The following is a 57,671-nucleotide window of genomic DNA, read 5'->3' as shown; positions in this document are numbered from 1 at the left end:
AGAGCCGGCTGCACCACATCGACGGGCTCAGCGAGAACTTCGTCTACTTCAACGACGACGTGTTCGTCGGCCGCCCGGTCAACACGCTCAAGTTCTTCCAGCCCAACGGCCTGTCCAAGCTGTTCCCGTCGCGCGGCAAGGTCGACCCGGGCCCCGCGGACGCCGCCGACCTCGCGCCGACAGTGGCGGGCAAGAACAACCGCACGCTCATCGCGCGCGACTTCGGCCGGCACCTGACCTACAAGATGAAGCACGTGCCGCACGCGCTGCGCCGCGACGTGCTCGCCGAGATGTCCGACCGGTACGCCCAGGAGCTGGAGCGCACCGCGGGCAACCGGTTCCGGGACCCGTCCGACGTGTCGCTGGTGTCCTCGGCGTACCACTACTACGCGCTGGCCACCGGCCGGGCCGCCATCGACCGGATCACCAGCACCTACGTGAGCCTGGCCGCGTCCGACGCGAAGCAGCAGCTGGCGAAGATCCTGGCCCGGCGCGAGCAGGACGTCTTCTGCGTCAACGACGAGGACGGCACGCCCGAGCAGCGGCAGTCCCGGCACCGCCTGCTGCGCGGCTTCCTGACGGCCTACTTCCCGGTGGCGGCGCCGTGGGAGCTGCCGGGGCCGGACGCCGCGCGACAGGACGGTTGACCTTGCACCGGCGCACGGCGCTCAGCGCCCTGCTGCTGGCCGGCGGCGGGGTGGTCGGGCTGGGCCTGACCCGGCCGTGGGAGCGGGTCTGGTCGGCGGCCGCGCCGCCGCGCCCGGCCGCGTTCGTCAACATCTGCGCCCACCCCGACGACGACCTGTACTTCCTGAACCCGGACGTGATGCAGGCGCTGGACGGTGGAAACGCGGTCACCAGCGTCTACCTCACCGCGGGCGAGGCCAACGGGATCAACGCCCCGCTGGACGAGCGCGGCCCGAAACCCGACTTCGAGGGGTACGCCGCCGCGCGGCAGTACGGGATCCGGTCGGCGTACGCGGCGATGGCGACCGGGAATCCCGACAGCCCGTGGCGGCGCGAGGTCCGCCACGTCGGCGACGCGGTGTACGAGACCGCCACGCTGGCCGCCGCCCCGCACGTCACGCTGGCGTTCCTCAACCTGCGCGCGCCGGTCAGCGGCGGCGGCGCGAACCGGCTGGAGTGGCTGTGGGACGGCCGTCGCGACGCCCAGCCCTACCTGCGGCCAACCGACAGCCCGCTGCCCGCGGCCGGGCAGCTCACCCGGGCCGAGGTGTTCGCGATCCTGGCGTCGTTGCTGGACACGGCCGAGCCGACGGTGGTGCGCACCCTCGACCCGGCGCCGGAGCACCTGAAGTACGCCGAGGGCCACGTCGACTACTCCGACCACACCGACCACCTCTACGCGGCCTGGTTCGCGTTCGAGGCGGTGCGCCGCCACCGGCGGGCCGGCGAAGCGGTGCAGGTGCAGAGCTACCGGGGCTACTTCAACAAGTACTGGCCGCGCAACCTCAGCCCGGCCGTGTACGAGCGCAAGTTCTCCTATCTGGACGTCTACGGCTGGGCCGACGGGCACGCCTGCGCGGCGCCCTACGGCTGCGGCGACCTGCAGGTCGGCACGCGCTCGCGGGCCAAGCGCTACGGCCGCAGCCAGACCTACCGGCACCCGGGCAGCACCACGTGGCTGGTCCCGTCCGGCGACGGGCTGGCCGCGTACGCGGTGTTCGGCGGCACGGCGCTGCGGTGGCGGCGCGGCGCGGACCCCGGTGACTGGTCCGCGCCGGAGCCGGTGGGCGGGGAGAACCTGCTGCCGCACCTGTCGGCGGTGTCCACGCCGGACGGCCGGGTGCACCTGTTCGGCGTACGCCAGGATCTGGCCGTCGCGGGTCCGCGGCTGGCCGTGATGCACGGCGAGCCGTCCGGCGGCACGGTGACGTGGGCCGAGCTGGGCAACCCGGACGCGGGCGACGACCCGGTGCGGGCCAGGGAGGTCGGCATGCCGGTCGCGGTCGCCGACGCCGATGGTGGTCTGAGCGTGTTCGTGCGCGACTTCGACCGCGGCGTCGCGATGCGCGCCCGGACCGCCGACGGGCGCTGGGGTCCGTGGCTCCGGCTGGGCGGCAAGGGCGTCCGCGACGCGCTGGTGGCGGTGTCGGCCGGGCCGCGCACCGAGGTGTACGCGGTGACCGACGACGAGCTGCTGTGCTGGCGGCGGGACTCCCCCGCGGGCCGCTTCGGCGAGCCGCAGGTGGTGCTGCGCGGCGTGATGGACGGGGCGCTGTCGGCGGCCCGCACCGCGACCGGCGGGGACGGCCCGGTGCTGGTCGGGCACGCCGACGGGGCGACGCTCACCGTGCTGCAGGCCGGGGTCGGGACCACGGTCCCGGCCGGCGGGGGCACGGGTGCGGTGGCCGGGTTGCTCCGCGACGGCCGCCTGCGCCTGCTGCGCCGCGACGACGCGGGCCGGGTCGGCATCACCGGCGCGCACCGGCCCGGGGAGGCGGCGGCCTGGTCGGCGTCGGGGGAGCTGTTCACCGGAGCCCCGGCGGTCGCCGTGGACTCGCGTGGGCGGGCGTGCGCGGCGACCGTCGGCGCGGACGGCAGGCTGTGGACCTGCGCGCTGGACACCGCCAAGGAGATCCGCTGGCAGGGCGCGCCGGCCCCGGGCACGCTGCGCCAGGCGCAGGCGTGAACGCCGCACGGTCGGGGCAGGATCCGGCCATGGACGGTTATCTGACCCTGGACGACCCGCTGGCCGCGTACGACACGATCACCGCCGAGGTCGGCGCGCTGGCGGGCACGGTCCCGCCGCAGCGCATGGACGACCCGACCCCGTGCGCGGACTGGACGGTCCGGCGGCTGCTGCGCCATCTGGCGTTCCTCCACGACCGGTACGCGACCCTGGCCGAGGGAGCGCCGCCGCCCGAGGACGAGCCGGACTACGCCGACCCGGTGGCCGCGTTCGGCGAGCACGCGGCGCGGGCCCGTGCCGCGTTCCACCGGCCGGGTTACCTGACCGAGGTCGCGCCGACGCCGATCGGCCCGCAGCCGGGCGCGGTGACCGTGCAGCACGTCGTCAACGAGCTGACCACGCACGGCTGGGACCTGGCCCGCGCGCTCGGCGCGAGCACGGACCTGTCCCCCGAGCTGGCCCGCCGCGTGCTGGCGAGCTGGCGGTCCTTTCTGGACGGGATGCCCCGCGACGGCGGCCCGTTCGGCGCGGAACGTCCGGCCCCGGCGGGCGCGACCGAGGCCGACCGGCTGGCCGCGTACCTGGGCCGAGACGCAGGCTGACCTTCGTTACCGGCCGGTATGCCTAGTATGTCCATTCTGCCGCAAAGGCAGCCGCCGCTCTTCTAGCGTGGGCCGTGGGTGTCAGCAGGGCGCTGAGGCCCAGGCTCGAGGAGGCACGGCAGCATGGCGAAGAACAACCGACCCGAACGCGACCCGCGCGCAGCCCGTAACGAGGACGCCCCCCACGCGGGCAACTCGCAGCACCAGGCGGCCGGTGGCGCGAACGCGCATTCCATCAACCACACCGAGGCCGAACATGAACACGCGGCGGCCACGGCGACCCTGCCGCAGAAGAAGGAGCAGGCGGGCAACTCGCCGACCTCCATGAAGTCCAAGAAGGGCAACCAGCCCAAGAACAACCAGCCCAAGCGCTAGCACCACGACCGCGGGGCGGGCCGGCATCCGGCCCGCCCCGCGCGCCACCCGCTAGTTGATCATGAACTTATGGCACGGCTCGACGGCGTGTCGCCGGCCCAACGTCATGATCACCCGTCGTCCGGCCCTTGATCGTCCGACCTGCCCGGCAGGTGGGCGTATCCTGGCCGGCCTTTCCCGCAGGCGCCTGGCAAGTCGAGCGATCAAGGCGAGATCGCCCCGTGGATCATGGCTGCGGGCGCACGATCGTGGCGTACGCCACGCGGCACGGGTGGCTACGGCCCCGGCAGGCGCTGCGAGGACGGGCGACGTGAGACTATTTACGGACCATGACGCTCACTGATCACCTCCCCCGCGACACCGATGCCGACTCCCTCTTCGACGCCTTCTCCGGCTGGGTGGCCGAACAGGGCATCACGCTGTACCCGGCACAGCAGGAAGCGCTGATCGAGATCGTCTCCGGGGCGAACCTGATCCTGAGCACGCCGACCGGCTCCGGCAAGAGCATGGTCGCGCTCGGCGCGCACTTCGCCGCCCTCGCCGACAACCGCCGCACCTTCTACACCGCCCCGATCAAGGCGCTGGTGTCGGAGAAGTTCTTCGCCCTGTGCGCGGCGTTCGGCCCGGACAACGTCGGCATGATGACCGGCGACGCGGCCGTCAACCCGGATGCGCCGATCATCTGCTGCACCGCGGAGATCCTGGCCAACCTCGCCCTGCGCGACGGCGCGGACGCCGACGTCGGCCAGGTCGTCATGGACGAGTTCCACTTCTACAGCGAGCCCGACCGGGGCTGGGCCTGGCAGGTGCCGATCATCGAGCTGCCGAACGTGCAGTTCGTGCTCATGTCGGCCACCCTGGGCGATGTCACCCGGTTCGTCGACGACCTGTCCCGGCGCACCGGGCGGCCCACCGCCGTGGTCAGCTCCGGCGAGCGGCCCGTCCCGCTGTTCCACTCGTACGTCACCACGCCGCTGCACGAGACCATCGAGGAGCTGCTGTCCACCAAGCAGGCCCCGGTGTACATCGTGCACTTCACCCAGGCCGCGGCCCTGGAGCAGGCCAGCGCGCTGATGAGCATCAACATGTGCACCCGCGCGGAGAAGGACGCCATCGCCGAGCTGATCGGCACCTTCCGGTTCACGGCGGGCTTCGGCAAGACGCTGTCGCGGCTGGTGCGCCACGGCATCGGCGTGCACCACGCGGGCATGCTGCCCAAGTACCGCCGCCTAGTCGAGCAGCTGGCCCAGGCCGGCCTGCTGAAGGTCATCTGCGGCACGGACACCCTCGGCGTCGGCATCAACCTGCCCATCCGCACGGTGCTGTTCACCGGCCTGAACAAGTTCGACGGCCAGCGCATGCGGCTGCTCAAGGCGCGCGAGTTCCACCAGATCGCGGGACGCGCGGGCCGGGCCGGGTACGACACCCTCGGCACCGTCATCGTGCAGGCCCCGGAGCACGTGGTCGAGAACGAGAAGGCCGCCGCCAAGGCCGCGGGCGACCCGAAGAAGCTGAAGAAGCTGGTGCGCAAGAAGCCGCCGGAGGGTTTCATCGGCTGGGCGCAGCCCACCTTCGAGCGCCTCGTGTCCGCCGAGCCCGAGCCGCTGACGTCCAGCTTCAACGTCAGCCACGCCATGGTGCTCAACGTGATCGAGCGCGGCGGCAACGCCTTCGCCAACATGCGCCACCTGCTCACCGACAACCACGAGACGCCGACCGCCCGCCGCAAGCACATCCGCCGGGCCGTCATGATCTACCGGGCGCTGCGCACCGCGGGCATCGTGGAGCAGACCGAGGACGGCCGCATCCGGGTCACCGACGTGCTCCAGCTCGGCTTCGCGCTCAACCAGCCGCTGTCGCCGTTCGCGGTGGCCGCCATCGAGCTGCTCGGCATGGACGACCCCGGGTACGCCATGGACGTGGTGTCGATCATCGAGGCAGTGCTGGAGGACCCGCGGCAGATCCTCTACGCGCAGCAGGACCGGGCCAAGGGCGAGGCCGTCGCGCAGATGAAGGCCGACGGCATCGAGTACGAGGAGCGCATGGCGCTGCTCGAGAACGTGACCTGGCCCAAGCCTATGGAGGAGCTGCTCGAGGTCGCCTTCGAGTCCTACCGCAAGGGCCACCCGTGGGTCGACGACCAGCGGCTGTCCCCGAAGGCCGTGGTCCGGGACATGTTCGAAAAGGGCATGACCTTCACCGAGTACGTCAGCTACTACGGCCTGACCCGCTCCGAGGGCCTGGTGCTGCGCTACCTCGCGGACGCGTACCGCACGCTGCGCCAGACCGTGCCCGAGGACAGCAAGACCGAGGAGCTGCACGACGTCATCGAGTGGCTCGGCGAGCTGGTCCGCCAGGTCGACTCCAGCCTGCTCGACGAGTGGGAGCAGCTCAGCAACCCCGGCGACGCCCCGGTCGAGGCCGCGCCGCCCGCGGTCACCCGCAACGTGCGCGCGTTCCGGGTGCAGGTGCGCAACGCCCTGTTCCGCCGGGTCGAGCTGGCCGCCCGCCGGCGCTGGGATCTGCTGGGCGAGCTGGACGAGGCCGACGGCTGGGACAGCGAGGCCTGGCGCGAGGCGCTGGCGCCGTACTACGAGCTGTACGACGAGATCGGCATCGGGCCGGACGCCCGCGGTCCCGCCCGGATCATCATCGAGCAGGGCAAGGACGTCTGGAAGGTCCGCCAGATCCTGGACGACCCCGACGGCCACCACGACTGGGGCATCAGCGCCGAAGTCGACCTAGCCGCCTCCGACGAACACGGCCAGGCCATCCTCACCATCACCGACGTCGGCCAGCTCGGCGCCTGACCCCTCCCTCCCCTTGCGCAACTCTTAAAGAGTCGCGGCCACCGGCACCCGCCGAGGCCGCGACTCTTTAAGAGTTGCGCCACGCGGGGGCGGGGCGGTCAGGCGGAGCGGGAGGTGAGGAGGCGGGAGGTGGCGGTGACGTTGGACAGGAGGCTGGAGCCGACGAGGACGCCGAGGGAGACGGCGACGACGGTCAGGAATGCGGTGACCAGGTTGGAGCGGCCGGTGTCGGACAGTTCGACCAGGCCGGTCACGCCGGTGACGCCGACCAGGCTGAGTGCGCCGGGCACCAGCAGCCAGAACGAGGGCAGGAACACGACCTGCGCGGGCGGGCCGTGCATCCGCTGCACCGCGTTGGCCAGCGGCACGATCAGCAGCCCGCCGACGAACGCCGCGAACAGGCCGCCGGCCCAGAGCCCGGCCAGGAACTGCCCGGTGTACGCGATCACGAGCGTGACCAGCAGCCACGGCAGCGACCGGGGCGGCGCGGAGCTGTTGAGGTAGATGCCGACGCCGAAGACCAGCACCCCGACCCACGGCGCCCACACGCCCAGCGGCTCGGTCTCCGCGATGCCCTGGGCGGGTCCTGCGATCTGCATCCCGGCGTAGATGCCGAAGGTGAGCAGCAGCAGCACGTACACGCTGGAGACGAGGCGGCTCGCGCCGCTGATGATGGACCGGGTGACCATCTCCTGCGCGCCGAGTGTCAGCGCCGCCCCGGGCAGGAACGTGGCCAGCGGCGGGATCAGCAGGCTGGCCGGGTCCGCGCCGAGTTCCGGGCTGTACCGGTAGGCCAGCACCGTCACCAGCATCGCCGCCGCCACGGGCAGCGCCAGGGACAGCACCTGCACCCGCTCGGCCAGCAGCCGCAGGACGCCCACCAGCAGCCCGAGCAGGGCGAGGCTGACCAGCGCCCGGCCGTCGCGGACGAACAGCAGGCCGATGCCGACGGTGAGCACGCCGTGGCCGAAGACGGTGACGACCGCGCCGAAGCGCGGCTCCGCGTCGAGGATCTCCTGGACCCGGGCGATGCCCTCCGCGGGCGGGATGGGATCGGCCTTCACCTGCTCGAACAGCGTGTACAGCCGGGCCACCTGGTCCAGGCGCAGCGGCGGCCCGTCGGCGTTGGCGAAGTCGACGGTGACGCCGCCCTCCGCACCGGCCCGGACGAACACGCCGGTCGGCACGACGAGGAACTCGACGTCGCCCACCCCGTACGCGTCGGCGATCGCGACCAGCTCGTCCGGGATGCGGTTGGCCGTCTCCCCGGCCAGGCACAGGGCGACCCCGCACTTGCGCAGGAACTCGAGCAGGTTGTCGGGCGGCATCGTCACTGCGGCAGTATGGATCACGGCGGCACCGGGGCAAAGGGCTTCCCGAAGCGCGAACGACGGGGGTATGCGACGTGCGGCTGGAACGCGACGGTGTGCGCTGGGACTGCCACGACTCCGGCGGCGACGGGCCGGCGATCGTGCTGCTGCACGGCCTGGCGGGGCATGCGGGTGAGTTCGACGAGCTGGCGCGCCTGCTGCCGGCCGGTCACCGGATCGTGGGCGTCGACCAGCGCGCGCATGTCGCCGGGGAGCCGGTGCCCGCGGACCTGTCCCGGCAGGCGTACGCCGACGACGTGGTGTTCCTGATCGAGCGGCTCGGACTCGCCCCGGCGGTGCTGGTCGGGCAGTCGCTCGGCGGGCACACCGCGATGCTGGCCGCGGCGGCGCGACCGGACCTGGTCGGCGGGCTCGTGATGATCGAGGCCGGGCCGGAGGCGGACTCGCCGGAGCTGCCCGCGGAGATCGGCGGCTGGCTGGACTCGTGGCCGGTGCCGTTCGCCTCCCGCGCGCAGGCGGCCGAGTTCCTCGGCGGCGGACCGGTCGGCGCGGGCTGGGCGGCGGGCCTGGTCGAACGCGACGGCGGCCTGTGGCCGAGGTTCGCCCGCGACGCGATGGTGGACTCGATCGCCGCGCTGGTCGGCGCCCCGTCGTGGGCCCAGTGGGACAGCCTCACCGGTCCGGTGCTGGTGCTGCGCGGCGAACGCGGCATCATGCGCGACGCCGAGGTGGCCCGGATGGTCACCCGCCCGGACACGCACCTGGTCACCGTGCTCGACGCCGGCCACGACGTACACCTCGACCAGCCCGCAGCAGCCGCCGAAACCATCACCACCTACCTCGCCACCCTCCCCGCCACGCCCTGACCCTCCGCCGTCCCGGCGTCTCCTGCTCTGCAGTTTCGGGGAAAGTGCAGGCATCGGCTCGCCGTTGGATGCACTTTCCCCGAAACTGCGGGCGCGGCGCGGCGCGGCGCGGGGATGGGTGTGGCTTTGGCGTGTCCGGGCGGTGGAAGGGGCTCCGGACATGGGGCGGGAGCCGAGAATGGGCGTATGAGTGACGAGAATGCGATGCGGCGTGAGCTGGAGCAGGTCGACGCGATGATCGCGGAGTTGCGCGGCCAGGCCGAGAAGATCCGGCAGGAGGTCGGCAGCAGGGACGACGGGCCGGGCGACCCGGGCGACACCGCGCTGCTGATCAGCAGTGCCGAGGAGCAGGAGGCGCTGGTCGCGGTGCTGGAGGACCGGCGCGGCAAGCTGCGCGAGCGCCTCGGCCTGGGCGAGCAGGGCTGACCGGCCGGGCGGCCCAGGCCACGTCGACCAGGCGGCCCAGGCCACGTTGACCGGGCGGCTCAGGCCACGTTGACCGGGCGGCCCAGGCCACGTTGACCAGGCGGCTCAGGCCACGTTGACCGGGCGGAACTGCACGCTCACCCGCGGCCCGACGTGGCGTGCCGTCTTCGGGATGGCGTGCTCCCAGGTGCGCTGGCAGGAGCCGCCCATGACGACCAGGTCGCCGTGGCCGAGCGGGAAGCGGATGCTCTGCTCGCCGCCGCCGCGCGGGCGCAGCAGCAGCGGCCGGGGCTCGCCGAACGACACGATGGCGACCATGGTGTCGGCATGTTTACCGCGGCCGATGGTGTCGCCGTGCCAGGCGACGCTGTCGCGGCCGTCGCGGTAGAGGCACATGCCCGCGGACACGAACGGCTCGCCCAGCTCGGGGGCGTAGTAGGAGGACAGCGCGGCGCGGGCCTCGGTCAGCACCGGGTGCGGCAGCGTCTCGTCGGGGCCGTACCAGCGCAGCAGGCGCGGCACGTCGACCTCGCGCTCGTACATCTCGCGGCGTTCGGCGCGCCACTCGACCTGCTCCAGCAGCGCTTCGAGCACCTGCTCGGATCCGTGCACCCAGCCGGGCAGGTGGTCGACCCAGGCCCCGCGGGTGAGCGGGTGCCGGGTCACCGCCCCGGCCAGTGGCCCCAGGGTCGCCCGCTCATCAAGATCGAACATCGACGGTTGGTGTACGTGCGCCATGAGCAGGGATTCTACACGTGCTTCGAACAGGGGTACCAATCCATGGGACTCGCTACCCTGGCTGGGCGGCCAACCGGACGGCAGGGCATGATGACTGCCGAAGCGCTCCCAGTCGGGCGATCCAATCACGACTGTTGTATGTGGTGTCGAACCACCCGTCGAGGCTGGACGGGGATAGTATGCCGCGCGGGAGCGCAACTGGGAGCCGAGTAAAGGTGACGTATGAGGCCGCTGGGAACCACCGACCCGCACTCTGTAGCGTCGTACCGGCTGGTCGGGGTGCTCGGCGGCGGCGGCATGGGACGTGTCTACCTGGGACAGTCACCGAGCGGGCGATACGTCGCGATCAAAGTGATCCGCCCGGAGCTGGCCGCCGACCCGATGTTCCGTCGCCGGTTCAGCCGTGAGGTGGCCGCGGCCCGCCTGGTGAACCCGTTGTTCACGGCCGCGGTGGTCGACGCCGACACCGAGGCCGAGTCGCCGTGGCTGGCCACCACCTACATCGAGGGCCCGAGCGTGGAGCAGCGGGTGCGCTCCAGCGGCCCGCTGTCGGTGACCGCCGCGCTGACCCTGGCCACCGGCCTGGCCGAGGCGCTGGCCTCCATCCACCGGGCCGGCCTGGTGCACCGCGACCTCAAGCCGGCCAACATCCTGCTCGACGACACCGGCCCGCACATCATCGACTTCGGCATCGCGCTGGCCAACGACGCCGAGCGGATGACCACCGGCGTCAACGTCGGCACCCCGTCCTACATGGCCCCGGAGCGCATCCAGGGCGAGGACGCCGGATCGCCGGGCGACATCTTCTCTCTCGGCGCCACGCTGTACTTCGCCGCCACCGGCCGCACCCTGATCAGCGGCGGCAGCATGTTCGAGCAGATCAACCAGGTGACCCAGGGCCGGTTCGACATGACGCCGCTGCCGGTGCAGTTGCGGCCGTTCGTCGTGCGCTGCATCAGCCTGCGCCCGCAGGACCGCCCGACCGCCAAGGAGCTGGGCCGGATCCTGATCGGCACCGGGGTGTCGACTCCGACGCCCGGCTGGTTCCAGCCGCTGATCGCGCTGCCCGGCGGGGAGGCCGCGGTCATCGAGTCCCCCGCGCCGACCTGGGGCACGCCCAAGGTGTGGCAGCGGCGGCCGGTCCTGGCAGGTGCCATGCTCGGCGCGCTCGGGCTGGCCGCGGGCGGGGTGTGGGCGGCGACCCGCAACGGCACGGACCCCGACGCCCCGGGTGGCACACCCGTCCAGGGCCCGGCCGGTTCGCCGTCCCCGACCGGCCCGCTGCGGCAGGGCTCGCTGCGCTGGCACGTCAACTCGCAGACCGTGCCCGGCCCGAACCACCTCGTGGTGGCCGACAGCGGCCGGCTGATCGGCACCGACGGGCGGCGGGTGTTCGCCACGGACCCGGCCGGCGCGGGCCAGAACCAGGCCTGGAGCGTGCCGATCGACGCCGAGCCGGTCGCCGTCCGGGACTGGGGACCGGCCGTGCTGGTCAGCGCGGACAGCCGGCTGTGGCGGGTGGAGAACGCGACCGGGCGGGTGGGCTTCCAGGCCATCGACGCCGGCGGGACCGTCGGCGAGGTCACGCTGGCCACCGACCGGGCGTTCGTGGGTTTGCCCGGCTCGGTCCGCGCGTTCAACCGGGTCGGGGCCCCGGTGTGGCGGCAGGACGTGGTCGAGTCACCGCTGGTCGCCGACATGTCCTGGCTGGTCACCCGGCAGGAGCGCAACGGCACGGTGCGGATCACGGTGCGCGAGGCGGCCACCGGCGTCCAGCGGTGGCAGCAGTCGTACCAGCTCAAGCCACCGCCCAGGGAGGGGCAGGGCGGGCCGCCGCCGGGCGGCGGCCCCGGCGGTCCCGGCGGACCCGACGGCGGCCCGCCCGAGGACGCCTGGGAGGCGGTGGAGGCCCGGCTGGGCCCCACGCACCTGCTCGTACGCGAAGGCGGCGACCTGCGCGTGTTCCGGCTCTCCGACGGCGAGACCCGGTGGCGGGAGCCCTCGGACAAGCCGGTCGCCGCAGTCGAGATGATCGGCGACACGGTGCTGATGGCCGCCGACCGCATCTACGGGTTCCGCACCGACACCGGCGGGCAGCGCTGGAACATCAACGCTCGCGGCGCCCGCCTGGCGGCGTCGCCCGACGGCAGGTACTGCTACGTGGTCGCCCAGCAGCGGATCGCCGCGATCGACCCCGCGACCGGCGAGACCGCCTGGTCCGAGGCGCTGCCCCAGGACGCACGCGAGGAGAACGTCACCGGCCTGGTGGTACGCCACCCGACCGCGTTCATCCTGCTGCGGCCTCCGCCGTTCAAGGACGCCGACGTGCCCGACGTGCTCGCGATCGCGCTCACCGACGGGCCGCGGTAGCGGCGGGCGGCGTGACACCGCCCGCCGCGTGGTTCAGCGCTCGGCCGGCTGGTCGGCGTCCTGGCGCACGGCCTGCGCGGGCACCCGGGCCGCGACCAGCGCGTCGCGGATCTCGGTGAGCAGCCGGATGTCCTCGGTCACCGGGGCGGGCTCGGGCTCCTTGCCCTTGCTGCGCCGCTCGGCCAGCTTGTTCATCGGCAGCACGACCAGGAAGTACAGCACCGCCGCGGTCAGCACGAAGGTGATGACGGCGTTGAGGAAGGCGCCCCAGGCGATGACGTTCTTGGTGCCGATCTCCCACTCGCCGCCGACCTTGTCGCCGCCCGCGCCGACCAGCTTGATCACTGGTTCCAGGAACGACTTGGTGAACTGGTTGACCAGGGTCGTGAACGCCGCGCCGATGACCACACCAACGGCCAGGTCGACGACGTTGCCGCGCATGATGAAATTCTTGAAGCCGCTAAACATGTCCCACACCGTATCCGAGCGCCCGGCCCGACCCACGGGTCCGACACAGTGATGTAACGCCCTATCCCGCCAGCACGTTGACCGCGCCGCGGAACAGCGGCGGGACCGCCACGCAGATCGGCACGACCGCGCCGCGCACCGGCCGGGCCGCGGTGAGCAGCACCAGCCCCCGGGTGAGCAGGCGGTAGGTGCGGGTACGCCGCCGCCACTGCGCCTCGTACCCGGCGAGGTCGCCGCTGACCAGCGCGGAGACCACCGCCTCGGCCTGGTTCAGGGCCAGGCTGACGCCCTCGCCGGTGAGCGCGTCCTCGTAGCCGGCGGCGTCGCCGACGAGCAGCACCCGGCCCCGGACCCGGGCCTGGACGGTGCGGCGCAGGGGGCCCGCCCCGCGCACCGGCCCGGCCGGCTCCGCGCCGCCGAGCCGCTCCTTCAGTTCAGGGAACCCGTCGAGCAGGGCGTCGTAGCCCAGCCCGGCCCGCCGGTGCAGGATCGCGATGCCGACCAGGTCGGGCGCGACCGGGGTCACGTAGGCCTCGGCGTGCGCCGACCACCACACCTCGACCAGGTCCGACCAGGGCGCGACGGCGTAGTGCCGCCGCTGCCCGAACCGTGCCGGGCTGCCGGCCGCCGAGGCGATGCCCGTTTCCCGGCGTACCCGCGAGTGCAGGCCGTCGGCGCCGACCAGCCAGCGGGCGCGTACCCCGGCCGCTTCGACGCCGTGGGCGTCCTGGCGCAGGGCGGCGACGCGGCCGGACAGCCGGCCGATGCCGGCCTGCGCCGCGCGCTCGCGCATGGCGGCCTGCAGGGTGGTGCGGCGGACCCCGCGGCCCGGACCGGCCGCGAAGCGGGCGTGGGCCGAGCGCTGCCCCGCGTGGTAGGCGATACCGTGGAACGGCACCCCGGCCGGGTCGACGCCGAGGGCCAGCAGCCGGGCCAGCCCACCGGGCATCAGCCCCTCGCCGCAAGCCTTGTCGATGGGATCGGCGCGCGGCTCGACCACCACCACCGACATCCCGGCCTGCCGGGCCAGCAGCGCCGTCGCGAGCCCGGCCGGGCCGCCGCCGGCGACGAGCAGGTCGGCGTCGAAGCTCACGCCTCCTCCCCGCTGCGGTCTTCGTCAGCGCGCGGACAGGATGACATGGTCCGCTCGCTCACGCGGTGGCCTCGGCCAGGGCGGCGTCCTCCACCCGGATGCGCACGGCCAGCAGGGCGAAGTTGAGCAGGGTGAAGGTGAGGGCGGTCAGCCAGGCGGAGTGCACCAGCGGCAGGGCGAAACCCTCGACGACGACGGCCAGGTAGTTCGGGTGTTTGAGCCAGCGGTACGGGCCGCGGTCCACCAGCGGGAGCCCCGGCACGACGATGACCAGGGTGTTCCAGCGCCTGCCCAGGGTCGTCACGCACCACCAGCGCAGCGCCTGGCTCGCCGCGACCAGTGCCAGCATGGTCCAGCCGAGCACGGGCACGAACGGCCGGTCCAGCAGCCACACCTCGGCCAGGCACCCGGCCAGCAGCGCGGTGTGCAGCGCCACCATGTACGGGTAGTGGCTACGGCCGTACTCGCGGCCGCCGTTGGCCAGCGCCCACGCCGCGTGGCGTTTGGACACCACCAGCTCCACCAGGCGCTCGGCGGCCACCGCCACGATCAGCAGGGTGTACCAGAGCACGCTCACCACCTCAGCAGGACGAGTTCGGAGCAGAACCCCGGCCCCATGGCGATCATGAGACCGGGCTGGTCATCGCGGGGCGGGCCGCTCATCGCCTCGTGCAGCACGTCCAGCACCGACACCGACGACAGGTTGCCCCGCCCGGCCAGCGACCGGCGGGTCGGCATGAGGGCCTCCGGGGGCAGGTCGAGGACCTTCTCGATGGTGTCGATGACCTTCGGGCCGCCGGGGTGGCAGATCCACGTCGCGATGTCGAGCGAGTCGACGTCGTGGTCGGCCAGGAAGCCGCGCACGTCGCCGCCGAGGAACTTCTCGGCGATCGGGGCGACCTCGTTGGACAGCACGATCCGGAAGCCGCTGGACCCGATCCGCCAGCCCATCACCTGCTGCGTATCCGGGTAGAGGCGGCTGCGGGTGGCCAGCACCCGCGGGCGGCCCGGCACGGCGGCGGCCCGCCGCCCGCCGACCATCACCACGGCGGCCGCGCCGTCGCCGAACAGGCTGGAGGCGACCAGGTTGGCGGGGGTGGTGTCCTCCTGCTGCACGGTCAGCGAGCACAGCTCCACCGCCAGCAGCACCGCCACCTGGTCCGGGAAGGCGCGCAGGTAGTCGTGCAGCCGGGACACCCCGGCCGCGCCGGCCACGCAGCCCAGCCCGAACAGCGGCAGCCGTTTCACGTCGGGGCGCAGGCCGACGCGCGTGGCCAGCCGCGCGTCCAGCGACGGCACGGCCAGGCCGGTGACGCTGGTGGTCGCGATGAGATCGACCTCGTCGGGGCGCACCCCGGCGGCGTCCAGCGCCTCGCGCAGCGCGGCCTCGCCCAGCTCCTGGGCCACCTCGATGAACGCGTCGTTGGCCTGGGTGAACCCGGTCAACCCGGCGTACTGGTCCAGCGGCAGCGCCAGGTGGCGGGTCTGCACGCCGGTGGTCCGTCCGAACCGGGCGAACACCTCGCGGCCGGGATGCTCGCCGGGCAGGCACATCGCGGTGAACTCGGCGACGATCTCCTCCTGGCGGTAGCGGTGCGACGGAAAGGCCAGCCGCACCGCCGACACCTGCGGCGCCGACTCATCGATGTGAATCATGTACCGACAGTACCGTCCGCAGGTCCGCTTGCCCACGAACGCCGCGTCGCCCACATAGGACCGCGCGTCGCCTGCGCGCAGTGATCGCTGTTTCGGGTCAGAACCTGCGGTCAGACCTGAGGTTTTGACACGAAACAGCGATCTTGGCGCAGACGACGAAGCTCCGCCGCGCCGGGAGGGCGGGCGGAGCTTCGTGGGACGGATCAGCCGTGGGTCTTGCCCCGGCCGCCGGGGCCCTTCTCCTTGCGCGGCTTGACCGTGATGTCGATCGGGCTGCCCTCGAAGCCGAACTCCTCGCGCAGCTTGCGCTCCACGAACCGGATGTAGCCCGGGTCCAGCGGCTGCGTCGTGAACAGCACGAACTTCGGCGGGGAGATGCTGGGCTGGGTGGCGAACAGGATGCGCGGGGCGCGGCCGCCGCGCACCGGGTGCGGGGTCGCCTGCACCAGCGCGGTCAGCCATTGGTTGAGCTGCCCGGTCGGGATGCGCTTCTCCCAGCTGGCCAGCGCCTGCCGCAGCGCCGGGGCGAGCTTCTCGACCGCACGGCCGGTCAGCGCGGAGATGTTGACCCGCAGCGCCCACGGGATGCGCTTGAGCTCCCGGTCGATCTCCTTGTCCAGGTAGTGCCGCCGGTCGGCGTCGACCAGGTCCCACTTGTTGAAGGCGAGCACCACACCCCGGCCGGCTTCGGACACCATCGACAGCAGGCGCTGGTCCTGCTCGCTGATGACCTCGCTGGAGTCCAGCAGCACGACGGTGACCTCGGAGGTCTCGATCGCGGCGGCGGTGCGCAGGGAGGCGAAGTACTCGGTGCCGCTGGCCTTGCCGACGCGCTTGCGCAGCCCGGCGGTGTCGACGAACTGCCAGGTCTGGCCGCCGATGACGACCAGGGTGTCGACCGGGTCGACGGTGGTGCCGGCGACCGAGTCGACGACCGAGCGCTCCTCCCGGGCGAGCCGGTTGAGCAGGCTGGACTTGCCGACGTTCGGGCGGCCGACCAGGGCCACGCGACGCGGGCCGCGCGGGCCGGGGACGTGGTCCTCCAGCGGGGCCTGCTTCGGGAACGCCGCCAGCACCGCGTCGAGCAGGTCGCCCGAGCCGCGGCCGTGCAGCGCCGACACGGGCCACGGCTGGCCCAGGCCGAGCGACCACAGGGCGTGGACCTCGTACTCCATGTTCTGGTTGTCGGCCTTGTTCGCGACCAGCAGCACCGGCTTGGAGCTACGGCGCAGCATCTTCACCGCGGCCGCGTCCTCGTCGGTCGCGCCGATGGACGAGTCGACCACGAACAGCACCACGTCGGCGGCGGCGATGGCCGCCTCGGCCTGCGCGGCGATGGCCGCGGCCCGGTCCTTGGCGTCGGGCTCCCAGCCGCCGGTGTCCACCACGGTGAACTTGCGGCCCGACCAGTTGGCCTCGTACGCCACCCGGTCGCGGGTCACGCCGGGGATGTCCTCGACGACCGCCTGGCGGCGGCCGATGATGCGGTTGACGAGGGTCGACTTGCCCACGTTGGGGCGGCCGACCACCGCCAGGACCGGCTGCGGCGTGATGACCGGCGTCGTCGGAGCAGCCTCCGGCAGCTGCTGCTCGACGACCTCCAGCTCGGTCCATTCAGTGTTGCTCATGCTGCCTTCCTCGTTGTCAGCAGCCGGTGCAGCTCGCTGACAACCTCATCGATGCCCAGCTCGGTCGAGTCGAGCACGACCGCGTCGGCGGCCTGCTGCAACGGGTTGACCTTGCGGGTGGAGTCCAGGTGATCGCGACGGGCCAGGTCGGCCTCGGTCGCAGCGTGGTCGACGGCGGTCTCGGCACTGCGCCGGCGCGCCCGCTCGGCGGAGGAGGCGGTCAGGAAGACCTTGAGGTCGGCGTCGGGGGCGACCACGGTGCCGATGTCGCGGCCCTCGACGACGATCCGGGCCGACTCCTCGATGATCGCGCGCTGGCGGGCGGTGAGCACCTGCCGGACGAACGGCACCGCGGAGACCGCGGAGACGGCGGAGGTGACCTCGCCGCCGCGGATCGGGCCGTCGACGTTCTCGCCGTTGACGCTGATCGAGGGCCGCTCGGGGTCGGTCGTGATGATCAGCTCGCAGTCGACGGCCACCTTGGCGATGCCGTCGGGGTCGGTGAGGTCCACCCCGGCCTGCAGCACGGCCCAGGTCAGCGCGCGGTACATCGCGCCGGTGTCGAGGTAGCGTGCGTCCAGGCGGTGCGCCAGCCGGCGCGACACCGTCGACTTGCCCGAGCCCGAAGGCCCGTCCACCGCGACCACGCAGCGCAACTCAGCCACGACCCATCCTCCGCCCCTAGGTTTGATGCTCCCATTCTGCCCGGTCCGTCCGGAGACCGATCAGGCAGAGGGGCCGATGGCGGTGTAGAACACGTCCCGCAGGCCACAACCGACCCGTGTGTCACACGGTGAGCTGCCGGAACCTGGCCTGCCCAGCTGCGTCGACGTGCTCGGTGGCGGCCACGGCGGTGGCGATGCGCTCGCTCAGCTCGACGGTGCGGTGAGCCGCGTCACGCCACAGCAGGAGCAGCATCGTCGCGCTGTCGGCGTACCGCTGCGCGAACGCCCGGCCCAGCTCGTCGTCGCCCCAGGGCCGGCCATGCCCGGCCTGCTCGATCCGGCCGCCGGACAGGTCGCGCTCCCGTCCGAGGGACTGCCCGGCCAGGTTCAGCCGCCGGGCCGCCGCCAGCGCGGCCGCCGGGTCGAGGTCGATCTGTCCGGTCATCGCTGCTCCTCGTAGCCCATGGTGTCGTCGTGGCGGCGCAGCAGCGCGCCCAGGTCCCCGCCGCGCAGCAGTTCGGGCACCCCGGTCTCGGCGGGCACCACCCGCGCCACCAGCTCGGCGGTCGCCTCCACGGCGGCCTGCTCGGCCCGGCGGGTCGTTTTCATGATCAGCTCGGCGAGCCGGTCCGGCCGGTGCGCCGCGTACGCCCGCTCGTGCAGGCGCAGCCGCAGCAGCTGCCCGCGCGCCCCGACCACGACGGTGACCATCCCGTCGGCGGAGGCGACCGAGACCTCCAGCCCCGCCAGCTCCCGCTGCAGCTCCCCCACGTTGTCCCGCAGGTGGGTGTACTGCGCGTGGACCTCGTCGAATCGGGCCCGCAGCGCCGCGTTGGCGTCCCGGTCAGCGGGCGGCACGGCGGGCCCTGAGCAGGCGGCGGGAGAACTGGTCGGCGCGCCGGGTCGTCTCCGGCAGCCGGAAGCGCGGCGTCAACGCCAGCGTGATGGCGGTGGCCGTGTCGAGGTCGATGCGGTGCCCGACGGAGACGAAGACCGGCTTGACCTTCGGCTGGGTGCGCACCACCCGGCCAAGCACCTCGCCGTCCTCGGTCAGCGGCGACCAGTCGCCCCGGCCCGGCCCGGGCCGGGGCGTGCGCTTCGCCGGCGGCTCGTCGTTGTGCCCCTCCGGAAGGTCGTGCCCCTCCGGATGGGGGGACGCGGACGACTCACCACCGGCGCCGATGAACGGCGTCTTGGCCACCCCGAAGGTGGGCAGGCCGGTGAGCACGCCGAGGTGGCAGGCCAGCCCGAACCGGCGCGGGTGGGCCAGCCCGTAGCCGTCGCACACCAGCACGTCCGGGGGTGTGCGGCCGTGCAGCCGCTCCAGGGCGTCGACCAGCAGGGGCAGCTCCCGGAACGCCAGCAGGCCCGGCACGTACGGGAAGGTCACGTGGCCGGCCAGGGAGACCGCCTCGACGACGGCCAGCGTGGCCAGGTCCAGCACGACGACGGCGGCCACGGCCTCGCCGGTCTCGTCGTCGTACGACACGTCCAGCCCGGCCGCGGTCCGCGCGGCGAGCGGCGGCCCGGTCGGCTCGACCCGCTCGCGCAGGGCGAGCTGCTGGCGCAGCGCCTCGGCCTCGTCGGTCGGCCACGGATCGTGCGGCACCTTCATCGTCCCGCCCATCCGCTCAGCCCAGCCGGGCCATGGCGTTGCGCACCACGCGGGCGGTGTCGGCGCCCAGCGGGCTGGGCAGCGCGTCGGGGGCGAACCAGCCGAGCTCGTGCGACTCCTCGCTGACCTGCGCCACCGCGTCCGCGGGCGCGTGCACCAGGAAGATCACGTCATGGTGCCGGTTGGGGCTGCCCGCACAGTTCACGTGGTGCACGTCCACGTCGACCGGCACCGGGTCGACGACCAGGCCCGCGATGCCGCTCTCCTCGGTGGCCTCGCGCAGGGCGGCCGCGGCGAGGTCGCCGTCCTCGGGCTCCAGGTGCCCGCCGAGCTGGCACCAGATGTCGTGCCTGCCGTGCAGGCAGAGCAGGATGCGCGAGCGGTCGTGGGACACGATGATCGCGCTCGCGGTGACGTGCCCGTCGGGGTGCGGCTTGGCCATCACCTGCGGGCCCTGCTCCAGCAGCGCCATCGTCTGCGTCCAGTCGGCCGCGGCGTCGGCGGGCGGCTGCCACCCGGTCAGCAGGCGGACGGCGTCGGTATGCAGGGTCTGCGTCACCCGCCCGATGCTAGTGCCAGCCGGCCGAACGCGGGCGCAGGCCTGTGGACAACTTCGTCGATCAAGCCTTGACCAGCACGTCGTCACGGATCGCGGCGAGCAGCCGGGCGCTGTCGTCCATGGACCGGCCGCCGTAGAACAGGCCGAGGCCGAGGCTGCCGTGGTCGATCCAGGCGCAGATCACCACCGGCGCGTCGCTCTGCTTGTCACGGGCGTTGCCGCAGCGCAGCTCGCCACCGCGCGGTCCCGCCGGGTAACCGCGCACCCCGGTCGGCCGGTCCTTGCCCGCGCCGGCGAGCGCGCCGTCCAGCTCACCGGCCGGGTCGAGGATGAAGCGGGTGGCCACCACGAGCACCACCGGCGCGTCCTTGCGCTTCGGCTCGTCGAGCTTGGCCACCTCGGCCCCGGTCACGTCCTGCTCGCGGTGGATCTGCGCGATCAGCTCGTTGGCCGCGGCCCTGACCTCGGGGCTGTCGTCGCGGCGCAGGCCCGCGATCGTGGTGCCGAGTTCGGCGCGCACCGGGTACTGCGCCCGGATCGGCGCGGTGACCACGGCGAGCACTCCGCAGCAGCCCAGGCTCAGCACGGTCAGCGTGCCGAGCACCCACGGCCAGCGCCGGCGGCGGGGCCGCTCCACGTAGACGACCTGCGGCCCGGCCGGCGGCGGTGGCACGGGCTGCCGGGCTGGACCCGACGCGAGGCGCTGCGGGATGGCGGCCATGCCGAGGGTGTGCGTGTGGCCGTCGCGGCCCGCCCAGGGATCGACGGGCGGGGGCAGCGGTGGCGTGGGGGTGTCGCTCACGCGCGGCACTGTACCGACGGCTTCCCAGCGCCGCACTCGGAGCACGAAAGCATCTCGTAAAACCCCTGGTCAGAAACAATCTTGAGAACAAGTCGGAGTAATTCGGGCTAAATCAGCACCACCCTGGGAGAAATCTGATAGCACCCCCTTTTACCTGGGCTAATGCCTTCCTAATATCGGCGAATGCCCCCGCATACCCCCCGTGATCAGCAAGAACGACGCACCGCCCGCACCGCCGGCTCCCCCGCCTCCGGTCGGCACCGCCGTGACGACGGCTGGCAGGCTCGGCACCGCAACGAGCCGTCCCGGGCGCAACGCCTGCTCGCACCCCTGCTCACGACCGCCGCGCTCGCCGGCGTCGGCGCCGTGGCCATCCTCTCCGGCGTAGGCCGACCGGCGACCGGCGAGTCGCCGACCGCCGCCGAGCTGCTGCCCGGCAACGTGGCCGCCTCGCCGGCCCTCGTCGCCGTCGGCGACGTGACCAGCGGCGCACTGCTCTACCGCATGCCGCAACTGCGGGCCGCCAAGGCCCCGGTGGTCAAGCCGAAGCCCAAGCCGAAACCCAAACCCAAGCCGAAGCCCAAGCCGGTGGTACGGGTCGTGCAGCTCGTCGCCGGCATGGACCGCAAGCAGATGGACAACGCCGCCGCGATCGTCAAGAAGGCCCAGTCCATGGGCCTGACCAAGTGGGCGATGATCGTCGGCGTGGCCACCGCCATGCAGGAGAGCCGCCTCTACAACGTGGCCAGCCATGTCGTGCCCGAGTCGCTGGACTACCCGCACCAGGGCACCGGGTCCGACCACGACTCCATCGGCCTGTTCCAGCAGCGCGCCAGCGGCAGCTGGGGCTCCGTCGAGGAGATCATGCAGCCGCAGTATGCGGCCGGCGCGTTCTTCCGCCGCCTCGTGCAGATCGACGGCTGGGAGGACATGTCACTGACCCGGGCCGCGCAGTCCGTGCAGATCTCCGCGTTCCCCGACGCCTACGCCAAGCACGAGGACAACGCGACCCTGATCGTCAACGCCCTGCTCAACTGAGCCCGCCGGCTCACCGGGCCGCCACGACGACCCCGTCGGAGCGCAGGCGGCCCGGCGTACGCCCGCCGGCCAGGTTGGCCAGCGCCTCGTCGACGTGCTCGCCGAGGAACCAGTCGCCGCCCTGGTCGAGCACGAAGAAGCGGTTGCGCGCGTCCACGACCAGGATGTTGAAGGCCGTCTCCGCGCCGATCGGGCACACCGGCACACCCAGCCGCTGCTCGAACGCCGCCAGCTCCGGCACGGGGCAGAACCCGTCCGGCAGGTTCAGGGTGAACTGCTGCGCCAGCCAGTCCTCACCCGCGACGGTGGCCTGCGTGGACAGCTGCGGGTAACGCGTGAAGACCGCGCGCGCGGCGGCCGCGGCCGCATCGTCGTGCCACGCGCCGTGAGCGTCGCGCGCCTGCGCGAGCAGCCGGTCCACCTGCGCGGGGTCCACCCCGCCGCCGGTCCAGCCGCCCTCGGTGAGCACCGCCGCCACCCGCGGTGGGAACCGGTCGGGGTCGGGCGCGGGGGCGGCCGCCACCGGCTCGCGCAGCTCGGTCCAGTCCACCGCCGCCGGCTCACCGCCCAGTGCCTGCCAGGCGAGGTGGCACGTGACGCAGCACGGCAGGTCCGGGCCCAGCCCGAGCGGCATCTCCGTCATCGTCGGGTAGCTGGTCGGCCGCCCCTCGGACAGCGCCGACCACATCGCCGTCGGATCCGGCGACCCGGTGCCCTCCCACTCGGTGAACAGCTTCGAGAGCAACACCAGCTCGGCGTGGCGGGCCGCGCCGCGCACCAGCCGCCCGGCCGGCTGGGCGGCCAGCCAGCCCGCCACCACCGGGTGGTGCACGGGCTCGGCGTCACCGCGGGCCGACACCGCCAGCGCGCTGACGTTCTGCTTTGTCAGCGCCATCGCGATCCGCGCCGGGCCGGGCTGCACCTGGGCCGCCTCGGCCCGGCTCGGCCGCGGCGGGCGGGTCAGGTGGGTCGCCGAACCCGGTTGGTACCGCGCCTTCACCTGCTCCGTCCCCCAGGCCGGGTAGTAGGCCAGCAGACCGCTGTGCCGGTCGAGCACGACCGTCACACCCGAACCGATCTCCGGCGGCCGCGGCGACGGCAGCGTCGGCATGGCCCACACGCACCAGCCGTGCGGGAACTCGTCGACCAGCCCGCGATAGGACTCCCCGCCCTGCAGGGTCGCCTCCACCGCGAGCCGCTCCGCCAGCCGCAGCGCGTCGTCGATCGTCGCCACGATGCCCTCCCCAGGGTGGTGTGTCATCGAGCCACGGTAGCGGTTGCGACCGATGTCTGGTGCGTGTGGACGGTGCCGGTTATGGTGTCGCCAGTCACCTGGGGAGGGGCTGTCACCATGCCGTTTCTGCCTTCACCGATCCCACATCCATTGAGTTTCTTCGATGCTCCGAGCTGGATGTGCACGGTACTGGAATGGGTGGTCGGCGTCGACTGGCCCGAGGGCGACGAGGCCGCCATGCGCGAACTCGCCGACGACTGGTATGCCGCCTCGTCCCGGATGGGCCCGCTGCTCGACGAGGCCGACGACGCCGCGCTCGCCGCGGTGGCCGCCGCGGGCGGCCCGGACGGCCAGGTCGCCGCCGCCATCCTGGGGCTGTGGTCGCGGCTCGGCCGCGCGCCCGGCGCCGGCGGCGAGGAAGCCGCCCTGGCCATGGTCGTCGACCTGCTGGACGACTTCGGCGCGCAGGTCGACGACGGCGCCAACCAGATCGAGGGTGTGAAGATCGAGTTCTATGTGGAGCTCGGCCTGCTGCTCATCGAACTGGTCGCCCTGGCGGCCGCGGCGACCGTCACCTTCGGCGCGTCGATGGCCGGCGCCGCGCCCGCCATGTACGCCACCCGCTTCGCGATCCAGCGGCTGCTCCGCCGCGCGGCCAAGGAGCTGCTGGAACGGGCCGCGAAGAAGTGCCTCAAGGACCGGCTGAAGGACCGCCTCGGCGACACCGTCAAGGACAGGATCAAGTCCAAGGTCGTGCGCCACCTCGGCGAGGAAGCCCTCGAAGAGGGTCTGCAGGAAGGGCTCACCTCACTGGGCGTGCAGGCCTACCAGGTGAGCGAGGGCAACCGCGCGGGCCTGAACGCGGGCGAGCTGGCCCTCGACACGGGCCTCGGCGCACTCGCCGGGGGCGTCGGCAGCGTCACCGGGCTCGGCCGGACCCGTGCCACGACCGCCTTCGGCCGGTTCGGCGAGCACGCGCTGCGCGGCGCGAGCGGCGACATGCTCGGCGAGGTCACCGTCGGCGTGGTCACCGGGCAGGGCGTGAGCCTGCAGTCGCTGGGCATGGCCGCGACCTCCGCCACGTTCGGCTCCGCGCTCGGCGACGGCCGGGTTGCCGTCGACGGGCGGCTGCACGGGGTGGAGCTGGGACTTTCCGCCGCATTCGGGCAGCCGGGCGGGACGGCCCTGCAGACCGCCGCGCCGCTCGGCCTGTTCGGCGATTCCGGGGTCGCCGCCTCCGCCGCCCTGTTCGCGGGCAGCGACGGTGAGACCGCACCCGTCTCCGCCGCGACCGTGCTCGACCGCCCCGGCGCGGCCGTCGACCTGTCCGGCGGCGGTCCGCCCCCGCCTGGAGCACCGGCCGATCCGGCAGGCCTGTTCGACGGGGGCGCCCGGGACGGCGGAGCCGGGGTCACGGAGCCGGTGGGCCCTGACCCGGATCCCCCGGACGGCAGTGCGCGTACGCCCATGGCGGGCCTGGCCGCCGAGGCGGCTGTGCTCGACCGGCCGTCCGGCACGATGCCGTCCTCGCCCGACCCGGCCGGTGCGGGACCGCCGCCCGGCACCGGCGGGTCGGCGGCGGCGGCCACCGGGTCCGGTGCTGCCACGGCGGGCAGTGGTGGCACCGGAGGTCTGCCGCACGGCTTCCTCCCGCCCGCCGTCGCGGCTCCGACCAGCCCGGTCCACCCAGGCCCGGCGATCGGACCGGCGCGGCCGGGCGTTCCGCCGACGGGTGGCAGGCCGCCGGTCGAACCGGCCGACGACGCCGACACCGACACCGACACTGACACCGCGACGGTGGCCGCCGCCGCGGTCGCCTCGTTGGGCGGCCCGCGCACCGGCCCCGCACGCCCCGGTCCCGCGGCCCAGGGCGCCGGCGACCGGCCGGTGTTCACCGCCAGGGTGGCGGAGAGCCGGGCCGAGCGCGAGGCCTACGAGAGCTACACCGCGTTCGGGCGGGCCCACGCGATGCGCCTGCGCTTCGACCCGCGCAGCCCGACGCTGCTGAACCGCCTGCGACGGCTGATCGGGCTCGCCCACGACGCCGGCCCGGCCGCCGCCGACCCCGCTCGGGCGGAGTACGAGCAGCAGATCGCCCCGCTGGAGGCGCGGCTGCGCACACTGCGGGACGGTCCGATCGACGGCCCGCTGCCGCACGAGATCGACGCCGACGCGTTCGCCGAGTTCCAGTTCATGCGCTACGGCGAGGACGAGCGGCAGCGGTTCCGGGTCGCCGACGGCGCGATCAACGAGCCCGACGACCGCTCCCTGGCGACCGGCCTGGACCATCCCCGGCCGGTCGAGACCAGCCGCCGCTACGGCGCGCCCGGCGGCCACCGCCGCCCGCTGGCCCTGCACCAGCAGGACGTCGAGCTGGCCGTGGAACGTGACGCCGACGGCCGGCCGCGCCGGTTCAGCGACCTGTTCGGGGAGTGGCCGCGCCGCACCAACGACGGCGGTCCGAAAGCGGACCCGACCCGGGCGGTCAACTGCCCTGACGTGGTCCTGTCGGTCCTCGACACGTGGCTGCACGGCAGGCCGCGGGTCGCGGCTCCGCGCACCGTCGACCGGTTCGACCCTGACCTGCTGCCGCTGGGCGGCGAGCCGGGCGGCGCGGCCCGCATCGAGGACGCCGTCGGCGCCCGCTTCCAGCAGCTCATGGCCGACCACACGAGAAGCTCCTACGACGAGGCCTGGCATCCACGCCAGGAGGCGTTCCGGACGCTGGAGTCGGCGCTGTCGGTGCAGGGCCATGGCGCGGTCGCGGTGCTGCTCATGGAGTACCCGAGCGGCAAGGCGCACGCCGTCACCGTGCACAACCAGCACGGGCGGATCGTGTACGTCGACGCCCAGGACAACGAGCGCCCCGTGTCGACGCACCGGCCCGGCGCCGCGGTCCGGATGGACGCGCTGCTGCTGAACGCCGACGCGCTGCCGGTCGACCTCGGCCTGCCACCGGGCCACTGGTCACGACCGGACACCCCGGTCCAGGACCCGGGCACCAGCCACGTCGAGGCCACCGGGCGCCAGCGGCCCTCCGCCGTGTTCGCCACCCCCGACCAGGTCAGGACCTGGGACACGCTGGCCGCCGGTGGGCTCGACACGCTGGTCGGCGAGCTGAAGGCACGCGACGACCTCAGTCTCGACCAGAAGCTGGCACACCTGCGCGAGGAGCTGTTCCGCGAAGTCGCGCCGCCGCCCTCGCCCGTGGGCGGTGACCTGGACACCAAGAACCTGCGCGTCTACGAGTGGCAGAGCGGCGAGCTGTTCGTGCACGCGGCGGCACTGATGCTGGACGACGCGGCCACCATCGAGATCGCGTACGAGCCGCACCAGCTGTTCACCCAGTACCGCGACGACGTGTCCGATCCGTACCTGGCCCACGCCGGGCCGGTGCCCGAGGGCATGACCCGGGACCTGGCCGACAAGACCGTGCTGTGGCGGGCGCTGTCCGGCCTGACCACCGACGGCGTCGAGCCGGCCGAGCTCGCCGCCGACGCGATCGACATGCAGGTCCGGCCGCTGCGCGGTGCGCTGGCCATGCGCGCGCGGCTGATCGACGAGTTCGGCGTCGACCCGGTCCGGGTGCGCCTGTGCCACGACGACCAGCCCCGGCACGTCCACTACGCGACCAGCAAGTTCCGCCGCGCCCACCTGGTGGCGCTGCCGCAGGTGCGCCGCGACGCCAGGCAGGCCCGCGCCACGATGGTCGCCGCGATGCGCGGGCACGGCGAGCGGGGCGCGCGGCGCGACGCCCGGGCCCGCGCGCTGGCCGAGCTGGTGTACGCCCGGCACGAACCCGACGGGCAGCCCCGCAGCTACGCGCTGCTGTGGGTGCGGCAGTCCGGGGTGCCGATGGGCGCGTTCATGGACACCAAGCCGGAGCTGCTGCGCCAGACCGTCGCCATGCTCCGCGAGACCGACCCTGACCGGCGCATCCTGCTGATCGGCGACGACCCGTTCGACGGCCGCCCCGAGCTGAAGGCCGCGTTCGACGCCGAAGGCGCGCTCGACGACGTCGACACCGAGACGCTGCGCCACTTCTGGGCCGCCGAGCGCCACGGCGGGCAGGCCCTCGGCCAGGGCGAGCAGGCGCTGTTCCTGCACCATCTGGACAGCGCCCGCGACATCGTGCAAATCGGCATGGAGAGCGGCGCGCTGGAGATCGCCGTCGCGCTCGGCGTGCCCACGGTTTACTTCCAGGGCCGCGAGCACGTCGGCGACAAGGGCGTGCGCTGGCAGCTCTACTGGGACACCTGGGAGTACGGCGAACGCCGCGACGTGCTCGGCGAGGACGGGCAGCCGCTGCTGTTCGCGTCCGGGCGCACCCGGACGGAGTTCGAGGCCCGCACCGGGCCGCTGCGGGCGCCGCTGGCGACCATCCACCGGGTCGAGTTCGGCCCGGATCTGCCCGACCCCGAGGACCGGCTCACCCCGCCGGTCGCCGTGTACCACCCGGCGACGGTGTCGACGGTGTCCGGCCGGATCGCGCGGCTGTCGGCCCGTGAACTGGACGGGTGGCCGCAGCGGCTGGGCCGGGACCGTTCGCTGCCCGGTGGCGGGGCGCCGTGGAACGCGACGGCTTGGGCGGACAGCCGCTACTGCGCCGACCAGGCCGACCGGTGGCTGCGTACGGTGCCGGGCGACATCGAGGCCGCGGCGCACAAGTGGAACGCCGTGCAGCGGGCCCTGTCGGGCGTGCTGCGGCCGGAGACGGCTGCCGCCTATCGGGAGGCCGGGCTGCACACCGACGCGGCGGCAGGTTCGGCCACCGCGGCCCGGCTGTCGCACGCCTACGCCGCCGAACCGGACAGCCGGCCGCGGGCTGTCACCGAGCACGTGCGGCGACTGCTGGCCGAGACGGAGCCGCGACGGCAGGCGAGCGAGGAACTCCGCCTGCTCCAGCTCGACACACAGGAACTCACCGCTCTGCGGCGGGCGATCGACCAGGCGGTGACCGCACGCGCCGAGCTCCGGCGGATGGAGCGCGACGAGACCACCCCGGCCCACACGCTGCCACATGGCCTCGATCGGCCGGAGGAGGACATGGTGGCTGAGGACAGTGGACCTGGCCGGGCGCGGGCGCTGCTCGACCGGGCGAGATCGGTGCGCGCCGACGGTGGTGCGGTGATCCCGCAGGCGGTAGCCGACCTGATCCACGGCGCGCAGGTGCTGCCGAACGGCCCGGACGGGCAGCCCGCGGTCGTCGACTTCGCCGCAGCCGCGCTCGGCAGGCCGGTGCGCCTCGCCGGGATCACCGGGTCGACGGGTGCGAAAGGCCTGTCCGGTGCGCCGGTCATGCTGGTGCGGGATGAGGAAGGCCGCAACGTCGGGGTGCTGAAGGCGTTCCCCGACGCCGAAGAGTTCGCCCGGGAGCTGTCGGCGCTGCAGCGGCTGCGCACCGGCGGCTTCAGCTGGTTCGGCACCCCTGCGGCGCTGGGCATCGCGGCGACGCCGCAACGCCACGGGGTGGTGGTGTCCGCGCTGGCCCCCGGTAAGGCGATCGACGACCTGATCACGGAGGTGGGCAGATCGACCGGTGCGGAGTGGGCACCCGCGTACGCCCAGCTCGAATGGTCCGTAGTCGGGGTGGGTGCCGCTTTGGCCGACCTGCACACCGCCGCCGAGGGCTCGGGTGCGCCGGTGGCCCGGGAGTTCCTGGACCGCCACGTCGCGGTGGTGCGCAAGTGGACCGGTCAGGTGGTGGACGTGATGCGGGCACTGCCGGACTCCCATGGGGACCTCGACGAGTTGACCCGCCGCGTTGAGCAGACCATCACCGAGGCGCGCGATGTCCGCGGCTGGGCGGCACTGGCCCACGGCGACGCCCATCCCGGCAATTTCTTCTGGCACCCGGAGCGCGGTCTCACCATCATCGACCTGCCGATGCTGCACTACGCCATGGACGGCGCAGGCAACCCGATCGGCGCGCCGGAACGCGATCTCGCGTACTTCGAGATCAAACTGGTGGACTTCGGCATGACCCTCGGTCTCAAGCCCGAGGAGCTGTCCCACCTGCGGCTGGCGTTCCGCAACGGCTACCGCGACGCGGGCGGCCCCGAGCCCGACCCCCGCCTCATGGCACTGTTCGGGGTACGTGGGGCGATCCACGTCCTCAAGGAGGTGCCGTATCGGATGGGCAGCAGCCGTCCGGATGACCACGCCGACTCCCTGTCGGACCTGATCGAGTCCCGGCTCCACCTGCTCAGGGAGGCACTGAAGTGGAACCCGTGAACGTGGTCTCGGATACAGCGCCGCTGTGGTCGGTCGAGCTACCCGCCCACGACGGGACGATGCGGGCCGAGGGCGTCGACGGTTGTCTCGTCATCGCCGAGGCCGCAGCCACGCTCATCGGCCCTGACGGCCACATCCGCTGGTCACATGAGCTGGGCAGCCATGGCAACTGGTATCCGCTCGTCAGGGACGGGCGTATGCACCGGATCGAGGACGATCGCATCGTGACCCGGGATCTCGCCACCGGCGAAGTCGTGGCCTCGTTCGACGGGGGGCCGCGGGCACACCGGCTGGAGTTCGACCCCTGGGGTGGGTTCGTCTTCCGCCACCTGGTCCGGCCGGATCAGCGAGAGGTGCGCCGGGTCGGCCTGGACGGCGAGCTGCACTGGGCCGTGCCGCTGCCCGGTCTCCGCGACGGCTACCGTCTTCGTGCCTTCAAAGACTTCGTGGTGTTCGACGTCGACAAGCGGCTGTATGCCTACGACCGTGACGGGGAGCTGCGCTGGGCAGCCTGGGCCTGGCCGGGGGTCCGGCTCGACCAGCCGGCGGACAAGGACGACCGCGTCAACGGCCTGTGGGACTACGACGCCAACCACCTGCTGGCACGCTTCGACTGGTACGCCGGGGGCGGCTACTACCTCGTGGACGCTTTCGGGGACGCACGCGAGTTCATCACGACACGGCAGGTCAGCGAGCCGCTCGCGGTGCTGCCCGGAGTGGCCGGCGGGCCGGTGCGCCTGGCCGTGCAGGGTCCCACCCGGCAGCAGCAGATGATCTACACCTATCCGATCTGGATGATCGAGGGCGACCGGGCCGTCTGGACGCACGACCTCGACGTCGCCCCGGTCACGCTCACCGCGGGCACCGAGGGCACGCTGATCGTGTCGGCGTCGCCGGACCAGCGGCGCTGGGACACCTACCACTGGCTCAGGCCACTCTGGCACGAGACCTTCGTGCGCTGCCTGAACGCCGACGGCACGACCCGATGGACCTGGTACGCCCCGGGAGTCATCACGCAGCATCCGGAGCTGGGCAGGGACGGCACGGTCTACGTCGGCGCGGCGGGCAGGTTGTACGCCCTGCCGGGATGACCGCTAGTTTCAGTGCCGAGTTCGGAATGCCCGGACCCGAACTGGAAAGCCGAGGTCGGCGATGGCGAGCATGCCGGACGCGACAGAGTTCAGCCGGCGCTGGGTGGCTGCGTGGAACGCGCACGACCTGGAAGCGGTGCTGGTGCACTTCCACGACGACATCGTGTTCTCCTCGCCGCTCGCGGCGCAGCTGTTCCCGGAGACCGGTGGCGTGGTGCGCGGCAAGGAAGCGCTGCGGGCGTACTGGGGCGAGGGCCTCAAGCGCCTGCCCGACCTGCACTTCACCGTCGAGGCCGTGTACGCCGGCGTCGAGACCATCGTGATCAACTTCCGGAACCAGCGCGGCGGCCTGGCCAACGAGGTGCTCGTGTTCGACGGCGATCGGGTCCGCACGGGACACGGCACCTACCTGCAGGACGCCTGACTGCTCAGATGACCCGGGTGATCCCCTCGGCGGCGATCCGGGCCTCCAGGTTGGCGCGGTCGAGGTTGGCGCACAGCACCACCGACGCGCCCGCCGCCAGCGGCGTCAGCAGCCACATCACCGGCTGCTCGTGCTTGGCGACGTCGACCAGCAGCCGGTCGCCGGCGTGCAGGCCGAGCTGGTCGGCGACGCCCTGGGCCAGCCCGCCCCACTGCCGGTAGGTGGTCCCGTCGGGGCTCGCGGCGTCGGTGCTGCCGATCGACCCGTACGCGGGCAGGCTCGCCGGGTGGCGGGCGGCGTCCGCGACGAAGTCCCGGTAGCCGTCCGGCACCTCGTCGAGCGGCGCGCCGCCGGGCGCGAGGCCGAGCACGTAGCGGTGCCGGGCTTCGGGCACCTGCTCCAGCCAGCTGTCCATCCGCTTGCGGCTGACGAACAACACGTCCAGCGGGTCGTTCTCGCCGACGCCCACGGGCGCGAGACCGGCGGTCGCCCACGGGCGGAACGACACGGCAGCCCCGATCGACCACGCGCCCAGCAGCACCGCGGCGGTCTGCCAGTGCGGCGGCAGCAGCACCGCGACCCGCGAGCCGGTGTCGAGCCCGCAGTCCTGGCGCAGCAGCCCTGCCGTCTGCGCGGCCAGGCCGCCCAGCTCGGCCGCGGTGAGTTCGGTGCGCTCACCGGTGGCGTCGTCGCAGTAGGTCAGCAGCGGACGGTCGGCGCCGGCCACCGCGTCCCCGCCGAGCAGGCCGGGCAGGTCGGTGACGGTCGTCGGCTGCATCGGGCGGCTCCCAGCGGTGTGCGGTCAGTGGTCTGGCCCACCATACCCACCGTCACGTCCACCCGGTCTCGGCCCGCGCCGTGGCGGCGGCCGGGTCAGTCCTCGTACACCTCGGGGACCTCGCGGATGGTGTCCTCCTGCGCCGCACCGCGGCCCTTGCGGTCCGTGATCTTGAACAGGGCGGCCACCTCGCCCGCGTTGAGGCGGCGGTGGCGGCCCGCCTTCAGGTCACCGAGCTTGATCGGGCCGATCGCGGTGCGCACCAGGCGCTGCACCGGGAAGCCGACCTGGTCGAACATGCGCCGCACGATGCGGTTGCGGCCCTCGTGGATCACGATCTCGATCAGCGCCTGCTTGTCGATGGCCTGGATGAGGCGGTAGTCGTCCAGCCGCGCCGACCCGTCCTCCAGCTGCACGCCGGCCATCAGCTCGCGGCCGACCACCCGCGGCAGCGGGCCCACGACCTCGACCAGGTACGTCTTGGGCACCTCGTAGGACGGGTGCATCAGCTTGTGCGCGAGCGTGCCGTCGTTGGTCAGCAGCAGCAGTCCCTCGGAGTCGGCGTCGAGCCGGCCCACGTGGTACACCCGGGCCGAGATGTTGCCGAGGTAGTCCGCGACGGCCTCGCGGCCCTTGTCGTCGGCCATCGTGGAGACCACGCCGCGCGGCTTGTTCATGGCCAGGTAGACCAGGTTCGCGTCGGTGACGATGCGCTGGCCGTCGACGTGGATGATGTCGGCGATCGGGTCGGCCTTGTCGCCGAGCTTGGCGACCTTGCCGTTGACGGTGACCCGCCGCGCCGCGATCAGGTCCTCGCTGGCCCTGCGGGAGGCGACACCGGCCTGGGCCAGGACCTTCTGCAGCCTCTCAGCGCCTTCAGTGCGTACTTCAGCGCTGCTCATCAGCGATCTCCTCGACGTTGTCAGGTAGGAAGGGAGCCAGCGGCGGAAGCTGCTCGACGGAGTCGAGGCCCAGCTTCTCCAGGAACAGGCTCGTGGTGCGGTAGAGGTAGGCGCCCGACTCGGGCTCGGTGCCGCACTCTTCGATCATGCCCCGGGTGACCAGGGTACGGATGACGCCGTCGCAGTTGACGCCGCGGATCGCCGAGATCCGCGAACGGGTGACCGGCTGCTTGTACGCGACCACGGCCAGGGTCTCCAGGGACGCCTGGGTGAGCCGCAACTGCTGCCCGTCCAACACGAACCGCTCCACGTAGGGGGCGTACTCGGCACGAGTGTAGAGCCGCCAGCCGCCGGCGGCCCGGCGCAGGTCGAAACCGCGGTTCTGGCGGGTGTACGCCGCCGACAGGTCGATCAGCGTGCCCGCGATCAGCTCGGCGGGCACCTCCAGCACCTCGGCGAGGGTCAGCTCGCTGACCGGCTCGTCGACGACCAGCAGGATCGCCTCCAGGGTCGGCACGAGGTCGCCCTCGGCCAGGCCGGGCGGCGGGGTGGCGAGCTTGGATCCGGCGTACGCGACCGCGGCCTCACCGCTGTCGTCGAGGCCGTCCACGTCGAAGCGCGGCGTGGTCGGCTCGTCCAGCCCGAGGGCGGCGGCCAGGTCGTCGACGGCGATGATCTCCGCGACGTCCTCGTCGTCCGATTCCTCCTGAGCCGTCCGCCCGACCGGGTCGTGCGCGGGCTCTGTCGCCTCGTCGGCGGGCTCTGCCGCCTCGCCCACGGGCTCGGTCGCCTCGCCGGCGGGCATGGCCGACTCGGCCGCGGGCTCGCTCGCCTCGGCGGCGGGCTCGGCGGATCCGCCCTCGTCCTCGCCCTCGGCGGCGTCCGCAGCCTCAGGCGCCGGACCGTCCTCGACCGCTGCCAGCGCCTCGGCGGCGTCCTGCGAGTCGGCCACGGCGAAATCCGAGTCGGCCCCGGCGAGGTCGCTCGTCTCGGGCGCGGCCTGCGCCTCGCCGTCGACCATGTCCAGGGCTTCGGCGGGGTCCGGCGCGATCTCGACCTCGGCGGCGTCCTCGTCTACCGGACCGGCGGGGTAGGCGGCCTCGACCCCGGGCACGTCCTCCTCCGTGTCCAGGGGACCCGCCAGGTCGTCAGGTCCGCAGTCGAGGCTGCTGCTGTCGTCCTCGTCGGGCTCCGGCGTCACCGGGGCGGCGTACACGGGCTCAGCGAGCGCGATGGGCTCGTCCGCCGGCGCGAAGGATTCCGCAGCGGCGTCTTCGGCCTCGCCGTCGGTGTCGTGCTCCTGCGCCGAACCCTCCGGGTCTGCGTCAGGAAGGCGCCCTTCCTCTACGGAATCCGTCGAGAAGGCGCCCTTGCTCTCTTCCGGGGTGGGGGTGCGGGCCCATGGGGGGACCCAGGCTGCGGCCTGTTGTTCCAGGGACTCGTTGTCAGTCATCGTCTTCTGCTCCCCCACCCTTGCCCGGCTGCCCCACCGAGGCCTCGGCTTCGTCCGCCGTCTCCTGCATGTCCGGTTCGGCCGGGTCGCCGTCCGGCTCGTCATCGTCCGGCTCGTCATCGTCCGGCTCGTCGCCGTCAAGGTCCTCGTCGTCGGTCTCGGCGCTGCCGGGCAGCTCGGGGGGCTCGGCGGCCAGGGCCTGTTTCGCCTCGTCGTCGCCGTCGTAGTCGTCGACCGCGAGGTCGCCTGCGGCCGTCTCGCCGCCGGTCCAGTGCACCGTCAGCTCGCCCAGCGCCAGCTCCTGGTCGAAGCCGACCAGGCCTTCGCGGTACAGCTCCAGCAGGGCGAGGAAGCGGGCGACCACTTCCAGGGTGTTCTCGCAGTCGGCGGTGAGCGCGCTGAACGTGGCGGTGCGCAGCTCGAACAGGCGGTTGCGCAGCAGTTCGGCATGCTCGCGGACGCTGACCCGGACCTGGTGGATGTGCGCGACGGAGACCAGCGGCGGGGCCGCCTTGGGGGTGAACGCCTTGATCGCGAGCTTGGCCAGCCGGTCCACCCCGATGCCCAGGATCAGGTCCGGCAGCGCCTCGGCGTACTGCGCCTCCAGCGCGACCGAGCGCGGCCAGCGGCGGCCGCCGGTGGCCTCCAGGTCGGCGATGAACGCGGCGGCCTGCTTGAACGCGCGGTACTGCAGCAGCCGGGCGAAGAGCAGGTCGCGGGCCTCCAGCAGAGCGAGGTCCTCCTCGCTCTCCACCTGGGCGGCGGGCAGCAGCCGGGCCGCCTTGAGGTCGAGCAGGGTCGCCGCGATGACGAGGAACTCGCTGGCCTCGTCGAGGTCCCAGTCCTTGCCCATGGCCCGGATGTGGGCGATGAAGTCGTCGGTCACCCGGTGCAGCGCGACCTCGGTGACATCGAGCTTGTGCTTGCCGATGAGCTGCAGGAGCAGGTCGAACGGACCCTCGAAGTTGATGAGCCGCACGGTGAAGCGGCCTGAACCGGACGGTTCAGCCGACTGCTCTCCGGCCGGGTCGGCCGTCACCACGGGATCGCTCACGTCGCAAGTATCCCAGCAGCTCAGTTCGCGGGTGCAGGCCGGTGGGCCCGGCTCACTTGCGGGCGGCCTCGGCGGCGATGACCTCGCGTGCGAGCTGCCGGTAGTTGCGGGCACCCGAGGAGGCGGGATCCAGCGACGTGATCGGCGCGCCGGCCACCGTCGACTCCGGGAACTTGACCGTCTTGGTGATCACCGTCTGGTACACCTTGTCGCCGAACGCCTCGACCACGCGCTGCAGCACCTGGCGGCAGTGGGTGGTGCGGCTGTCGTACATGGTGGCCAGGATGCCTTCGAGTTCCAGGTCGAAGTTGAGCCGCTCGCGCACCTTGTCGATGGTGTCCAGCAGCAGCGCGACACCGCGCAGGCTGAAGAACTCGCACTCCAGCGGGATGAGCACGCCGTGGGCGACGGTCAGCGCATTGATGGCCAGCAGGCCGAGCGACGGCTGGCAGTCGATGAGGATGTAGTCGTACTCCTTGCGCACCGACTTCAGCACCCGGGCCAGCGCCATCTCGCGGGCGACCTCGTTGACGAGCTGGATCTCGGCGGCCGACAGGTCGATGTTGGCGGGCAGCAGGTGCAGCCCGGCGACGTCGGTCTTGATGATGACGTCCTCGGCGGTCACGTCGTCCTGCATGAGCAGGTTGTAGACGGACAGGTCGAGGTTGTGCGGGTTGACGCCGAGGCCCACCGACAGCGCGCCCTGCGGGTCGAAGTCGACGAGCAGCACCTTGCGGCCGTACTCGGCCAGGGCCGCGCCCAGGTTGATGGTCGTCGTGGTCTTGCCCACGCCGCCCTTCTGGTTCGCCATCGCGATGATCCGGGAAGGTCCGTGCCGATCGGTCGGCATCGGCTCGGGGATCTCCTTGCGGGCGGTGTAGGCCGAAGGATCGGCCGGACCCAGGTCAGCACCGAGGTCCATGCGGGACTGTTCCGCCCGCAGCGTCGAGGTCCATGCCTCCGCGCGCCCGTTGCCTGCCATCTCCGCTACGCCCTTCCCGACGACATCCGTCCGGCCGGATGAGGCACCGTCGTGAGTGGGCCATCAGCTCCCCGACCGGCCGCATGCGTGTCGTCGTCGTCCGACTGTACGTCACCGACCACCTCGGTGCGCCGCCACGGCTCGGCGTGTCTTCACGATCCCGGCCGGACCTGGTCGCCGCGCGCTCCGCACAGCATGATGCCGGTGGCGCGTGGGCGCCACCGGCATCAGGAAAACACTGCTCAGAGCAGCGAGTCGACGTCCACGGCGGTGAGGCCGTGCGCCTCGGCCACCGGGCCGTAGGTGATCTCGCCGGCGTGGGTGTTCAGGCCCAGCTTCAGGGCGGGGTCGCGGCGCAGCGCCTCCTGCCAGCCGTGGTTGGCCAGCTCGACGGCGTACGGCAGGGTCACGTTGGTCAGCGCGTAGGTGCTGGTGTGCGGGACGGCCCCGGGCATGTTCGCCACGCAGTAGAAGACCGACTCGTGCACCTTGTACACCGGGTTGGCGTGGGTGGTCGCGTGCGAGTCCTCGAAGCAGCCGCCCTGGTCGATCGAGATGTCGACGAGCACGCTGCCCGGCTTCATCCGGGACACCAGCTCGTTGCTGACCAGCGTCGGGGCCTTCGCGCCCGGCACCAGCACCGCGCCGATGACCAGGTCGGCCTCCAGCACGGCGCGCTCCAGCTCGAACGCGTTCGACATGACGGTGCGGACCTGGCCGTTGAACAGCTGGTCGACCTCACGGAGCTTCTTGATGTTCTTGTCCAGCACGGTGACCTCGAAGGCCAGGCCGTGGGCGATGGTCGCGGCGTTCATGCCGGACACGCCCGCGCCGATGACGACGGCCTTGGCCGGGCGCACGCCGGGCACGCCGCCGGGCAGCACGCCCCGGCCGCCCGCGAAGCGCATCAGGTGGTACGCGCCGACCTGCGGGGCGAGCCGGCCGGCCACCTCGCTCATCGGGGCCAGCAGCGGCAGGGCGCGGTCGGCGGTCTCCACCGTCTCGTACGCGATGCCGGTGACCTTCTGCGTCATCAGCGCGTCGGTGCACTCCTTGGACGCGGCCAGGTGCAGGTAGGTGAACAGCACCTGCCCCTCGCGCATGCGGTGGTACTCCTCGGCGATGGGCTCCTTGACCTTGAGGATCAGCTCGCCGGTGGCCCACACCTCGTCCGCGGTGGGCAGGATGCGCGCGCCGGCCGCGACGTACTCCTCGTCGGTGATCGAGGAGCCCAGACCGGCGCCGGTCTCGATGACGACGTCGTGTCCGTTGCGGACGAACTCGTGTACGCCCGCCGGGGTGATCGCCACCCGGTACTCGTGGTTCTTGACCTCGCGGGGGATACCGACCTTCACGACTGCACCTTCCTCGATCCTGCGCTGTGCGGGAGGGCCGAACGGCGCCGTTGCCGCTGGTCTACCCCCCGCGGCGGCAGTCTAGGCCCGGAAAACAGCCCAAAGCGCCTGACAGGATGCAAGCTGATGACTCGTCGGCTTGACATGGTGTCAACGCGGCGCACTACCGCCCTGCGTTCACCCCAAGGATAGTGCCGAATCGGATATTTCCCGCTTACCGCCCGACCGTCATCGGGGCGGGAGGGGGGCGTCGGCGGGCCGGAGGTCCGTGAAGCCGGTGTCGCGGGCGCGGGCGGCGGCGAGCAGGCCGCCGACGGCCGGGCCGTTGGTGATGCGGCCGTCGAAGACCATGGCCACGGCCTCGTCGAGCGGCACGCGGTCGACCTGCATGTCCGCCTCCTCGTCGGTGCGGGCGTGGCGCTCGTGCTCGGGGATCTCGGACAGGTCGCGGGCCAGGAAGACGCGGATCATCTCGTCCGAGCAGCCGGGCGTGGTGAACATGTCCACCAGCAGGTCCACCCGGGCCGCGGTCAGGTCGGCCTCCTCGGCCAGCTCGCGCAGCGCCGCCGCGGCCAGGCCCTCGCCCTGCACATCGATCAGGCCCGCGGGCAGCTCCCACAGGTAGCGGCCCACCGGATGCCGGTACTGGCGGACCAGCACCACGCGGCCGTCGTCGTCCAGCGCGACCACCCCGACCGCGCCGACGTGGCGCACCACGTCCCGCCCCGCGACCGCTCCCCCGGGCATCGTCACCTGGTCGGTGACCACCCGGAAGATGTGTCCCTTGAACCGCTCGGTGCTGCCGACGACCTCGTACACACGATCTCCTGTCCACAGACGACGCTGGCCGCAGGCGAAGTGCATGCCTGCGACCAGCGTCGTTGTTCGGTTGTCCGGCCGGGTCAGCGCTTGGCGGCCACCGGCTCGGCCGCCTCGGCCACGCCGGGCAGCTGGTCGGCCTGAGCATAGGCGATCGCCGCTCCCACCAGACCCGAGAACAGCGGGTGCGGGTGTGTCGGGCGGCTCTTCAGCTCCGGGTGCGCCTGGGTGGCCACGAAGTACGGGTGCAGCTCGCGGTCCAGCTCGACGAACTCGACCAGCCGGCCGTCCGGCGAGGTGCCGGAGATGTGCAGGCCGGCCTTGGTCAGCGCGGGCCGGTAGGCGTTGTTGACCTCGTACCGGTGCCGGTGCCGCTCGCTGACCTCGGTCGCGCCGTACAGCTCGGCCACGATCGAGCCGGGCGTCAGCTTCGCCGGGTACGCCCCGAGCCGCATGGTGCCGCCCAGGTCGCCCTTGCCCGCGACGATGTCCTCCTGATCGGCCATCGTCGAGATGATCGGGTCCGGGGTCTGCTCGTCGAACTCCAGCGAGCTGGCCTTGGCGATCCCGGCCACGTGCCGGGCCACCTCGATGGCCATCGTCTGCAGGCCCAGGCACAGGCCCAGGGTCGGGATGCCGTTCTCCCGCGCGTACTTCACCGCGCCGATCTTGCCCTCGATGCCGCGCACGCCGAAGCCGCCCGGGATCACCACGCCGTCGACGTGCGCGAGGGCCTTGGCCGCGCCCTCGGCGGTCTGGCAGTCGTCGCTGGGCACCCACTGCAGCTTCACCTTGGCCCGGTGGCCGAAGCCGGCCGCCCGGATCGCCTCGGACACCGACAGGTACGCGTCGGGCAGGTCGATGTACTTGCCGACCAGCGCGATGGTGACCTCGTGCACCGGGTGGTGCACCCGCTCCAGCAGGTCGTCCCAGGCCGACCAGTCCACGTCGCGGAACGACAGGCCCAGCCGGCGCACCACGTAGGCGTCCAGGCCCTCGCGGTGCAGCACCTTCGGGATGTCGTAGATGCTCGGCGCGTCCGGGGCGGAGACGACGGCTTCGGCGTCCACGTCGCAGTACAGCGCCAGCTTGCTCTTCATGCCCGCCGGGATCTCCCGGTCGGAGCGGCAGACCAGCGCATCGGGCTGGATGCCGATGTTGCGCAGGGCGGCCACCGAGTGCTGGGTCGGCTTCGTCTTCAGCTCGCCCGACGGCGCCAGGTACGGCACCAGCGATACGTGCAGGTAGAAGCAGTTGTCCCGGCCCACGTCGTGGCGGATCTGCCGGATCGACTCCAGGAACGGCAGCGACTCGATGTCGCCGACCGTGCCGCCGACCTCGGTGATCACCACGTCCGGGGTGCGGCCGTGCTCGTCCGGCTCGGCCATGGCCCGGATCCGGGACTTGATCTCGTTGGTGATGTGCGGGATGACCTGGACGGTGTCGCCCAGGTACTCGCCGCGGCGTTCCTTGGCGATCACCGCCGAGTAGATCTGCCCCGTGGTGACGTTGGCCTTGGCCGACAGGTCACGGTTGAGGAATCGCTCGTAGTGCCCCACGTCGAGGTCGGTCTCGGCGCCGTCCTCGGTGACGAAGACCTCGCCGTGCTGGAACGGGTTCATCGTGCCAGGGTCGACGTTGAGATAGGGGTCGAGCTTCTGCATGACCACCCGCAGACCGCGAGCAGTGAGAAGTGTCCCGAGGCTGGAGGCCGTCAGGCCCTTGCCCAGTGAGGAGGCGACGCCCCCCGTAACGAAAATATGCTTGGTCGTCCGCGCTGCTACCACGGGGTTTCACCCTAACACGGGTCCGGCGTTCACCCGCGGGCTACGTGCCTGAAACCGCCTCGGGGGTGTCGTCGCTCACCGTCGCGGGCGTCGGCGGGCCCTGCGGAGTGTCGCCGTTCACGGCCCCGGGCCCGGCGGGCGCGTCCAGGGCGATCCGGGTGCGGTCGGCGGCGTGGCCGAGCACCCGCATCGCGCCCAGGGTGAGCACCGGGACCGCGGTGGCCGCCGCGGCGCCCATCACGTTGAGCGCCGCGCCGCCCAGCAACCCGCCCAGGATCGACGCCAGCCACATGCCGGCCACCGCCGCACGGATGGGCGGGTAGATGCCGTACAGCCGCTTGAGGCCGCCCCACGGGCGCATCAGCACCACCCACAGGAAGACCGCCGAGACCAGCGCCAGCACCGTGAGCGGGCTGGTCACCAGTGCGATCCGGTTGGCGTCGCCGAGCCGGCTCAGGGTCAGCGCGGAGGTGCCGTCGGACAGCTGGGTGAGGAAACGGCCGAGGCTGCCCTGCTGGTCCACCGGCTGGCGTACGTCGACCAGCGCGAACACCACGGTCACCGCCAGCCCGGCGAGCATGGCCAGGGCGAGCCGCTTGAAGGTGAGCCAGCCGCCGGGGCACAGTGCGGCGGTCAGGCATACGCCCGCGGTCAGTGCGACCGCCCCGCCCGCGTCCGCGCCCAGCGCCGGGATGCCCACCAGCAGCACGCCCGCCGCGCCGATCGCGCCGACCAGCAGCGGCCGGTTGCGCTGCGGCACGAGCTGGGCCAGCGTGCCCGAGGTGAGCAGCACTCCGGCGAAGAACACGCCCATGCCGACCATGCCGATGCCCGCGTACCGGGTGCCCTCCAGGGCCGAGTAGCCGGCCACGCCGTTGAGCTGCAGCCGCGCCCCGGTGAGCAGGTCGATGCCGACCACGGACGCGGCGATCGCGGCCACCACGCCGACCGGGCCGAGGGTGCGTCTGCGGTACACCGGCAGCCGGACCGTGACGAAGGTGAGCAGCAGGGTGATACCGGCCGTGACCAGGCCGAAGATCAGACCGCGGCGGCCGAAGCGCCACCACGGCACCACGCCGGTGATCAGCGCGGCGGGCAGCGCCAGCGACGCCGCGGTCAGCAGCACCTCCAGGACGCTCACCAGCCGCTGCGGAGGCGGGGTGGGCCCCGTCGGCCCGGCATGGCGGTAGCTGCGCCGCAGCAGCGGCACCACGGCCGTGAACAGGCCGATCTGCACCAGCGCCAGCAGCCAGAAGAACCAGGCCGACACGGTACGGGCGGCCGCGGCGCGCCGGTCGGCGTCGGTGCCCGCCGCGGTGGCCTGGTCGAGGTCCGCGGGACGTCCGTCGGCCAGCACCGCCGGGTGCCCGACCATGATCCGCTTGGGGATGTCGCGGTTGAGCAGGTTCAACGCGGTCGGCGCGAGGTCGACCAGCTGCAGGTAGCCGGCACGGCCGGTGGTGGCCGAGGTCAGGTAGCCGTGCTCCCAGCCCTTGCCTTCGGCGATCACCGCGTGCAGCCGGGAGCTGGCCTCGGTGTCGGCGACCCCGGCGACCAGCAGCGTCGAGTTCTTCGGCCGCGCCGCCACCAGCCGGCCGACCAGCTTGTCCGCCGCCGCCGCCTGGCGCATCCGCTGCGCCGGGGTACGGCCGTCGATCGCGCCCAGGTCCACGATGCTGAGCAGGCACTCGTTGAGCGCCTTCGTCGCGTCGGCCTCGGCCGGCAGCTCGGGCAGATAGCGGTCGACGCGGCCGTACGAGCGGGCCGCCGCGACCGCCGCCCCCGGGCCGACCGCCGTGGTGCAGCGCATCGACTGGGCGAGCGCCCCGGGCAGGGTGCCGAACGGCAGCTCCCGCTGGCGTTCCACGACCGCCTCCTGGTCGGGCAGGTACGCCCCGACCGCGTCCGGCCGCTCGATCGCCACGTCCAGCTTCGGACACTGCTGGGGCACGTCCGGGTTCGGCTCGGCGGCGCCCTCGGCGGGCTCCTCGCCGACCCCGGTCCGCTCGGCGTAGTTGCCCGCGCCCAGGGTCAGCCAGCCGTCGGCCGGGCAGGTCGGCGTGTGCGCGGACCGGGTCGACAGGGAGCCGATCGCGCCGCGCTCGGCCAGCCTCCACAGGTTCGGGGTCCGGTCGGCGTCGATGTCGTCCCAGCGCAGCCCGGCCGCGCCCGCGATGATCACGTAGTCGGCCTCGTCGTCGCGGACCGGACCGGCCGCCGCCGCGGACGGGGAGACGGTGCCGACCAGGGCCAGGCCGAGCAGCGCCAGCAGGGTCAGCAGGAGGGCCGTGGACAGGGGTGCCGGCCGGCGGAGCATCAGCGCTGCCCCGCACGGTTCTCGGCGGTCAGCTGCGCGTACACGGCGCGCACGCCCTCGATGCTGGCCTGCTCGTCGGGCCAGGTCGCGGCCTGGGCCAGGCCCCGCTCGGCCAGCCGCGACCGCGCCTGCTCGTCGCCGAGCAGCTTGCGCACGGTGCTGTCCAGCGCGTCCGGGTCGTTCGGCTCGATCAGCGACGCGCCGTCGCCGACCAGCTCAGGGATGCCGCCGACGGCCGTGGCGACCAGGGGCAGCCCGCCGCTGAGGGCCTCCTGCGCGAACAGCTGGCGTGCCTCCCAGACGCTGGTGACCACGCCGAGGTCGGCCGCCGCGATCAGGTCCCCGACGTCGGTGCGGTGCCCCAGCAGGGTGACCGGGGCGCGCAGCTGCGAGATCTGGGCGGCGAGGTCGAGGTAGGACGGGCCCTCGCCCGCGATGAGCAACCGCGGCACCGGGGACATGTCCCGCCAGCGCGCGGCGACGGAGACCAGCATGTCGTACGCCTTCTGCGGGTGCAGCCGGCCCACCGACAGCACCAGCGGCACCCCGTCGGCCACGCCGAGCCCGGCGCGCACCGCGGCCCTGCTGCGCCGGGTGCGCCGCAGCCGGGGGGCGGCCACCGGGGCCAGGCGTGCGTCGGCCGCGCCCACCGCGTGGGCCCGCGCGACCAGGTCGTTGGAGGCGCCGAGGGTGATCGCGGAGGAACGCGCCACGATCCGCTCGACCAGCGTGTGCACCCGGCCGCGCAGGCCCGCCCGCAGGGGCGCGTTGTGCCAGGTCGTCACCAGCGGGCAGGGCGGGCGGGACAGCGCCGCGGCCAGCCCGGCGCGCAGCCCGTGCGCGTGCACCACGGCGGGGCGCGACGCGGCCAGGAACTGGCGCAGCGTGCGTACCGCCCGCATGTCACTGGGGTGCAGCTCGGCGGGGATCTCGACGGGATGGAACTGCGCCCCGCGGTCGGTGAAGCGGAAATGCTCCTCGGTGCCGGCGGGACCGCACACGGTCACCTCGCACCCGGCCCGCGTCAGTCCCTCGGCCAGCCCGGCCACGTGCTGGCCGATGCCGCCCGTGCTGGAGGCGAGCAGCAGCACCACGCTGCCGGTCCATTCCGTCCCCGTGGTCAACGGTCCTCCTGCCCTCGCCCGCCGCGCCCGCCCGGTCACCCGCGCCGCCGGCTCACCCGCTCGAGCAGCGGACGCAGGTCCGGCAGGTCGAGCAGGGCACACACGATCAGGAAGACTACAAGCGACACGCCACCGGACAGCATGCCCTGTCCGACCAGACCCATGATGCCTGGGGTCCCGGAGACGACCGCGCGGCCCGCCGCCAGGCCCGCCACCGCCCCGGCCGAAGCGGCCGCCGAAGCGGCCAGGGCGGCACGGAACAGGCCGGTCAGGGCACTACCGCCCACCCGGGCACGGACCGCCACCGCCAGCAGCACCGCCATGACGAGCATGCCGATGGAGTTCGCCGCGCCCAGCGCCGCCGCCCGCTGCGAGTCCGGCAGCACCGCCGACAGGATCACCGCGCTGACGAGCGTGACCGCCCAGCCGCCGCTGACCCCGAGCGCGGCCAGCCGGTTCGCGCCCACCGCGTACAGGGTGCGCTGGTGCAGCGCGGCCAGCCCGTAGCCGAGCAGGCCCGGCGCGAACGCGAGCACCGCCGCGGTCAGCGCCGCGGTGCCGTCGCCCTCGGTCAGAAACGCCGCCGCGGGTGCGGCCACCGCGGCCAGCCCGGCCGCGCCGAGCCCGCTGAGCAGCAGCACCGCCCGGCTGGTCCGGGCCACGGTGTGCCGCAGCGCGGCGTGGTCGGCGGTGGCGAAAGCGGTCGCGATCGCCGGGTACGCGGCCGTGGCGGCGGGCACCGCGAGCACCGCCCACGGCAGCAGGTAGAGCGTCATCGCGAAGTTGTAGAGCGCGTTGGCCGACGCCTCGTCGCCGACGGGCACGACCCGGCCGGCCAGGATGATCGCGACCAGCAGCGCGACCTGCTGCGCCGCCACCGTCGCCGCGCCCGCCAGCGCCAGCGAGCTCATCCGCCGCCGCTGCACGGGCTCCACCTGGAAGACCGGCCGCAGCCGCAGGCCCAGCCGACCGACCGGGATGACCAGGCACAGCGTCAGCACGACCACGCCCAGGGTGGTGCCGACCGACAGGATCGCCAGCTCTCCCCCGCTGACCGTGCCCGGCAGCGGGTCCGCCCCGGCCTGCGCGGCGAACAGCAGGTACGCGCCGATCACGGTGAGGCTGGACAGCAGCGGCGCCAGCACCGGCCAGGCGAACCGGCGGTGCGCGTGCAGCACGCCGGTGAGCACGATGCCGATGCCGTACAGCGGCACCTGCGGCGCGAACACGCGCAGCATCGACACGCCCGCCTCGTGCAGCTCCGGCGACGCCGTCGACTGCAGCAGCGTCACGACCGGGTCGGCGGCCAGCCACAGCAGCGCCGCCAGCGGGATCAGCGCCACCAGGGCCCAGGTCAGCAGCGCGGACACGGTGCGGCGCACCTGCTCGCGGTCGCCCGCCGCCAGCGGCCCGGCCAGCAGCGGCACCACCAGGCCGGCCAGCGCCCCACCAGCCACGATCTCGAAGATGATGTTGGGGATGGTGTTGACGGCGAGATAGGTGCCGCCGAGCCCGCCGTCGCCGACGGTCTGCGAGAACACCAGGGTGCGGGCGAAACCGGCCAGCCGGCTCAGCACGGTCAGCAGCGCGATCAGCGTCGCGGCGCCGGCGATGCGGGCCGCTGCCGGGCCGGTGCCCGAGGGGGCCGCGGCCTTGTCGTCAGCGGTCACTGTCATGAATCGGTACGGCGCGGCGCCCGTGCTCGTGGCCTCGGCTTCGTCGCGGCCGGGGCCGCGTCCGTGGCATGGTCGGCCTCATCCGGTCCCTGCGCAGCCGGAGCGGCCTGCGCGACGGCCCGCACCGCCTTCTTCGCCACCTTCGGCTTGGGTGGGGCCGTATCCGCCGGAGTCACCGGGTCGGCCACCGTCGCACCCGCAACCGTGGGCATGGGCTCGGCGGACTGTCCGACAACCGTGCGGGGCGCGGTGACCGCAGACGCGGGATCGCCGCCGGGCTTCTGCACCGGGATGCGGCCCCAGGCGTCGATCTCGCGCAGCACCGGGGTGCGCTCGATGACCTTGGTGAAACTGACCTTCTCGCTGGCCGCAGTCAGCGCGGCGATGCCCGCGAGCATGACCGCGCGGCCGAACAGGCCGGTGCGGGCGGTCGCGCTGACCCCCAGCAGCGCGCCGAGCGCGTTCGCGCCCGAGTCGCCGAGCATGATCTCCTCGCCCAGGTCGGCGGGCAGCAGGCTCGCGCTCGCGCCGACCGGACCGGCGGCCAGGCCGCCCGCGCGGGTGGCGGTCAGCGGCGCACCGACCAGCAGGCCGGCCTTCAGCGCCCGGCCGGGACGCAGGTCGAGCAGGTTCATCAGGTTCGCGCTGCCGGCGATCACACCCGCGCCCAGGGCCACCTCGGCCGCCCGGCCGAGCCTGCCCCGGCCGCGGCGGTCCGGCAGCAGCGCGGCGGCGACCAGCGCGCCCGCGCCCACCCCGGCGATCTTCACGAGGCCGCTGGTGACCCGGCCCTCGCGCAGTGCCCGCAGGTGGCCGCGGAAGCCCTTGTCGGCCTTCTGGTCGGGGCGCGCGCCCACAACGTCGTCGTACAGGCCGACCGCGCCGCCGGACAGGCCCGCGGCGAGCGCGGCGGCCGCGGTGCGCGGGTCGCCCGCGCCGAGGGCGCTGGTGACGCTCGCCGAGACCGCCAGCGCCGGGCCGCCGGCCAGGGTGAGGGTGCGGCCGCGGAAGTTCGTGCGCTCCAGCTCCTTGGCCCGGGGCTGGTCGCGCACCACACGCAGCGCGGCCCGGGCGCCGTAAGCGCCCAGGCCGATCAGTGCCGCTCTGGCGAGCAATCCCACGTCAGCTCACTTCTGCTGCTGCGGCAGGAGCGATCCGGCGTTGGGGCCGACGCCGTAGTGCCCGGCCTTGCTGTCGGCGAACTGCTCGTACAGCGCCAGCGCGGCGGCGACCTGTCCCTGCACCGTCTCCGCGTTGTCCACGGTCGAGATGGTCTTGGCGAGCGTGGCGTCGTCGCGTACCTCGATCATGAGGTTGCCCTCGCCGCCGAGCACGCCGCCGACGACCGCCACCCCGGCGTGGTCGAACTGCACCGCGGTGGTGACCACGGAGGCGTTCTTGCCCGCCGCCTGGCTGTCGGTGTACGGCGAGCCGCTGACCAGCACGACCGCCTCCGCGGGGCCGGTCACGGCGCCGCTGGTGGTCAGATAGCCGAGCTTGCTGTACGAGGCGAGCACCGCGGCGCGGTCCGGGGCGGGCACGGCCGGGCTGCGGTCCAGCAGCACCGCGGCCAGCAGCGCGCTGGACGACTCGACACCGTCGCTGTTGGCCGGGATGGCCGTGGTGGGCACGCTGGCCGGCTCGGCCTTGTTCTCCAGGTCGAGCAGCTCGACGCTGTTGTCCGGGTTGAAGAACTTGTCGGTCAGGTCGACCGTGCCGACGATCTTGGCACCGGCGGTCTTGAGGATGTTCTCGACGCCCTCGACCTGGTCGCGGCCCGAGGGCAGCACCAGCAGCAGCACCCGGCGGTTGGTGAGCTTGCCGTTCAGCATGATCGGCGCGGCCTCGGTGACGAACTGCTCCTCGCGGTTGGCCTGGTCACGCAGACCGGTGACCTGGTCGCGCAGCTGCGAGTTGGTCGCGCGCAGCGCGTTGACGTTCTTCTCGAGGGCGTCGGCCGCCGGGCCGTTGAGCGCGGCGGTCCCCACGACCAGGCCGATCGCCAGTGCGAGGAACACGGCGGTCATGGACACCACGTGGTACCTAAAGTTGATCACGTCAGAGCCTCTTGATCGTCCGGGTTCCTAGAACAGCCGCTGCAGGTGGAACATCACGTCGTCCCACCACTCCGCGGCCAGCGACAGGTACGCCTTGCCGACCGTGGACACGGCGACAGCCGCGGCCATCGCCGCAATGGCGGACAATACCAGCAAAAGCAATGAGGAACCTGAAATGCTCTGCCGGTAGAGCCGGCTCACACCCTTGGCGTCGACCAGCTTGCCGCCCACCCGAAGGCGGGTGAGGAACGTCGAGGCCATACCCCCGCGGCCCTTGTCGAGAAACTCGACCAGCGTCGCGTGGGTGCCGACCGCCACGATCAGGGTCGCGCCCTTCTCGTCGGCCAGCAGCATCGCGATGTCCTCACTGGTCGCCGCCGCCGGGAAGGTGATGCCCGACACACCGAGCTGGTGCACCCGGTCCAGACCCGGGGCCCGGCCGTCGGGATAGGCGTGCACGACCACCTCGGCGCCGCAGCGCAGCACGTCGTCGGTGACCGAGTCCATGTCACCGATGATCATGTCGGGTGTGTAGCCCGCCTCGACCAGCGCGTCCGCGCCGCCGTCCACACCGATCAGGACCGGCTTGAACTCGCGGATGTACGGCCGCAGCACGTCCAGATCGGCCTTGTAGTCGTAGCCGCGCACCACGATCAGGCAGTGCCGCCCGGAGATCTGGGTCTTGATCTCGGGCACGCCGACACCGTCGAGCAGCAGCTCCCGCTCCTGCTTGAGGTACTCCATGGTGTTCGCGGCGAACGCCTCCAGCTGCACCGACAGGCCCTCGCGGGCGTCGAGCATCGCCTTGGAGATGGAGTCGCCGTCCTGGCGCACCCCGTGCGCCACCGGCTCACCGCGCACGAAGACGGTGTTGCCCTCGATCCGGACCGAGTCACCCTCGCGGATCTGCTGGAACACCCCCTCGCCGAGATCGTCGAGCAGGGTGATGCCGGCCTCGACCAGCACCTGGGGACCTAGGTTGGGGTAGCGGCCCGAGATGGAGGGCTTGGCGTTGAGCACCGCCGCCACCCCCACGGCCACCAGGGAGTCGGCGGCGACCCGGTCGATGTCGACGTGATCGATCACGGCGATCTCGCCAGGGCGCAGTCGGCCGACCAGACGTTTGGTCCGGCGGTCGAGCCGTGCGGTGCCGGTGAGGATCCCCGGTTCGGCGGGCCGGGTCCGGCGCAAGGTGGGAAGACGCATCGCAGCCATCCTGGCATGTCAGTCCGGTATTGGCGCGTACGACACCCGTTGATCGGCCCATACGGGCTGAATTGTGATGTCCGAAACCTCGCGCGACATCAACGGTAACCGCAACGCCACGCGAACGCCGACCCAAGATCGCTCACCTACAGTGAGCTTCGTGATCTACCTCATGCTCGCCGGAGCCATCATCGCCGAAGTCATCGCCACCGTGTGCCTGCGCGGCTCTGCCGGCTTCACCAAGCCGATCCCGTCCGTGGTGGTGGTCGTGGGGTACATCACCGCGTTCGTGCTGCTGAGCCAGGTGCTCAAGCGCGGCATGGCGCTGGGGCTGGCGTACGGCATCTGGGCGGGCATCGGGGTGGCCCTGGTCGCACTGGCGGGCGTGGTGTTCTTCCAGGACCGGTTCAGCTGGCTCCAGGTCGTCGGCCTGGCCCTCGTCGCCGCCGGCGTGGTCGCCCTCGAACTCGGCCAACAACACTGACCCGGCGTCCACCATCCCGTTTTCCATGGACGTTGGCCTATCTGGATGAGTCCGAGCGCTAAAAGGTAATCTAGATAGGCCAACGTCCATTGATGGCGAAGTGCGGTGCAGCCCCCGGAAACGCGACGAGGGCGGTGCGCACCACGGGGTGTGGGGCGCACCGCCCTCGGCGGTGGTACGGGGTCAGGCGGCGCGTTCGCGGGCCGCGACGGCCAGCAGCTCCTCGGCGTGGGCGATGCCCAGGTCGGAGTCGGGCAGACCGGCCAGCATGCGGGCCAGCTCGCGGGCCCGCTCGGTCTCCTCGACGACGCGCACGCCGCTCGTGGTGATCGCGCCGCCGGTGTCCTTGGCCACCACCAGGTGGCGGTCGGCGAACGCGGCGACCTGCGGCAGGTGCGTGACGACCAGCACCTGGTGGTTGCGCGCCAGCCGGGCCAGGCGACGGCCGATCTCGACGGCGGCACGGCCGCCGACACCCGAGTCGACCTCGTCGAAGACCAGCGTCGGCGGGCCGCCGACACCGGCGAAGACGACCTCGATGGCGAGCATCACCCGGGACAGCTCACCGCCGGACGCGCCCTTCTGCAGCGGCAGGGCCGGCGCGCCGGGGTGCGCCAGCAGGCGCAGCTCGATGTCGTCGGCGCCGTCGGGGGTGATCCCGGACTCGACCCCGTCGACCACGAGGCTGATGTCGCCGGCCGGGCGCGGCACGACCAGCACCGAGATGCGGGAGTGCGGCATGGCCAGGCCCGCCAGCTCGACGGTGACCTTGTCGGCGAACAGGCCGGCGGCCTCCAGCCGCGCCGCGCGCAGCTTCGCGGCCAGCTCGGCGACCTCACCGGCGAGCCGGTGCATCTCCCGCTCCAGCTCGTCGAGCAGCTCGTCGGAGGTGTCCAGCGCGGCCAGCCGGGCCTTGGCGTTGTCCGCCCAGGCGATGACACCGTCGACGTCGTCGGCGTACTTGCGGGTCAGCGAGCGCAGCGCGGCGCGCCGCTCGTAGATCTGCTGCAGCCGGGCCGGGTCGGCGTCCAGGCTGGCCAGGTAGGTGGACAGTTCCACGGAGACGTCGCCGAGCAGGGACGCGGCCTCCTCCAGGCGGGCGGCGTACTCCCCCAGCTTCGCGTCCACCGTGGACTGCGACTCCAGGGTGCGCCGGGCGGTGCCGACCAGGCTGGTGGCGTCCTCGCTGTCGGTCTCGCCGCCGCCGGCGATCGCCTGGTGCGCGATGTGCGCGGCGGTGCGCAGGCCCTCGGCGTGCTCCAGGCGCTGGGCCTCGGCCCGCAGCTCCTCGTCCTCGCCGGTCTGCGGGTCGACCCGGGTGATCTCGTCGAGGCCCAGCCGCAGCAGGTCGGCCTCCTGGGCCCGGGTGCGGGCATTGCGGCGCCGGTCGGCGAGGTCGTCGGCCACGGACCGCCAGCGGCCGAACAGCTCCTTGAACTCGACGAGGAGCTTCTCGTGCTCCGGCCCGGCGAACCGGTCCAGCGAGCCGCGCTGCTCCGACGGCCGCAGCAGGCGCAGCTGGTCGGACTGCCCGTGCACCGCGACGACCTGCTCCCCGACGTCACTGAGCAGCGACACCGGCACGGTCCGCCCGCCCACGTGGGCCTTGGACCGGCCCTCGACGGTGACAGTGCGGCTCATCAGCAGCGTGCCGTCGTCATCGGCCTCCGCCCCGGCCTCGGCGACGCGGGCGGCCACGGCACTGGCCGCGTTGCCCGACAGGCGCAGCCGACCCTCGACGGTGGCGCGGCCCGGGTCGGCTCGCACGCGGCCGGCGTCGGCCCGCCCGCCGAACAGCAACCCCAGCCCGGTGACGACCATGGTCTTGCCGGCACCGGTCTCACCGGTGATGACATTCATGCCACGGGTCAGCGGGAGGGTGGTGTCCTCGATCACGCCGAGACCGGTGATACGCAACTCTTCCAGCACAGCAGATGACAGTAGCCCGCCCCTCCGACAGTGTCACGCCGGGCCACCGTGGCCGATGCCGGTATGGGAACATCGCGCACCACGAACGGCCTCGTCGGACCGCCGCGCACCGCCGGAGGGGTACCCCGTCAGTGGCCGGTCGCGTGCCGCTGGCCGTGTGCCCGCCAGCCCTCCACGGGCAGGCCGAACTTGGCCACCAGCCGGTCGGTGAACGGCCGCGGCCGCAGCCGCGCCACCCGCACCGGCAGCGCCCCGCGACGCACCGTGACCTGGGCGCCCGGTGGCAGCGCGAACACCCGGCGGCCGTCGCAGCTCATCAGCGCATGCTCGGTGTACGGGTCGATGGTGATCTGGATCGTCGAGCTCGGCGCGGTCACCAGCGGGCGGCTGAACAGCGCGTGCGCGCTGATCGGCACCAGCAGCAGCGCCTCCACCTGCGGCCACACCACGGGCCCGCCGGCCGAGAACGCGTACGCCGTCGAACCCGTCGGAGTGGCGCACACCACACCGTCACAGCCGTAGCGCGACAGCGGGCGGCCGTCCACATCGACCAGCAGTTCGAGCATGCGCTCGCGGCTGCCCTTCTCGACGCTGACCTCGTTGAGCGCCCACGACTCGGCGATGACCTCGCCGGCCAGCTCGGCGGTCACGTCGATGGTGAGCCGCTCCTCGACGCTGTACTCGCGCGCGACCACGTCACGCACGGCCGTGTCCAGGTCGGCGATCTCGGCCTCGGCCAGGAAACCGACCTTGCCCAGGTTGATGCCCAGCAGCGGGACGCCCTCCGGGCGGGCGAGTTCGGCGGCGCGCAGCAGCGTCCCGTCACCGCCCAGCGCGAACACGATCTCCGCGCCCTGGGCGGCGCACGCGCCCGACATCGGCCTCACCCCGGACAGGTCCAGGTCCTCGGCCTCCTCGGCCACCACCCGCACGCTGAACCCCGCCGTGATCAGGTCCCGCGCCACGGTGCGGGCGTGATCCGTGGAGTCCTTCCGGCCGGTATGGGTGACCAGCAGCGCCACGCGCTCCGTCATGCAGTCAGTCCTCAGGGTCGGGTGCGTTCGGCACCCCAGCCTCCACCACGGCGCGGATGTCGTCCACCGCGGGGGCGGGCGCGTCGCGCCGGAACCATACGAAGAACTCCACGTTGCCCGACGGGCCGGGCAGCGGGCTCGCCGTCACCCCGGCCACGCCCAGCCCGAGCGTGCCCGCCGACGCGGCGACGTCCAGCACCGCCTCGGCCCGCAGCGCCGGATCGCGTACCACGCCGCCGGCGCCGACGCGCTCCTTGCCGACCTCGAACTGGGGCTTGACCATCAGCACCAGGTCGCCGTCGGTGCACGCGGCCAGCGCGGGCAACACCAGCCGCAGCGAGATGAACGACAGGTCGGCCACGGTCAGCCCGACCACGCCGCCGATCGCCTCGGGGGTCAGCGTGCGCACGTTGGTGCGCTCGTACACCTTCACCCGCTCGTCGGTGCGCAGCGACCAGGCCAGCTGGCCGTAACCCACGTCCACCGCGACGACCTCGGCCGCGTCGTTGCGCAGCAGCACGTCGGTGAAGCCGCCGGTCGAAGCCCCCGCGTCCAGGCAGCGGCGACCGGCCACGACCAGCCCGCGCGGCGTGAACGCGGCCAGCGCCCCGGCGAGCTTGTGCCCGCCCCGGGAGACGTAGTCGTCGCCGGCGGACTCGCCGACGACGCGTACCGCGTCGGCGGGGTCGACCATGGCCGCGGCCTTGTGCGCCACGGTGCCCTTGACCTCGACCCGGCCCGCGGCGATCAGCTCACCGGCATGGTCGCGGGAGCGGGCCATCCCCCGACGGACCAGCTCCGCGTCCAGGCGGGTACGACGTGCCATGTGCGTCAGGCCTCGATCGCGGTCAGGACTTCCCGCAACGTCTTGTGCGCGGCCTCGTATGCCGCCAGCTGCTCGGCCAGCGGCAGCTCGGCGGCGTTGGCCACGGCCCGGACCGCGGCGTCCACCGCGTGGTGGCCGGTCGGGCCGGGCATGAGCGTCTGCGGGGTCGGCATCGGACGCGGCGACGGGACCGCCGGCGAGAACGACAGCGGCAGTTGCGGTGAGGTCACGCGCCGGCCGCCCTACGCGCGGGGGCCTTCTTGGCCGCGGTCTTCTTGGCGGGCGTCTTCTTCGCGGCTACCGGCACGTCCGGGGCGGAGCTGAACGCGACCGCGGCGACCGGCTCGTGGGCGGCGATCGCCTTGGTGGCGTCGATCACGGTGACGCCCTTGGCGGCAACGGCCTTGGCCGCCGTCTTCTTCGCCACGGCCTTGGCCGGCTTGCGGGCCGCCGCGGCACCCCTGATCGGGGCGTCCGTGGCCGGCTCGGCCACCACCGCGGCCGCCTTCTTCGCCGGGCCCGCCTTCTTCGCCGGGGCGGCCTTCACCACGGGCGCGGCCTTCTTGACGCGCTTGGCCACGGCCGCGGGCGTGGTCGTGACCGGCTCCGCGGCCGGCTCGTCGGCGGCCTCGGCCGGTGCGGCGGGTGCGGCCGGGCCGGTGGCCTGCGCCGGAGCGACCTGCTTCTTGGCGACGGCCTTCTTCGCCACCGGGGTCGCCACGGCGGTCGCCGAGCCGTTGCTGCTGGAGGCGCCGTTGCTGCTGGAGGCGCCGTTGCTGCCTGCCGAGCCGTTGCTGGTGGACGCGGGCCGGGTGTCGGCCTTCGCCTCGCGCAGCTGGCCCTCGAGGTCCTCGATACGGGCGGTCAGCGTCGCGACCTCCTCGGCGGTGGCCAGGCCGACGCGGCCGAGCGCGCGGTCGAGCTCCAGGCGCACGATGCGGGTGATCGCCTCACGGTTCTGCAGACCCGTGGTGACCAGTTCCTCCGCCATCGTCTGCAGCTGCGACGCGGTCGCGCCGCCCTTGCCGAGCAGTTCCTTGGCCGCCTTCTTGACGGTCTTCTCCGCCTTCTTCTTCGACGCCTCGGTCAGCCCGAAGGCCAGTTCCAGATACGCCTTGACCACGTCCTGCATCGGTTCGCCCGACTTGCTCGCCACAGCGGTCGCCACCTCTCCTACCGACTGATGTCCGGCACGGCGAACGCCGACAGCGTGCCGTACCGTTTCGCGGACCAACGCTACAGTGCCGGGACCGCAGGTGCCGTGAAGAGGCCCCCGAGATCCGCCGACACGTACGTCGGACGCAGCGCACCGCTCGCCGCGGCCGCCTCGACGGCCGTGGAGACACCGGTCAGCACCAGCAGGCTGTCCATTCCGGCCCGATGCGCCCCGGCGATGTCGGTGTCCAGCCGGTCGCCGACCACCAGTACCCGCCGCGCGGACGCCTGCGCCGCCGCGGTCGCGAACAGGCCCGGCTCGGGCTTGCCCACCACCACGTCCGGCTCCCGCTCCAGCGCGTGAGCCAGCAGCGCGACCAGGGAACCGTTGCCCGGCAACGGGCCGCGCAGCGTCGGCAGGGTCCGGTCGGTGTTCGTCGCCACCCACCAGGCCCCGGCCCGGATCGCCACACACGCCTCGGCCAGCTGCTTCCAGCCCAGGTCCGGGCCGAAGCCCTGGACGACCGCGCGCGGGTTGTCGTCCGCGCTGTCGACCGGCCGCAGCCCGACGTCGGTCACCTCGCTTCGCAGCGCAGGCGCGCCCAGCACCAGCACCGGCGCGCCCGGCTCCAGCCGCTGCGCCAGCAGTGCCGCCGCGGCGCCGGCCGAGGTCAGCACCTCCTGCGGCTGGGCCGCGATGCCCATGCCGCGCAGCAGCGCCGCGACCTCGGCCGCGCGGCGCGAGGCGTTGTTCGTGGCGAAGCGCACGGCCATACCCTGATCCCTGAGGCGTGCCAACGCATCGACCGCCCCGTGAATGGGGCGGTCGATGAGGTAAAGCACGCCGTCGAGATCGAATATGACCAGGTCATAGTTCTCGACGAGCGATGTCACTTGTCTGCTTCCGCCTTCGTGGCAGGGGTGTCGTCGGCAGCGGCCGCGGGCTTCTCGTCGAAGTCCTCGAGGTCGTCGTCGTCCTCGTCGGCACCGCCGTCGCGGCCCTCGTCCTCGTCGTCGAGGTCGTCATCGTCGTCCTCGTCGAGGTCGTCGTCATCCTCGTCGTCCTCGTCGAGGTCGTCGTCATCCTCGTCGTCCTCGTCGAGGTCGTCGTCATCCTCGTCGTCCTCGTCGTCGAGGTCGTCGTCGTCCTCGTCGTCGTAGTCCTCGCCGTCGAGGTCATCGTCCTCGCCGGTGTCGGTGTCGGAGCCGGTGTCGCCGTCGGTGCCGGCGGCCTTGGCCTTGGCAGGACGGTCGGCGGGCTCGTCGTCCATCTCGGACTCGTCCTCGATCTCGACGCCGTCCAGCTCGAGCAGCCGCTCAGCCGCGTCGGTCACCGCGTCGGAATCGGCGGCCGCCGCCTTGGCGAACCACTCCCGAGCCTCCTCGGTGCGCCCCGACGCCAGCAGCGAGTCGGCGTAGGCGTACCGCAGCCGCGGCGACCAGTCCTCGGTCGACTCCACGGTCAGCTCGCGCACCTGCAGCATCGCCGCAGCCGCCTCGTGCTGGCCCATGTCACCCCGCGCGCCTGCCGCCACGATCAGCAGCTCCAGCGCCTCGCCCTGGCTGAGCTTGTCGCGCTCGACGCCACGGAACAGGTCGATCGCCTTCTCCGGCCGGCCCAGCGCGCGCTCGCAGTCGGCCAGCACGGCCAGGTGCGTCTGACGCCCGGTCATCCGGTGGTAGGTGCGGATCTCCGCGATCGCGGAGGCCCAATCGCCCGTCTGGTACGCGGCGAGGCCGACCGCCTCGCGGACCACCGCGATGCGCGACGCCAGCCGACGAGCGGCCAGCGCGTGCTCCAGTGCCTTCTCCGGGTCGTCGTCGATCAGCTGACCGGTCGCGACGAGGTGCCGGGCGACGGTGTCCGCCACCGGCTTGGCCAGCGAGAGCAGCTCAGCGCGCACCTCACTGTCGAGGTCCGCCGGCGTGATGTCGTCGGGCAGCTCGGGGCCGGGACGGCCCGCACCCTCGAACTCGCGGGCCTCCGTGCCCTCACGGGCCTCGGTGGGCCGCTCGCGGTCGCCACCACGGAAGCCGCCTTCACGGCGCTCCCCGGTGCCGGTGCCGCTGCCACTACGGAACCCGCCCTCACGACGGTCCCCGGTCGCCGGACGGTCCCGGTCGCCACCGCGGAAGCCACCCTCACGGCGCTCCCCGGTGCCGGTGCCGCTGCCACTACGGAACCCGCCCTCACGACGGTCCCCGGTCGCCGGACGGTCCCGGTCGCCACCACGGAAGCCACCCTCACGGCCTGCGCCGCGGTCGTCGCCGCCACGGAAGCCGCCCTCACGACGGTCGCCGCCGGCGAAACGCTCACGGTCGCCGCCGCTGCGGAAGCCACCCTCACGGCTGCCACCGGAACGGTCGCCGTAGCTCGGACGGTCACCACCGCGGGAGAACCCGCCACGGTCACCGGTCGGACGGTCCCCACCACGGGAGAAGCCGGCACGGTCACCGGTCGGACGGTCGCCGCCGCTGCGGAAGCCACCCTCACGGCTGCCACCGGAACGGTCGCCATAGCTCGGACGGTCACCGCCACTGCGGAACCCGCCCTCGCGACGGTCGCCGCCTGCCGGACGGTCCCGGTCACCACCACGGAAGCCCTCGCGGGTGCCGCCGGTGCGGTCGCCGAAGCCACCGCTGCGGTAGCCGCCCCGGTCGTCGGCCGGTCGGCGGAAGCCGCCCTCACGGCTCGCGCCGCCGGGCCGGTCACCACGGAAGCCGCCCTCGCGGCGGTCGCCGCCGCCGGAAGCACGGTCGCGGTCGCCGCCGCTGCGGAAGCCACCCTCGCGGCTGCCACCGGAACGGTCGCCGTAGCTCGGACGGTCACCACCACTGCGGAACCCGCCACGGTCACCGGTCGGACGGTCCCCACCACTGCGGAAACCACCCTCACGGCTACCACCCGAACGGTCGCCATAGCTCGGACGGTCACCGCCACTGCGGAACCCGCCCTCGCGGCTGCCGCCGGAACGGTCCCGGTCACCGCCACTGCGGAAACCGCCGCGGTCGCCGCCACGGTCCTCGCCGCCACGGAAGCCGCCCTCACGACGGTCGCCACCACCGAAGCGGTCGCGGTCGCCGCCACTGCGGAAGCCACCCTCACGGCTACCACCGGAACGGTCGCCGTAGCTCGGACGGTCCCCACCACTACGGAACCCGCCACGGTCACCGGTCGGACGGTCCCCACCACTGCGGAACCCGCCACGGTCACCGGTCGGACGGTCGCCGCCACTGCGGAAACCACCCTCACGGCTACCACCGGAACGGTCGCCGTAGCTCGGACGGTCACCGCCACTACGGAAACCACCCTGGCTGCCACCGGAACGGTCCCGGTCACCACCACGGAAGCCGCCACGGTCACCGCCGGTGCGGTCGCCGGCGCTGCGGAAGCCACCCTCACGGCTGCCACCGGAACGGTCGCCATAGCTCGGACGGTCGCCACCGCGGGAGAACCCACCGCGATCGCCACCCGACCGGAATCCACCCTCACGGCTGCTGCCACCGGCACGGTCGCCGTAGCTCGGACGGTCACCGCCACTGCGGAAGCCGCCACGGTCACCGCCGGTGCGGTCGCCGGCGCTGCGGAAGCCGCCCTCACGACGGTCGCCACCGGCACGGGGGGCGCCGCGGTCGTCACCGTCACGTCGGGGGGCGCCACCGGTACGGGGCTTTTCGTAGCCGCCGTCGAAACCACGGGCGCGGTCGCCGTCGCGCCGGAAACCCTCACGCTTGCCGTGAGAACGGTCGTACCCGCCCTTTTCGGAGCGAGACCCGCCGCCTCCGCGGCTGGCCTGGCCGGACGAGTCCTGTCCGGGCTTGTCGTTGGAACTCGAGTTCACGGGTACATCCTTCCTGATGCTGCCGGAAATCGGCGGCACAACGCACACGAGGGCCTACCCCTGGCGGGGAGGCCCTCGTATGGAACGTTTGTCCGGCGGCGTCCTACTCTCCCACAACGTCCCCGTTGCAGTACCATCGGCGCTGGAGGGCTTAGCTTCCGGGTTCGGAATGTTACCGGGCGTTTCCCCTCCGCCATGGCCGCCGTAACTCTA

At 73.1% G+C, this 57,671-nt stretch carries 46 protein-coding genes, 1 rRNA gene and 2 pseudogenes (1 of these 49 running past the window's edge); 13 read left to right on the top strand and 36 right to left on the bottom strand.

What is annotated here, in order from left to right:
• From F6W97_RS18780 to F6W97_RS18760, 5 genes are all read left to right on the top strand, one after another.
• On the top strand, positions 1 to 647 hold the end of the coding sequence (locus tag F6W97_RS18780; protein ID WP_155371668.1) for a stealth family protein. Its footprint begins 1,108 nt before the window's first position; 647 of the gene's 1,755 nt are visible here — the last part of the coding sequence; its start codon lies beyond the left edge, outside the window; it ends in the stop codon at positions 645 to 647.
• Positions 648 to 649: 2 nt separating this feature from the next.
• On the top strand, positions 650 to 2,653 hold the full coding sequence (locus F6W97_RS18775; RefSeq protein WP_155371667.1) for a PIG-L family deacetylase: 2,004 nt from the start codon (positions 650 to 652) through the stop codon (positions 2,651 to 2,653).
• A gap of 29 nt (positions 2,654 to 2,682) precedes the next feature.
• On the top strand, positions 2,683 to 3,255 hold the full coding sequence (locus F6W97_RS18770; RefSeq protein WP_155371666.1) for a TIGR03086 family metal-binding protein: 573 nt from the start codon (positions 2,683 to 2,685) through the stop codon (positions 3,253 to 3,255).
• Between the two features lie 123 nt (positions 3,256 to 3,378).
• Positions 3,379 to 3,630: a hypothetical protein gene (locus F6W97_RS18765; RefSeq protein ID WP_155371665.1), complete on the top strand. Its 252-nt coding sequence runs from the start codon at positions 3,379 to 3,381 to the stop codon at positions 3,628 to 3,630.
• 329 nt (positions 3,631 to 3,959) lie between these two features.
• Positions 3,960 to 6,440, top strand: a complete 2,481-nt coding sequence (locus F6W97_RS18760) for a DEAD/DEAH box helicase (RefSeq protein WP_155371664.1) — start codon at positions 3,960 to 3,962, stop codon at positions 6,438 to 6,440.
• A 98-nt stretch (positions 6,441 to 6,538) separates the two neighbouring features.
• On the opposite strand, the gene F6W97_RS18755 is transcribed toward F6W97_RS18760, so the two are convergent.
• A complete protein-coding gene (locus F6W97_RS18755; RefSeq protein ID WP_230686810.1) occupies positions 6,539 to 7,768 on the bottom strand; it encodes a threonine/serine exporter family protein in 1,230 nt (409 codons plus the stop codon).
• Positions 7,769 to 7,845: 77 nt separating this feature from the next.
• On the opposite strand from F6W97_RS18755, the gene F6W97_RS18750 reads away from it, so the two are divergent.
• Both F6W97_RS18750 and F6W97_RS18745 read left to right on the top strand, forming a co-directional pair.
• Entirely contained in the window at positions 7,846 to 8,637 is a 792-nt protein-coding gene (locus tag F6W97_RS18750) for an alpha/beta fold hydrolase (RefSeq protein ID WP_230686797.1), read from the top strand.
• 186 nt (positions 8,638 to 8,823) lie between these two features.
• On the top strand, positions 8,824 to 9,063 hold the full coding sequence (locus F6W97_RS18745) for a hypothetical protein (RefSeq protein WP_155371662.1): 240 nt from the start codon (positions 8,824 to 8,826) through the stop codon (positions 9,061 to 9,063).
• A gap of 105 nt (positions 9,064 to 9,168) precedes the next feature.
• On the opposite strand, the gene F6W97_RS18740 is transcribed toward F6W97_RS18745, so the two are convergent.
• Positions 9,169 to 9,801: an alpha-ketoglutarate-dependent dioxygenase AlkB gene (locus tag F6W97_RS18740; protein ID WP_155371661.1), complete on the bottom strand. Its 633-nt coding sequence runs from the start codon at positions 9,799 to 9,801 to the stop codon at positions 9,169 to 9,171.
• 222 nt (positions 9,802 to 10,023) lie between these two features.
• On the opposite strand from F6W97_RS18740, the gene F6W97_RS18735 reads away from it, so the two are divergent.
• Positions 10,024 to 12,171: a protein kinase domain-containing protein gene (locus tag F6W97_RS18735; RefSeq protein ID WP_155371660.1), complete on the top strand. Its 2,148-nt coding sequence runs from the start codon at positions 10,024 to 10,026 to the stop codon at positions 12,169 to 12,171.
• 33 nt (positions 12,172 to 12,204) lie between these two features.
• Here the strand turns inward: F6W97_RS18735 and mscL are convergent, their stop codons facing one another.
• The 11 genes from mscL to F6W97_RS18680 form a co-directional block, all read right to left on the bottom strand.
• Positions 12,205 to 12,639, bottom strand: a complete 435-nt coding sequence (gene mscL, locus F6W97_RS18730) for a large conductance mechanosensitive channel protein MscL (protein WP_155371659.1) — start codon at positions 12,637 to 12,639, stop codon at positions 12,205 to 12,207.
• Between the two features lie 61 nt (positions 12,640 to 12,700).
• Complete coding sequence (locus F6W97_RS18725) at positions 12,701 to 13,732, bottom strand: NAD(P)/FAD-dependent oxidoreductase (RefSeq protein ID WP_155371658.1); 1,032 nt, start codon at positions 13,730 to 13,732, stop codon at positions 12,701 to 12,703.
• A gap of 58 nt (positions 13,733 to 13,790) precedes the next feature.
• Positions 13,791 to 14,303, bottom strand: a complete 513-nt coding sequence (locus tag F6W97_RS18720; RefSeq protein WP_155371657.1) for an isoprenylcysteine carboxyl methyltransferase family protein — start codon at positions 14,301 to 14,303, stop codon at positions 13,791 to 13,793.
• Positions 14,304 to 14,305: 2 nt separating this feature from the next.
• Positions 14,306 to 15,388, bottom strand: a complete 1,083-nt coding sequence (locus F6W97_RS18715) for a type III polyketide synthase (protein ID WP_155371656.1) — start codon at positions 15,386 to 15,388, stop codon at positions 14,306 to 14,308.
• 203 nt (positions 15,389 to 15,591) lie between these two features.
• Complete coding sequence (der, locus tag F6W97_RS18710) at positions 15,592 to 17,016, bottom strand: ribosome biogenesis GTPase Der (RefSeq protein ID WP_155371655.1); 1,425 nt, start codon at positions 17,014 to 17,016, stop codon at positions 15,592 to 15,594.
• On the bottom strand, positions 17,013 to 17,681 hold the full coding sequence (cmk, locus tag F6W97_RS18705; protein ID WP_230686796.1) for a (d)CMP kinase: 669 nt from the start codon (positions 17,679 to 17,681) through the stop codon (positions 17,013 to 17,015). Before cmk ends, der begins: the two co-directional genes overlap by 4 nt.
• A 121-nt stretch (positions 17,682 to 17,802) precedes the next feature.
• On the bottom strand, positions 17,803 to 18,126 hold the full coding sequence (locus tag F6W97_RS18700) for a hypothetical protein (RefSeq protein WP_155371654.1): 324 nt from the start codon (positions 18,124 to 18,126) through the stop codon (positions 17,803 to 17,805).
• On the bottom strand, positions 18,123 to 18,539 hold the full coding sequence (locus F6W97_RS18695; RefSeq protein WP_155371653.1) for a YbaB/EbfC family nucleoid-associated protein: 417 nt from the start codon (positions 18,537 to 18,539) through the stop codon (positions 18,123 to 18,125). The genes F6W97_RS18700 and F6W97_RS18695 overlap by 4 nt, the downstream gene beginning before the upstream one ends.
• Positions 18,526 to 19,308: an endonuclease V gene (locus tag F6W97_RS18690; RefSeq protein ID WP_230686795.1), complete on the bottom strand. Its 783-nt coding sequence runs from the start codon at positions 19,306 to 19,308 to the stop codon at positions 18,526 to 18,528. Before F6W97_RS18690 ends, F6W97_RS18695 begins: the two co-directional genes overlap by 14 nt.
• A gap of 4 nt (positions 19,309 to 19,312) precedes the next feature.
• The gene (locus F6W97_RS18685; RefSeq protein ID WP_230686794.1) at positions 19,313 to 19,855 is read right to left on the bottom strand and encodes an NUDIX hydrolase; all 543 of its coding nucleotides are present in this window, start codon (positions 19,853 to 19,855) and stop codon (positions 19,313 to 19,315) included.
• Positions 19,856 to 19,916: 61 nt separating this feature from the next.
• Entirely contained in the window at positions 19,917 to 20,657 is a 741-nt protein-coding gene (locus F6W97_RS18680) for a hypothetical protein (RefSeq protein WP_155371652.1), read from the bottom strand.
• A gap of 183 nt (positions 20,658 to 20,840) precedes the next feature.
• Between F6W97_RS18680 and F6W97_RS18675 the strand changes: the two genes are divergently transcribed.
• Entirely contained in the window at positions 20,841 to 21,695 is an 855-nt protein-coding gene (locus F6W97_RS18675; RefSeq protein WP_155371651.1) for a hypothetical protein, read from the top strand.
• Positions 21,696 to 21,705: 10 nt separating this feature from the next.
• On the opposite strand, the gene F6W97_RS18670 is transcribed toward F6W97_RS18675, so the two are convergent.
• Positions 21,706 to 22,956, bottom strand: coding sequence for an SUKH-3 domain-containing protein (locus F6W97_RS18670; RefSeq protein ID WP_155371650.1), 1,251 nt, complete (start codon positions 22,954 to 22,956; stop codon positions 21,706 to 21,708).
• Positions 22,957 to 23,010: 54 nt separating this feature from the next.
• Between F6W97_RS18670 and F6W97_RS18665 the strand changes: the two genes are divergently transcribed.
• The 3 genes from F6W97_RS18665 (at position 23,011) to F6W97_RS18655 (ending at position 30,678) form a co-directional block, all read left to right on the top strand.
• Positions 23,011 to 29,163: a toxin glutamine deamidase domain-containing protein gene (locus tag F6W97_RS18665; protein ID WP_456236810.1), complete on the top strand. Its 6,153-nt coding sequence runs from the start codon at positions 23,011 to 23,013 to the stop codon at positions 29,161 to 29,163.
• A complete protein-coding gene (locus F6W97_RS18660) occupies positions 29,151 to 30,254 on the top strand; it encodes a PQQ-binding-like beta-propeller repeat protein (RefSeq protein WP_155371648.1) in 1,104 nt (367 codons plus the stop codon). The genes F6W97_RS18665 and F6W97_RS18660 overlap by 13 nt, the downstream gene beginning before the upstream one ends.
• A gap of 70 nt (positions 30,255 to 30,324) precedes the next feature.
• Entirely contained in the window at positions 30,325 to 30,678 is a 354-nt protein-coding gene (locus F6W97_RS18655) for a nuclear transport factor 2 family protein (RefSeq protein WP_230686793.1), read from the top strand.
• 4 nt (positions 30,679 to 30,682) lie between these two features.
• Here F6W97_RS18655 and F6W97_RS18650 read toward each other — a convergent pair whose 3' ends face one another.
• From F6W97_RS18650 to steA, 14 genes and pseudogenes are all read right to left on the bottom strand, one after another.
• Positions 30,683 to 31,456, bottom strand: coding sequence for a TIGR03089 family protein (locus tag F6W97_RS18650; protein ID WP_155371646.1), 774 nt, complete (start codon positions 31,454 to 31,456; stop codon positions 30,683 to 30,685).
• A 95-nt stretch (positions 31,457 to 31,551) separates the two neighbouring features.
• The gene (locus F6W97_RS18645; protein WP_155371645.1) at positions 31,552 to 32,358 is read right to left on the bottom strand and encodes a pseudouridine synthase; all 807 of its coding nucleotides are present in this window, start codon (positions 32,356 to 32,358) and stop codon (positions 31,552 to 31,554) included.
• Entirely contained in the window at positions 32,345 to 33,163 is an 819-nt protein-coding gene (scpB, locus tag F6W97_RS40780) for an SMC-Scp complex subunit ScpB (RefSeq protein ID WP_155371763.1), read from the bottom strand. The genes F6W97_RS18645 and scpB overlap by 14 nt, the downstream gene beginning before the upstream one ends.
• Before the next feature lie 640 nt (positions 33,164 to 33,803).
• Positions 33,804 to 34,853, bottom strand: coding sequence for a segregation and condensation protein A (locus tag F6W97_RS18635; protein ID WP_230686809.1), 1,050 nt, complete (start codon positions 34,851 to 34,853; stop codon positions 33,804 to 33,806).
• 64 nt (positions 34,854 to 34,917) lie between these two features.
• Entirely contained in the window at positions 34,918 to 35,847 is a 930-nt protein-coding gene (locus tag F6W97_RS18630) for a ParA family protein (RefSeq protein ID WP_155371644.1), read from the bottom strand.
• 242 nt (positions 35,848 to 36,089) lie between these two features.
• Complete coding sequence (gene ald, locus F6W97_RS18625; protein ID WP_155371643.1) at positions 36,090 to 37,202, bottom strand: alanine dehydrogenase; 1,113 nt, start codon at positions 37,200 to 37,202, stop codon at positions 36,090 to 36,092.
• Positions 37,203 to 37,430: 228 nt separating this feature from the next.
• Positions 37,431 to 38,066, bottom strand: coding sequence for an NUDIX domain-containing protein (locus F6W97_RS18620; protein WP_155371642.1), 636 nt, complete (start codon positions 38,064 to 38,066; stop codon positions 37,431 to 37,433).
• Between the two features lie 38 nt (positions 38,067 to 38,104).
• Positions 38,105 to 39,808 carry a CTP synthase gene (locus F6W97_RS18615; RefSeq protein WP_155371641.1) on the bottom strand — a complete coding sequence of 568 codons (1,704 nt, stop codon included), beginning with the start codon at positions 39,806 to 39,808 and terminating at the stop codon, positions 38,105 to 38,107.
• A 40-nt stretch (positions 39,809 to 39,848) separates the two neighbouring features.
• Positions 39,849 to 42,125: an alkaline phosphatase family protein gene (locus tag F6W97_RS18610; RefSeq protein ID WP_196279223.1), complete on the bottom strand. Its 2,277-nt coding sequence runs from the start codon at positions 42,123 to 42,125 to the stop codon at positions 39,849 to 39,851.
• On the bottom strand, positions 42,125 to 43,249 hold the full coding sequence (locus F6W97_RS18605) for a glycosyltransferase family 4 protein (protein WP_155371640.1): 1,125 nt from the start codon (positions 43,247 to 43,249) through the stop codon (positions 42,125 to 42,127). Before F6W97_RS18605 ends, F6W97_RS18610 begins: the two co-directional genes overlap by 1 nt.
• Before the next feature lie 35 nt (positions 43,250 to 43,284).
• Entirely contained in the window at positions 43,285 to 44,925 is a 1,641-nt protein-coding gene (gene murJ, locus F6W97_RS18600) for a murein biosynthesis integral membrane protein MurJ (protein ID WP_155371639.1), read from the bottom strand.
• Positions 44,926 to 45,218: 293 nt separating this feature from the next.
• Positions 45,219 to 46,046: pseudogene (locus tag F6W97_RS18595) on the bottom strand (hypothetical protein); the annotation flags it as partial.
• 6 nt (positions 46,047 to 46,052) lie between these two features.
• Positions 46,053 to 46,982 carry a copper transporter gene (locus F6W97_RS18590; protein WP_155371638.1) on the bottom strand — a complete coding sequence of 310 codons (930 nt, stop codon included), beginning with the start codon at positions 46,980 to 46,982 and terminating at the stop codon, positions 46,053 to 46,055.
• Between the two features lie 27 nt (positions 46,983 to 47,009).
• On the bottom strand, positions 47,010 to 48,188 hold the full coding sequence (steA, locus tag F6W97_RS18585; RefSeq protein WP_155371637.1) for a putative cytokinetic ring protein SteA: 1,179 nt from the start codon (positions 48,186 to 48,188) through the stop codon (positions 47,010 to 47,012).
• 160 nt (positions 48,189 to 48,348) lie between these two features.
• Between steA and F6W97_RS18580 the strand changes: the two genes are divergently transcribed.
• On the top strand, positions 48,349 to 48,672 hold the full coding sequence (locus F6W97_RS18580; RefSeq protein ID WP_155371636.1) for a DMT family transporter: 324 nt from the start codon (positions 48,349 to 48,351) through the stop codon (positions 48,670 to 48,672).
• Positions 48,673 to 48,855: 183 nt separating this feature from the next.
• Here the strand turns inward: F6W97_RS18580 and recN are convergent, their stop codons facing one another.
• The 8 genes and pseudogenes from recN to rrf form a co-directional block, all read right to left on the bottom strand.
• On the bottom strand, positions 48,856 to 50,601 hold the full coding sequence (gene recN / locus F6W97_RS18575; protein WP_155371635.1) for a DNA repair protein RecN: 1,746 nt from the start codon (positions 50,599 to 50,601) through the stop codon (positions 48,856 to 48,858).
• A gap of 128 nt (positions 50,602 to 50,729) precedes the next feature.
• The gene (locus F6W97_RS18570; RefSeq protein WP_155371634.1) at positions 50,730 to 51,635 is read right to left on the bottom strand and encodes an NAD kinase; all 906 of its coding nucleotides are present in this window, start codon (positions 51,633 to 51,635) and stop codon (positions 50,730 to 50,732) included.
• Positions 51,636 to 51,639: 4 nt separating this feature from the next.
• Positions 51,640 to 52,461: a TlyA family RNA methyltransferase gene (locus F6W97_RS18565; protein WP_155371633.1), complete on the bottom strand. Its 822-nt coding sequence runs from the start codon at positions 52,459 to 52,461 to the stop codon at positions 51,640 to 51,642.
• 5 nt (positions 52,462 to 52,466) lie between these two features.
• Positions 52,467 to 52,691 carry a hypothetical protein gene (locus tag F6W97_RS18560; protein ID WP_155371632.1) on the bottom strand — a complete coding sequence of 75 codons (225 nt, stop codon included), beginning with the start codon at positions 52,689 to 52,691 and terminating at the stop codon, positions 52,467 to 52,469.
• Positions 52,688 to 53,629, bottom strand: a complete 942-nt coding sequence (locus tag F6W97_RS40175) for a phasin family protein (protein WP_196279222.1) — start codon at positions 53,627 to 53,629, stop codon at positions 52,688 to 52,690. Before F6W97_RS40175 ends, F6W97_RS18560 begins: the two co-directional genes overlap by 4 nt.
• Before the next feature lie 80 nt (positions 53,630 to 53,709).
• Positions 53,710 to 54,510, bottom strand: a pseudogene (locus F6W97_RS18550) (HAD-IIA family hydrolase); the annotation flags it as partial.
• A complete protein-coding gene (locus F6W97_RS41550) occupies positions 54,507 to 57,458 on the bottom strand; it encodes a hypothetical protein (RefSeq protein WP_155371630.1) in 2,952 nt (983 codons plus the stop codon). The gene F6W97_RS41550 and the pseudogene F6W97_RS18550, both read right to left, overlap by 4 nt.
• Before the next feature lie 90 nt (positions 57,459 to 57,548).
• A 5S ribosomal RNA gene (gene rrf, locus F6W97_RS18540) occupies positions 57,549 to 57,665 on the bottom strand.
• Positions 57,666 to 57,671 lie beyond the last annotated feature (6 nt).

Source organism: Catellatospora vulcania, assembly GCF_009720385.1.
Taxonomy (GTDB): Bacteria; Actinomycetota; Actinomycetes; order Mycobacteriales; family Micromonosporaceae; genus Catellatospora; species Catellatospora vulcania.
Note: the sequence above shows the minus strand (reverse complement) of the source record. Positions and strands in the feature narration are given on the sequence as shown.

Excerpts from the sequence above, each read along its gene's own strand:
- F6W97_RS18570 (WP_155371634.1), bottom strand. The coding sequence starts at position 51,635 with ATGACGGAGCGCGTGGCGCTGCTGGTCACCCATACCGGCCGGAAGGAC.
- F6W97_RS18630 (WP_155371644.1), bottom strand. The coding sequence starts at position 35,847 with ATGGCAGGCAACGGGCGCGCGGAGGCATGGACCTCGACGCTGCGGGCG.
- F6W97_RS18665 (WP_456236810.1), top strand. The coding sequence starts at position 23,011 with ATGGTGTCGCCAGTCACCTGGGGAGGGGCTGTCACCATGCCGTTTCTG.
- F6W97_RS18740 (WP_155371661.1), bottom strand. The coding sequence starts at position 9,801 with ATGGCGCACGTACACCAACCGTCGATGTTCGATCTTGATGAGCGGGCG.
- F6W97_RS18645 (WP_155371645.1), bottom strand. The coding sequence starts at position 32,358 with ATGAGCAGCGCTGAAGTACGCACTGAAGGCGCTGAGAGGCTGCAGAAG.
- F6W97_RS18690 (WP_230686795.1), bottom strand. The coding sequence starts at position 19,308 with ATGGGCGGGACGATGAAGGTGCCGCACGATCCGTGGCCGACCGACGAG.
- F6W97_RS18760 (WP_155371664.1), top strand. The coding sequence starts at position 3,960 with ATGACGCTCACTGATCACCTCCCCCGCGACACCGATGCCGACTCCCTC.
- mscL (WP_155371659.1), bottom strand. The coding sequence starts at position 12,639 with ATGTTTAGCGGCTTCAAGAATTTCATCATGCGCGGCAACGTCGTCGAC.
- F6W97_RS18670 (WP_155371650.1), bottom strand. The coding sequence starts at position 22,956 with ATGACACACCACCCTGGGGAGGGCATCGTGGCGACGATCGACGACGCG.
- F6W97_RS18565 (WP_155371633.1), bottom strand. The coding sequence starts at position 52,461 with ATGGCACGTCGTACCCGCCTGGACGCGGAGCTGGTCCGTCGGGGGATG.
- steA (WP_155371637.1), bottom strand. The coding sequence starts at position 48,188 with ATGCGTCTTCCCACCTTGCGCCGGACCCGGCCCGCCGAACCGGGGATC.
- F6W97_RS18620 (WP_155371642.1), bottom strand. The coding sequence starts at position 38,066 with ATGCACTTCGCCTGCGGCCAGCGTCGTCTGTGGACAGGAGATCGTGTG.
- F6W97_RS18755 (WP_230686810.1), bottom strand. The coding sequence starts at position 7,768 with ATGCCGCCCGACAACCTGCTCGAGTTCCTGCGCAAGTGCGGGGTCGCC.
- F6W97_RS18735 (WP_155371660.1), top strand. The coding sequence starts at position 10,024 with ATGAGGCCGCTGGGAACCACCGACCCGCACTCTGTAGCGTCGTACCGG.
- F6W97_RS18770 (WP_155371666.1), top strand. The coding sequence starts at position 2,683 with ATGGACGGTTATCTGACCCTGGACGACCCGCTGGCCGCGTACGACACG.
- F6W97_RS18745 (WP_155371662.1), top strand. The coding sequence starts at position 8,824 with ATGAGTGACGAGAATGCGATGCGGCGTGAGCTGGAGCAGGTCGACGCG.
- F6W97_RS18715 (WP_155371656.1), bottom strand. The coding sequence starts at position 15,388 with ATGATTCACATCGATGAGTCGGCGCCGCAGGTGTCGGCGGTGCGGCTG.
- murJ (WP_155371639.1), bottom strand. The coding sequence starts at position 44,925 with ATGACAGTGACCGCTGACGACAAGGCCGCGGCCCCCTCGGGCACCGGC.
- scpB (WP_155371763.1), bottom strand. The coding sequence starts at position 33,163 with ATGCCCGCCGGCGAGGCGACCGAGCCCGTGGGCGAGGCGGCAGAGCCC.
- der (WP_155371655.1), bottom strand. The coding sequence starts at position 17,016 with ATGAGCAACACTGAATGGACCGAGCTGGAGGTCGTCGAGCAGCAGCTG.
- F6W97_RS18655 (WP_230686793.1), top strand. The coding sequence starts at position 30,325 with ATGCCGGACGCGACAGAGTTCAGCCGGCGCTGGGTGGCTGCGTGGAAC.
- F6W97_RS18675 (WP_155371651.1), top strand. The coding sequence starts at position 20,841 with ATGCCCCCGCATACCCCCCGTGATCAGCAAGAACGACGCACCGCCCGC.
- F6W97_RS18700 (WP_155371654.1), bottom strand. The coding sequence starts at position 18,126 with ATGACCGGACAGATCGACCTCGACCCGGCGGCCGCGCTGGCGGCGGCC.
- F6W97_RS18610 (WP_196279223.1), bottom strand. The coding sequence starts at position 42,125 with ATGCTCCGCCGGCCGGCACCCCTGTCCACGGCCCTCCTGCTGACCCTG.
- F6W97_RS18650 (WP_155371646.1), bottom strand. The coding sequence starts at position 31,456 with ATGCAGCCGACGACCGTCACCGACCTGCCCGGCCTGCTCGGCGGGGAC.
- F6W97_RS18765 (WP_155371665.1), top strand. The coding sequence starts at position 3,379 with ATGGCGAAGAACAACCGACCCGAACGCGACCCGCGCGCAGCCCGTAAC.